Origin of the sequence: Amycolatopsis sp. SID8362 (assembly GCF_010550475.1) — a bacterium.
GTDB lineage: Bacteria > Actinomycetota > Actinomycetes > Mycobacteriales > Pseudonocardiaceae > Amycolatopsis > Amycolatopsis eburnea.
The window spans coordinates 1-54,521 of the sequence record NZ_JAAGNB010000294.1 but is presented as its reverse complement, the minus strand read 5'-3'; the positions used below and the strand labels follow the sequence as shown (position 1 = coordinate 54,521).

Genomic DNA, 54,521 nt, shown 5'->3' with positions numbered 1-54,521 from the left:
CCGGTGTCGTGTGGTTCTCGCCCAACCACTACACGGACTTCTACAAGATCTGAGCCTGCTCAGGTCAAGGCCGTGCTCCGGCGTCCGCGCCGCGCGCGCCGAGCACGGCCGCGGCCGCGGCGACCAGAACCACGGCCAGGCCGAGGAAACCGGTGCCCAAGGTGGTCGCGACGGCGATCGTGCCGACCAGTAACGGGCCGCCGGCGTCACCGAGTTCGCGTCCGACCTCGGCCGCGCCCATGGTCTGTCCGAGTCGCTCGGGTGGCGTGATCGCGGCCAGGTGCGCGAACCCGAGCGGTGTCGCCAGGCCGACACCGGCCCCGATGGCGACCGCCGCGGTGAGCACGCCGGCGGCCCCGGGAATACCGGCGGCCAGCACCATCCCGGCCGCGGCCAATGCGAGTCCGCAGGCCATGCCGAGCCCGTCCCGGAGTCGGCCGGCGTCCCGGGCGCGGCCGGACCACGGCTGCACCAGTGCCGAGCACAACGCCAGCAACGACACCGCCGCGCCGGTCACCAACGGCGTCAGACCGGCGGCGGCCCCCGTCACCGGCAGGAAGCCCACCCCGACCGCCAGGGCCGCGGTCGTGGCGGCGAGCGTCGCGGTCGGGCGCAGGAAAGAGGCCGCGGTCAGGCGGCGGACCAGGTCGAAGACCGTCTGGCGGGCGCGCGGCAGCGGCGGAGCCGCCGGGACGACGACGGCCGCCCAGCCGGTGACGGCCAGCGCGAGCACCGCGAGCGTGGCGAACAGCAGCGAAAAGCCGCCGAGAGTGATCAGGACACCGCCGAGCAACGGGCCGGCGGTGTAGCCGATGCCCTTCCACGCCCCGTATCCGCCGAACGTCCGACCTTGGCGTTTCGACGGGGACAGTCTCGCGACGAGGGCCCCGGCGGCGGGGGAGAACGCCGCCGCGGCAGCGCCTTGGCCGAGCCGGGCCAGCCCGACGGCGGCGGGATTCCCGGCGAGGACGAACGCGGCTGACGCGGCGGTGAAGGCGAGCAGGCCGCCGAGCAGGACCGGACGCGGTCCGATCCGGTCGGCCAGCGAGCCGAAGACCGGCTTGAGGATCACCTCGGCGCCGTCGTAGACAGCCAGCAGCAACCCCAAGGTCAGCAGGGAAGCGTGCTCGCCACTGGTGTAGGCGCCGAGACTGGCGGCGATGCTGTGCGCGCCGAAGGCGGTCACGAAACCCGCTGCGTACAGCGGTCGCAGGGCGGCGGCCACGTCAGCTCGAGGTCAGCACGGGCCGTAGCGGAGTGCGCTCGGCGAGTTCGACCAGCCGGACCAGCAACCGGCGCAGCAGAAGGAAACCGGCCAAGGAGACGCCGGCTCCCAGCAAGAGCCCGGCGGCGACGTCCTGGGGGTAGTGCGCGGCGATGTACACGCGGGAGAACGCCATCACCGCGGCGCCGATCGCCGCGATCACGCCGAGCCGCCGGTGGACCAGGAACAGCCCGGCGGTGACCGCGCCGGCCATCACCGCGTGATCGCTGGGGAACGACGGGTCGAGGCTGCGCTGCGCCAGCACCAGGATGTCAGGCAGCGTCGTGTACGGGCGGGGCTCGCCCACGAGTGCCGCGAGCGGCTGGTTCGCGGCAAGCGCGAGCAGCATGCCCAGCGGGGCCCACAGCGCCGCGGCCACCCGGACGGGGTTCGCTTGCCGGCGTGCCAGCCACCAGCCGGTGAGCAGCAAAGCGGCGAACAGGACCAGGCCGTAGGCGGCGTAGGCCGAGACGATCGGGTGCAGCCATGCGGTGGCGCGGGCGAACTGGTTGACGGCGAGGAACAGTTGCGTGTCGGCGTTCATGTCGGGCCTCGGTTCACATCTGATGCAGGGCTTGGAAAACGAGATCGGTGTAGGCGGCGAGCCGATCGGCGCAGTGCTTGAGGCGGACCTCGGCTTCAGTGGCCGATGGCGCACCGAACACGTCGCGGACCTTCAGCTCCCGGTGCCACCGCCGCAGGCGCTCGAGGCTTTGCTCCTCTTCTTCCAGTTCGGCCATGGTGAACTTCTCGACGCGGATCTCCTTGTCGATTTCGGCGTCGAACTTGCCGCAGTCAGCCAGGAATTCCTGCCATTCGTCCTCGCGCTCGGCGGTGAACAGTGCTTCCAGCCGGGCGCTGTCCCGCTCGCTGCGCCCGGCGGCGTCGAGCAGCACTACTTCGCCCGCGCCGCGCTCGGCGAGCTCGACCACCCGCCGGACGCCCTCGGCGAAGCCCGGTACGTCCGGCACCGCCCACGTGCCCTGTCCCAGGGAGAGCGCCCCGATCCGGCGCAGCTCCCGCCACACGGCAACCCGATGCCGTGATGGCGCGGCGGGAACCTTCACCACCAGCACCTGCCACTTGCCCGACCTGTCAGTCACGAGTGTGAATGTATCAGGTGTTACATTTGGTTCTGTGCGACGCCTCCAGGGCGGCGACCGGCAACTTCGTCGTCGACGTCCTGCCGGCGTCGCTGGTCGCGGCACTCGGCCAGGCCCTGGCCTTCATCCCTTCGCTCGGTACGGCGAGTTCCAGCGCGAAGCTCGAGGAGGGCAGTCTCGCGGCAGGCATCGTCAACACCGCCTCCCAGGTCGGGTCCGCGCTCGGCCTGGCCGCGATGACCGCGGTCGGGCTGTCATTCGGCGCCGACCAGCACGGCGACCCGGTCGTGCTGACCGGCGGCTTCTCGGCGGCGTCCGTCGGGGCGGCGGGCATCGCGCTGGTCGGCGGCTTCTTGGTCATGGCGACGTTGAGGAGCAGCCGGCGTCCAGCGGAAGTGCCGGCCGAGGAGGTCGTCGCCAGTTGACGACCTGGTGCGGCCCGGCTCCTACACAGTTCGGGGCGGTAGCGCGAACTCGCGCTGCCGCCCCGAATGCATCGGGCGATCAGGCGTGCACGTGCGGCACCCTGTCCGGGCTGATCCGGGCGGTCACCATGGCCTGGAAGTGCGGGCATTCGGCGATGTCTTCGTGATCGCACTCCAACGCGCAGTCGATCAGCTCCAACGATGCCTGTGCGGCGGCGATCCGGGCAGCGAGCTCGGCACGGTGACGGCGCAGGACGGCTGTCCGTCCAGCCGGGTCCTGGGCAGCGAACATCTCCCGGATGTCGTCCAGGCCGAACCCGGCTTCCTTCGCCCGCAGGATCACCGCGACCCGGTACAGGTCGCCCGAGCCGTAGCGGCGACGCGACGCGGTGACCCGGGTCGGGCTCAGCAGGCCCATCGATTCCCAGTGCCGCAGCACGTGCGTGGCCAGGCCGAAGCGCTGCGCGATCTCGCCGATGCTCATCTCCGCGTCGCTTGACTTCATGTCGACATTAAGTCGCAGCATGGCCGACATGTCCAGCACTACAACCGCTCAACCAGACGACGCCACCGAGGCCCTGATCCGGCTGCTCGACGTCGCGGACACGCTGCCCGGTGCGGCCGAGCTGCGCGCCCACACCTACGACCTCTTGCGGCTTGACGAGGGCCGGCACGTCGTTGACGTCGGCTGTGGCGCCGGCCGCGCGGTCGCGGAACTCGCCACCCGTGGGTCGCGGCCGATCGGCGTCGACCCGGACTCCCGGATGCTCGCCGCCGCACGGCGGCGATGGCCGGAACACGACTTCCGGGAAGGCGTCGCTGCTGAGCTGCCACTCGATGATGGCAGCGTCGCCGGCTACCGCGCCGACAAGGTGTTCCACGAGCTCGCCGATCCCGCCGCCGCGCTGGCCGAGGCGCGGCGGGTGCTGGAGCCGGGCGGGTGGATCGTCCTGATCGGCCAGGACTGGGACACCTTCGTCATCGACTCCGACGATCCGGAGCTGACCCGCACGATCGTGCACGCCCGAGCCGGTACCGTGCCCAGTCCACGGGCCGCCCGCGGATACCGGACCCTGCTGCTCGACGCCGGATTCGAGGACGTCACCGTCGAGGTCCGGACGGCGATCTTGACCGACAGGTTGATGCTGCCGGTGCTGGCCGGGCTCGCCGCTGCGGCGTCGGCCGCCGGGTCCGTCGAGCGCGACCAGGCGGAGACCTGGCTGGCCGAGCAGACCCGGCGCGCGGAATCGGATCGGATGTTCCTGGCTCTGCCGTTGTTCATCGCCGCAGGTGTCAGCCCGAAACGGTGATCGCCAGGGCGACCCAGCCCACGCTCGTCGCGGCGAACACCGCCGCGACGAGCGCCTGGAACCCGCGTACCCGGCTGAGACCGGGACGCACGGCCAGCGGCAGGAACAGGAGAGGTTGCACGACGGCGCCGAGCGTGACGAGCGCGGCGATCCAGAGCGGCAGCGCAGGGAGCGCCGCGCCGACGGCGACCTGGATCGTGCCCATCATGACCAAGTCCAGATGGGCCTGCCGGATGCGCTTCGGCCGGCTGACTCCGACACGGTGCAGTGCCGACGGCGCTTGGATCACGAGGACCATGAGCCAGCCGGACAGGGCGGCGACGGTGAGTTCGGCGATCCCGGCCACGACGAGCACCTTCATCGGGCGAGGACCAGCTCGGCCAAGCGGTCCGGATCGTCGATCATGGGCACGTGGCCGCTCCCCGGAAGGGGAACGTGCCGGGCAGCGGGCAGGACTGCTTGCGCTCGCCGGAATTGGCGCGGCAGGAGCAAGCGATCCTTTGTGCCCCAGGCAATGGTGATCGTGCGCTGGTCGAGCTCGGTGCCGTCGCGGAAGCGGTAGTGGCGGCTGTGCGGGAGGGTCGCGCCGACACCGGCGGCTTCGGCGAACTCCCGTACCGTTCGTGTCGCCTCCGCCGCGCTGAACCGGCTCGGATGGCTGAAGTAGATGCCGAGCGCGGCAGCACGCAAAGCCTGACGGCGCATCAGGTGCGACGCGACCGGTGCGAGAAGCCGCGCGAGTACGCGGGAGGTCCGCAGAACCCCGACGACGTACTTCACGTCCCGGGAGGTCCAGAACCCGATCGGCGACAGCGCGACCACGGCCCGCGCCCGCCCTCGCCGTGCCAGTTCCAGTGCGATCGCCCCGCCCAGCGAGTTGCCCACGACGACCGGCCGGTCGAGGCCGAGGTTGGCCAGCAGTCGCTCGACCTGCCGAGTCAGCTGCGGCACGTCCAGGACGCTCCGCCCGGCAAGCGGGGAGGCGCCGTGGCCGGGCAGGTCGACGATAACGAGTTCGCGGAAGGGCGTGAGCAGCTCGGCGATCGGATCCCAGGCGTGCCGGTCGTGGCCGATGCCGTGCAGCAGCACGACCGGTGGACCGCTGCCACGCCGCTCGAACGCCAAGGCGTGGTCCATCGGCAGCCTCCTCCATAAAGTGAACACTGGTGTTCGACTTATCTGCGATCGGAGCGTACCTTAACTCGAACAGGAGTGTTCGAGTTAAGGAGCTGGAGATGACTCACCCCAGTACTCACGTGGCGCATGACGCGCCACCGACGCCGCGCCGCTGGTGGGTGCTCGTCCTGCTGTGCCTGGCCCAGTTCATGGTCATCCTCGACGTCACCGTGGTGAACGTGGCGCTGCCGGTGATCGCCGACCAGCTTCACCTCGACCGAGCCGGGCTGACCTGGGTCGTCACCGCCTACACGCTGTGCTTCGGCGGCTTGATGCTGCTCGGCGGCCGCCTGGCCGATGTACTCGGACGCCGACGCGTCTTCCTGGCCGGGCTGGCGGTGTTCACCCTCGCCTCGCTGGTGTCCGGGCTCGCGGCGAACGCGACGATGCTCGTCGCCGCGCGCGCCGCGCAGGGCGTCGGTGCCGCGCTGCTGTCGCCGTCCGCGCTGTCGATCGTGACGACGACCTTCCACGGTCCGGACCGCAACCGGGCCCTCGGCGTCTGGGCGGCGATCGGCGGCGCGGGCGCGGCCGTCGGCGTCCTGCTGGGCGGGGTGTTCACCGTGGGACCGGGCTGGGAGTGGGTGTTCTTCATCAACGTGCCGGTCGGCGCGGTGGTCGCGATCGCGCTGCCGCCCCTGATCAGGAATCTCCCGGCGCCGCGGTCCGCGCGGGTGGACGTGCCGGGCGCGTTGGTCGCCACCGCAGGTGTCGCGGCGGTGATCTACGGCCTCGTGCGGGCGGGGGACAGCGGCTGGGCCGACCTCCGGACGCTGATCGCGCTGGCCGCGGGACTGGTGCTGCTCGGTGTCTTCGTCACCATCGAGCGCGCGGTGCCGGAGCCGCTGGTGCGCCTGACGACGTCGGCACGGCGGCCCGTGGTGGCCGGGAACCTGGTGATGCTGGTGGCGTCCGGGCTGTTGCTGTCGGACTTCTTCCTCGCCTCGCAGTACCTGCAGCACGTGCTGCGGCTCGGCGCGTTGCGAACCGGTCTGCTCTTCCTGCCGGTCGCGCTGGTGATCGGCCTCGGGACGCATCTCGGCGTCCGGGTCGTCGGCCGGTTCGGCGGACGGCCCGCGGCCGCGGCGGGGTTCGCGCTGGCCGCGATCGGAGCAGTACTGCTGATTCGGCTGCCGGCCGAGGGCAACGCGCTGGTCATGCTGTTGCCGGGGTTCGCCGTGTCCGGGCTCGGGCTCGGCGCGGCGTTCGTCGCCGCGACGACCACGGCCATGGCCTACGTCGACCCGCACGACGCCGGCGTGACGTCCGGGCTGATCAACACCGGCCACGAGCTCGGCGCGAGCCTCGGGATCGCGTTCGTCTCGACGCTGGCCGCGAGCAGCCTGGGCGCCGGCGCGGGTGTCGGCGGCTTCGGGGCGGCGTTCACAGGTGCCGCGGTCGTGGCCGCGGTGATGGCCGTCGTGGTGCTCGGGCTGGTCCCGGCCGGACGTCCCCCGGCCACCGACGGGCCGGTGTTCGCGCACTGAGCACCGTAGGGTTGGGCCCGTGAGCAGCACGACAGGCCGGCGCCGCGCCGACGCCGAGCGCAGCATCGCCGCCATCCTGGACGCGGCCGCGACGAGCCTGGGCACGCAGCCGCAGATCAGCATGGCGGAGCTCGCCCGGACGGCCGGCGTCGGCCGCGTCACGCTCTACGCGCACTTCCCGTCGCGGGAAGCGGTCCTGGAGGCGGTCCTCGAGCGCACGATCGCCGAGGCCGGAGTCGTGCTCGAGGAAAGCAAGCCGGAGGACGGCCCCGCCGACGAGGCGCTGCGCCGGCTGCTGCGGTCGTCCTGGCAGGCCCTCGACCGGCACCGGCGGCTGTTCGAGGTCGCGCAGCGCGAACTTGGCCCGGCCCGGTTGCGGGAATTCCACGACCCGGCGATCGACCGGATCGACAAGCTCGTCGCCCGCGGCCGCCAGGACGGCGTCTTCCGGACCGACTTGCCGCTCAGCTGGCTGGTCACCACGGTTTACACCCTGCTGCACGCTGCTGCCGAAGACGTCAACGCAGGCCGGCTCCCGCACGAAGACGCCGGTAACGTCCTCGAAGCGACGCTGATGTCCGCTTTCGCGCCGCCACTTGCGTAGCGGGCTCGTGAATCGTCCACTTTGGTCACTTTGTCCGCTCCCATAAGCCGATCGTCGGATGACTTCCGCGGCAACGCGGAGGAGAATCCCCACCGCACTTGTTCGTGTCGTGGGCAATTTCCGTCGTCGCTGGGGGTGCGGGATGAGACGTTCTCGATCGGTGTTGCTGGGCAGCCTCTTCAGCCTGGTGATGCTGGGATCCTCGGTCCCGGCCAGTGCGGCGCCGGACGACATCCGGCCGCCCGCGGGAACCGTCCTCGACAACTTCCACCTGGTCGGTCATGCCGCGCTCGACGGCTTCGGTGACTACGGCGACATCTTCGCGCACGGGGACTTCGCCTACATCGGAAGCCGTTGCTCGGGCACCCATCAGGGCGGCGACGGCGTCCAGGTGGTCGACATCTCGCACCCGAACCGGCCGCGCCTGGTGAGCAAGCTGCCGAACCCGGCATACACCCGCGCCGAGGACGTCACAGTGCTGGACGTGCGCACGCCGTCCTTCACCGGCACGCTGGCCGTCGTCGGCATCCAGGCGTGCTTCAGCAGCGGCCACGAGACGGAGGTCGTGCCCGGCGTCAGGCTGTTCGACGTCACCGACGCGGTGCATCCGGCGCTGCTCGGGCAGTGGGACCTGCCGCAGGGGACAGTCGGCTGCCACGAGATCGACGCCGTGCAGCGCGCCGACGGCAAGGTACTCGTCGCCTGCGCGCGCAACCTCGTCGACCACCGAAGGAGCAACGGCGCGACCGCGCTGCACCTGATCGACGCCACCAACCCGCGCAGTCCGCAGAAGCTGACCGACTGGTCGCTCAACCTCACCACCGACCAAGGTGTCGGCTGCTCGGCCGTCCAGTTCGCGCACAGCGCGCGCTTCGAGGACGGCGGCAACTCGGTGTACGTCTCGTACTGGGACGCCGGCACCGTCCACCTCGACATCTCCCAGCCCGCCACGCCCGCGATAGTCAGCGACACCAAGATCACGCCACCGGACGAAGACGGCGACAACCACTCGATGACGCTGGCGAACAACGGCAAGTGGCTGATCATCAACACCGAGGACACGTCCCCGGAGGACTGCCCCGGCGAATCCGCGTACGGCGGCTGGGGCGAGGTCCACGTCTACGACAACACCAACCCGAAGCAGCCGACGTTCCTCGGCACGTTCTCCACCGGCGACAGCCGCTCGACCCGCACCGACGGCGAGTTCACCGACCACAACACCGAAGTCGCCTCGGGCGGCCAGTTCTTCTCGTCCTGGTACTCCGGCGGCATCGTGTGGTGGACGATGAACGACCACGGCGTCAGCGCCCAGCGCGGCCAGTTCGTGCCGCCGCCGAACAGCGACGGTTCCCCGGCCTCGGTCTGGGGTGTGTTCATCGACAAGAAGCACAACGTCATCCTCGGCAGCGACATGACCAGCGGCCTGTGGATCGTCAAACCCACCCGGCTCGACACCCTCTGACCAATCAGGAGGCATCGATGGGTCGCTCCCGTCTGCTCGTTTCACTGGTCGCCGCCTGCGCCCTGGCGACCGGAAACACCGCCTACGCCGAAGCATCGGCCGCGCCGACCGGCCCGGTGGACGCGCAGAACGTGACGTGGCTGGCGCACGCGGACACGCCGTCCGCCGTGGCCGGCCTGGCGTTCATCGGCTATCCCGGGCGCCGCGACTCCGACGTGATGTTCGCCGACGGGGTGTTCGGCCTGCGTGCCTGGTCGCTGTCGGACCCGAGGCACCCGAAGCTCATCGGTGAGCTGCCCGCGTCGGCGCTGGCGCTGCCCGGCGACGACGTCAGCAAGGGCTTCTGGGAGGGCGAGCACCTGCAGGTCGACCCGGTGCGGAAGCTGGTTTTCCTCACACGGGATCCGCGGGCCTTCGGCGGGAACAAGCAGACCGGAACCTCGGGGATCGACCTCGTCGACGCCCGCGATCCGGCCCATCTGCGGTTGATCGGCTTCCACGAGGAGCCGGGTGGCCATACCTCGCAGTGCATCAACGGCTGCCAGTACTTGTGGAGCGGCGGGCCGTCCCACACCGGCACCGGGAACCAGCCACCGGACTGGCAAGGGCAGCCCGCCTGGGTCACCGACGTAAGCCACCCCGAGCACCCCTACACCTTCCCGACGCCGGTGGATCTGCACCGCAACGACGGGGTCACCGACTACGTGCACAACACCGACGTCGACGCCGCCGGAGTCGCCTGGGCCTCGGGCGCCGGCGGTGTGCGCGGGTACTGGACCACGGGTGTCCACTTCGACCCGGTTCAGGGACGCGTCCGGTTCGCCACCGCGGCCGACCCGATCCCTTATGCCGGTGGGAAAATCATCAGTCCGAACGACGCCACCTACACCTTCGACCACAATTCCTGGCACCCGTTGCGCTCGATCGGCGGCTTCGCGCCGGGTGAGCTGCTCTTCGTCACGGACGAGGACTTCGGGGACACCTGCGCCGACGCCGGACGCCTGCTCATCGTGTCGCTCAAAGGCAGCTACGGTGGCGAAGCGTGGCGCTCCACGCCGGAGCATCCCTTCCGGCTCACGGTCGTCGGCGACTGGGGCCCGGTCGGGAGCGCGGGGGAGCAGCCGAACGCGGACTGCTCGGCGCACTACTTCGCGCCGCTCCCGGGAGTCGGCGACGGCAACATCCTCGTCCAAGCTTTCTACGGCCAGGGAACGAAGTTCATCGACTTCTCCGACCCCCGCCATCCGGTCCAGGTCGGCTACTTCTTCCCGAAGGACAGCGAGGCAGCGGTCCCGGCCTACCACGATGGACTGGTGTACGCCGCCCAATACTCCGGCGGCATCGACGTCCTGCGCTTCACGCCGCCCAGCCGCTCTCAGTGACGATTTGTCCGATTCGCGAATGACAACTAAGTTGCATAGTTGACGGAAAATTCCTGTCTGCTACCGCTAATAGTAGAGCGCGGTTTCCGGTAGGGCCGATCGGGTCTACCTCGATTTCGTAATGGGGAGTTAAACTCGCCCGTTGCCTCGATCGAGGTGTGTCGAACCGATTGGGTCACCACGGAAGTCGTGGCCCTGGGTGGCAGGGGAGGCTATGAGACATCGTTTGCTTGTCGCACTGGTCGTCGCCGGTTTTGGCGTCGGTATCGGTGCGCTGCCGGCGGTCGCGGTGCCGCGGAACGATCGCGGTGTCGCCGACGACGGTGCGGTCTACGGCGATCACGACCAGCAGCACGGCGGGGCGGGTGGGCACCTGCCCGCCACGAAGAAGAACGTTCAGCTGGTGGGCAAGGTCGGCGTGCACGACCGCGGCCAAGGCCGCGTCGCCGACGTCGGGGTTCTGGGGAACTTCGCCTACGAGGCCGCGTTCAGCTCGCCGACCTGCGTCAACGGCGGCGTCTACGTTTTCGACATCAAAAATCTCAGTCAGCCGAAGGAAATCGGGTTCATCCCGACCGCGGCGGGCAGTTTCGTCGGCGAGGGAATCCAAGCCGAGCACGTGAAGCTGGCCAGCGGGTTCCGAGGCGACCTGCTGCTGTTCAACAACGAGATCTGCGACGCGACCCAGCCGGCGCCGGTCGGCGGCGCGACGCTGGTGGACGTCTCCGACCCCTACCACCCCAGGGTGCTGGCGAGCGGCTTCGGCGACGTCGACGACCCGGCCGCCCCCGCGCACGCGGTGCACAGCGCCTTCATGTGGGACGCCGGGAACGGTAAGGAGTACGCCGTTCTGGTGGACGACGACGAGAGCGCCGACGTCGACATCTTCGACATCACCGATCCGGCCCACCCGGTGAAGGTCGCCGAGCACGACCTTGCCGCCCTCTTCCCGCAGATCCTGCAGCCGAACGCCGGGCTGGACACCGTGTTCTTCCACGATGTCGTAGTCCGCAAGGTCGGCAACCGGCAGATCATGCTCGCGTCCTACTGGGACGCCGGCTACGTCAAGCTCGACGTGACCGATCCGGCGCACCCTGTCTACGTTGCCGACAGCGACTTCACCAACCCCGATCCGGAACTGCTCGCGCAGACCGGAACCCGGCTGAGCCCGGAGGGCAACGGCCACGAGGCCGAGTTCACGAAGGACAACCGCTACATCATCGGCGCGGACGAGGACTTCGGGCCCACCCGCATCCTCGGCAGCACCGACGACGGCACGTCGTTCAGCGGGGCGCAGGGCGGGCAGGCGCAGCTCGGGGCCGACAAGTCCCTGGCCGGCACGACCGTTTACGTCGGCAGGGCCTGCACCGCAGACGGAGCCATCCCGCCGCCGCCGGCGACCGGTGGTCCGTACATCGCGGTCGTCCAGCGCGGGACCTGCACCTTCAACGAGAAGCAGGCCAACGTCGAAGCCGTGACAGCCAACGGGGGCTACGCGGGCACGATCGTGTTCAACCGCGAGGGTGACGGTGGCTGCGGGGCCTTCGGCATGACCGTCGACGCCACGAAGCCGATCATCTCGGTCGACCGGAAGACGGGATACTCGTTCTTCGATGCGGAGAGCCAGTACGACCCCGCGGCGTGCGCGGCCGGCCCGGCCGACGGATCGGCGCCGGTGCCGTTCGCGCTGGGCGCAGTGGGCGACAAGGTCACGGTGACGGCGAAGTTCGACGGGTGGGGTTACGTCCACCTGTACAAGAACGGTACCGGCAAGCTGCAGGAGCTGGACACCTACGCCATCCCCGAGGCGATGGACCCGGGGCACGCCGCAGGGTTCGGAGCCCTTTCGGTCCACGAGGTGGCGACGTCGCACTGCGACCCGTCGCTGGCGTACTTCTCCTACTACGCCGGTGGATTCCGGGTCACGAAGATCAAGGACAACAAGCTCGTAGAGGTCGGCAGGTTCATCGACGAGGGTGGCAACGACTTCTGGGGCGTCCAGGTCTTCCAGCGTGACGGCGTCGAGTACGTGGCCGCGAGCGATCGCGACTTCGGGCTCTACATCTTCCGCTACACCGGTCCCTGATCGGCTGTCCGTGCCCGCTGCCCAGGTGGCGGCGGGCACGGGCGTTCAGCGAGGTGCGCTACAGGCAAGCGAATTCACTGGTTTACATACCCTACCCCCGTAATGTTATGGTGGCGGAGCCGGCCGATCTTCTCGTGCCGGCGCCAAGACCTGACTCGGAGGGATGACGTGATGGAGACCAGCGTGTACACGGTCAAGGGAATGACCTGCTCCGGCTGCATGAACAAGGTGACGGGCGCGGTGGGTGGCGTGGCCGGTGTCTCCCAGGTCGATGCCGACATCGCGAGCGGCGAGCTGACCGTGGTCAGCGAGGGGCCGGTGGACGCCCAGCTGGTTCGTTCCGCCGTCAAGGAAGCCGGCTACGAGGTCGTGAGCTGAACGCCCGTGTCCGGGGAAAACGGCACTGTGCCGGATGCTGTCGTCAAGATCGTGGAAAACGGGCCGTACCAAGTGAAGGGGCCGGTGCGGTTGGTCGACCATGACAACAACGTGTACGACCTCGAAGGCAAGCGTTCGTATCTGCTCTGCCGTTGTGGACAGTCCGCGAACAAGCCGTTCTGCGACGGCGCGCACGTGCGTACGGGGTTCAGTGCCGGAGAACGTGCGGAGACAGCCGGGTAGTACCTGCAGGGTAGAGGAGTTCAGGTGGTCCGATCCGCATTGCGTCGTCAGTCACCCAGGATTCGCGCCGCGCTCCGGTCGGACACGAGCCGCGCTGTTCTGGCCTGTCTGCTCGGTTGCGCTGTTCGTGCGCTCACCCACAAGGGCCGTAGCGAACCTTCGGTCAGGACCGGACGAGCCGCGCGATCGCGTCCGACGCTTCCCTGACTTTCGTTTCGGCATCCTTGCCGCCGGCTGCCGCTGCCTGGACGACGCATGTCGAAAGGTGCTCGTCGAGCAGGCCCAGGGAGAACGACTGCAACGCCTTCGTGACGGCGGACACCTGCGTGAGGATGTCGATGCAGTACTGGTCCTGCTCGATCATCCGCTGCAGCCCGCGGACCTGGCCTTCGATCCGGCGGAGGCGCTTGAGGTACGCCTCTTTGCTGCCCTCGCTCTTGTTCGCCATCAGGCATCCGTTCTGTGCGGGGGTTTGCGACATCGTACCGGCCTGATCGGCCGGCCGGACCTGACTCCGAACCGCTCACCGCAGGCCGTAGGATTCTTCGCATGACGGCAGCGGTCCGCCGGTTCCGAGCCGCGCGAGGAGGGCTCGCGCGGCTCGTCGTCGTGGTCGCGCTCCTCGTCGGGTTCGCGCTGTCGGGGGGCCCGGTGTGCCCGCTCGGCGGGGACATGCCGATGGCGATGGGTGAGAGCGCGGCCGCGGCCATGGTGCACCGCGATGACCGCCACCCTGCCGCGCACGATGTTGCCGTCGCCGACGAAGTCGCCCCCGTTCCGCAACGGGACGGCGGCGTGATCGCGACCTGCCTGATGCTGCTCGTAGCTGTCGTGGCGACCGTGACGGCAGTTGCTGCCCGGCGCGGGTTTCGGCTGCCCATCCAGGCCTCTCGCTTGACCGAGGTGGTGCCGCGGCTCGCCGGGCCGCGCCCACCGAGCCTCGCCGAGCTCTGCTTGCTCCGCACGTAGGAGGGAACCTCCCGGCACCGGTTTCGCACTGGTGTGCCGGATCCCGCACACCTCCGGTTTGGCCGGAGGTGTTCATCCTTTCCTGCTTTCGTCGGAGGCTTTCGTGAATCTTGCTGCTGTTTTGGTCACCGGGCTGTTCGCCGGTGGCGTGTCCTGCGCTGCCGTGCAGGGCGGCCTGCTGACCGGTCTGATCACCCGCCAGCGCGCGACGGCCGGGCCCGCCGGAGCGAGCCGGCGTGTCCAGCTCGGCGACGACCTGGCCCCGGTCGCGGGATTCCTGGTCGGCAAACTCGTTTCGCACGCCGTACTCGGCGCGTTGCTCGGCGCGCTCGGCGGGGCCGTGCAGCTGTCGGTGGCGGCCCGCACCTGGCTGCAGATGGGCGCCGGCGTGCTCATCGTCGTCTTCGGTCTCGCACAGCTCGGCGTTCCGGGCTTCCGGCGGATCGTGGTCGAGCCGCCGGCGTCCTGGATGAAGGTCGTGCGGAGCCGGACCCGTTCCCAGGCCGCGCTGGCGCCCGCCTTGCTCGGGGTGGTCACGGTCCTCATCCCGTGCGGCGTGACGTTGTCGGTGGAGGCGCTCGCGCTGGCTTCGGGGTCGGCCGTGGCCGGGGCCGCGACGATGGCAGTGTTCGTGCTTGGCACGGCTCCGTTGTTCGCCTTGCTGGGTTACGCGGTACGGAAGGCGGCCACGGCGTGGCGTGGCAGGTTGGCCGTGGTCACCGGGCTGGTGGTGCTGGTGATGGGCCTCTACACGCTCAACGGTGGTCTCGAGCTGGCCGGCTCCCCGTTGGCGGCCGGCCGGGTCGCCGAGGCGCTGCGGGGCGAGGACCCGCCCGCGGACACGGCGTCCGCGTCCACTATGGATGGTCGGCAGACGGTCGTGATCACCGCCCGGACCGATTCCTACAGCCCGGAGAACGTGCAGGCGCGGGCCGGCGTGCCGACGACGTTGGTCGTGAAGTCCGACGGAGCGCGGGGCTGCATCCGGTCCTTTGTCATCGGGGACCAGGAAAAGGTCCTGCCGGTCATCGGAGAGACGCGCATCGAGCTCGGCGTGCTCCAGTCCGGACGCCTCGACTACGCCTGCGGCATGGGTATGTACACGGGCATCATCACCGTCGTCTGAACCGGAGGAACTGTTGTGGCCACGATGACCTACACCCTGCGGATCGACGGAATGCACTGCGGCAGCTGCGCTTTGCTGATCGACGACGCAGTGGAGGACCTGCCCGGCGTTCGTTCGACGCAGACCACGATGAAGAAGGGGCGGAACACCGTCGAGCTCGACCCGGCGCTGACCGGCGTCGAGGACGTGATCGGCGCGATCGAGGAACTCGGCTACCGCGCGACCCTGCTCGACGAAGGGTAGCCGGGGCGCCAGGTCGTTCGCGGCAGCAGGTCCGCCGACGGTGCGGCGGCCAGCCGGTTCCCAGGCCGGCGGCCGCCGCACCCACAGCGGCCCGAGTCCATTTGCGGAAAGACCCGCCCGTTGCCGCGACGGCGAGAAGCCGCCGCATCGCGCGGAGACCCCGTGCAAGGTGCTGCGCGCACGGCCACGGTACTAGATAGGTTAGTAGTGTGGGTGAGGGCCCGTTGGGTGCAACCCTTTGGCGGGTCGCCTGCGTCCTTGCGGTATGCGAGCAACGCTGCGAAAGCTGGTCGTGGTCGCCGCCGTGGTGGCAGGATCGCTGATGATCGCGGACGCGCCGGCATCGGCATCCTGTGTGACGCCGCCACCCGTGTCGCCCGTCGTGTTCACCGGCACCGTGCTCTCGACCGCGCACGACGGTCTCGTTGCGACGGTGCGCACCGACGATGGCCGGACCGTGGAGGTCCGCGGGAATCAGTCGGAGAGTGGTTTCACGACCGTCGACCGGACCTTCGCTGCGGGCGTCCACTACGAGTTTCATCCGGTGAACTCGGTGAATCCGTTCCGGGACAACATCTGCACGGCGACGCGCGTGCTGGTTCAGGTGTCCACGACGGCGACGGCGGCCGTGCCGGCGAGCGCCGCCGCGGAGGAGGCGTCCGACGGTGGCTTGCTCTGGCTGGTCGGGGGAGCCGGGGTGATCGCGTTGGTCGTGCTCGGCGCCGTGTTGTTCTGGAGCAGGAAGTCCGGGCGCCGCACCCGCGACTGAGTCTTCCGGCTCGAGCCGAGATCGGCGCGACTATCCGGCGGTGTTCGCGGGGTGGGTGGCGTCCGGCGGACGGAGGCCGGCCAGGGTGACCTCGACCAGCCGCTCGGCCGCTGGCTCGGAGGGGAGGCCCCCGGCCGCGGTGAGGGCGTGCAGGCAGTAGGTGGCCAGTTCCCCGGCGGCGATGTCGTCGCGCACGGCGCCGGCTGCGGCTGCCTGCTCCAGCAGTTCGCGGAACATCTCACGCAGGTGGTGCTGCGCGTGGGCGACGTGCTCGTCGGGGTGCAGGAGGGCGGCGAGTTCGGCGCCGTAGGGCTCGTTGTGGTGCCGCACCCGTTCCTGGTGGATCAGGGCGTAGGCCTTCAAGACCTGTTCGAGGCGGGCGGCGGGGTCCGCGACCCGGTCGCGGACCGTGGCGAGTTCGTGCAGGTGGGCGCTGATCCGGCGTTCGTGCCAGGCGGACAGGATCGACTCGACGTCCGGGAAGTACTTGTAGAGCGTCGCCCGTCCGATGCCGGTCTTCTCGGCGATCTTCGACATCGTCACCGACGTGAGCCCGTGCTCCGCGACTAGTGCGGCGGTCGTGTCCAGCGTCGCGTCGCGCACCGCCTGGCGGTGGGTCTCGATCGTCTCGTTCCACAGCTTGGGCACCGGCTGAGAATACACAACGGCACTGTGGAGACAGATAGGATTGACAGCGACACTATGTATCGATAAAACTTGCGGCATGGTTGAAGCGAGCGGGCATCCGCAGGTCGTGCGCAGTCCAGACGAGCTCTATGCCACCCGTCCACCGTGGGACATCGGCAAGCCCCAGTCGGCATTCCGGGTGCTCGCAGACTCCGGCGTGCTTCGCGGCAGGGTGCTCGACGTCGGTTGCGGGACCGGTGAACACGTCCTCATGGCCGCGGAGCTCAGCCTGGACGCCACCGGGGTGGACCTCGCTTCGGCGGCGTTGCGCACAGCCGAGGAGAAGGCGAGCGACCGCGGCCTCGCGGCCCGGTTCCTCCGGCACGATGCTCGCAAGCTGGGTTGTCTCGGCGAGTCGTTCGACACGGTCCTCGACTGCGGGTTGTTCCACATCTTCGGCGGCGCCGACCGAGCCGCCTACGCCGAAAGCCTCGGCTCGGTCCTCGGCCCGGGCGGTCGCTACTTCCTCCTGTGCTTCAGCGACCGGGAACGAGGGGATCGCTGGTCGCACGTCCACCGGGTCACCCAGCGAGACATCGCCGCCACGTTCTCCGGCGGCTGGAGGGTCGACTCGATCGAACCGGCCACCATCGAAATCACGACCGACCCGGACGGCGTCCGCGCGTGGTTCGCCGCCCTGACGAGGAGCTGAGCCATGCCGGTCGCCGAAGCAACCGTCCGCACGCCGCGGGCGAGCCGGTTCCTTGTCCAGCTCTGCCGGCACGCCGAGGCCATGGGTGGGCGGGCACGGCAGATGCACGGAGGTGACCACGAACGCCCCGAGGTGGTCCGCGTCGAATGGACCGACGAAGCGGGGCTCATCGAGTTCTCGTGGGGCCGGTGCGCGCTGCGGGCGACGGTGGAGGAGCTGGTGCTGGAACTCGACGTGGACGGTGACGACCGGCTCCGGGTGATCCGGGATCTGCTCACCGCCGACCTCGAGCGGTTCGGGCAGCGGGAAGGCCTGAAGGTCGTCTGGCAGGGACTGGATGCGCCGGCATCCGAGAGCGAGAGCAGGCCCAGGAGGCGTGGGACGAAGGTCGCCTTGGTCGCGGCCGTGGTGCTGGCCGTCGTCGCGCACGTGGTGGTCGGCAGCGCTGCGCTCTCGTCCTGGCGCTGGACCAGCGTGGCCGCGGACATCCTGCTCGCGATTGTCGTCTTGAAGATCGTCGTCGTGGCCGTGCTCGCCCGGCGGCGGGTGCGGGTGCACCACGTCCCGGGCTTCGCCGCGCATGCTGCCGGCCACCTGCACCGGGGTGCACGGCTGAACGGGAAATCAGCCGCCCGACAGCGAGCAGGTCACGACGGCGATCGCGACCAGCACGGCGGATCCGGTGATCGCTGGTAGCGCGGTGACGGCGGCAGCCGCGAAGCCGCAGGACAGCGTGCGGCGCAGCCGGCCCGACGGGGCCTTGCCCGATTCGAGGCGCGCGAGCCGGAGGCCGAGGTTTCCCTGGGCCATGCCGAGGGTGCCGTCCGGCGCCGAGTGCCCGGAGACGCCGACCAGAGCCGTCCGCACCGCCTGGGTGCCGCACGCTCGCACGGCGGCGACGTCCGCGGCCAGTTCGACCAGTTCCCTTACGGCACCGGGCGCTCGGCGGAACAACGGGACGAAGGGGAGGGCTTGCTCGAGTGCGTCCACCCAAGTGATCAGGAAGTGGTGGCGGCCACGGAGGTGCGCCTGCTCGTGGGCCAGGACGGCGGCGACCTCGGTCGCCGACAGGTGGCGGCTCAAGCCTTCGGTGGCGACGATCACCCCGGCGCCGTCGGCGAGGCTGAAGGCCATCGGCTCGTCGTGGTCGAGCCACCAGGTCTCGGGCGACCTCCCGTCGCACCGTGCGGCGATCCGCAGCAGCGACAGGTGTTCCCGGCGGGTCCGCGCCCGCCGCCGGGCCATCCGGGTTCCGGTGACCGCGAACCGGCCGATCAGTCCCGAGACGAGAAGAAGACCCAGCAGGCCGGCGAACTCCTCGCTTCGAGGGGACGTTCCGTGAGAGATCGCCTCCACGCAACCGTGAATTGCGGTCGCCACGCTCGTGCCGTTCCCGTGTCCGGGGAACAACAGCAGGGCGATCCCGGAGACCGTCGCCGCCAGCACTCCAGCCGCGGACAACACCCACGCGGTCAGCAGCGCAGCGGGCTCGGTGCGGGTCAGGTCGGCCCTGGCAAGCAGGGCCGGCGCCAGCCAGCCGGCGGCGAAGGCACCCAGCAGGAGAGCCAGGGCCGCCGTCATCCGCCGGCGACCGTCCGCCGGAGACCCTTGCGGAGCGCGGCCGATTCGTGAGCCGTGGCCGACTGCGCGAAATGCAGCAGTACCGCTTCTGGATCGCCGGACTCGTCGAGGACCTGGCGCAAGGCCCGCGCTGAAGCATCGGCGCGGGTGACCGTGGGCTCGTAGGCGTAAGCCTTGCCGGTCCGTTCGCGGCGCACCCACTCTTTCCGGTGGAGGTTGTCCAGGACCGTCATCACGGTCGTGTAGGCGAGGGCCTTGCCGGTGTCGAGCCGGTCGAGCACGTCCCGCACCTTCATCGGGCCGCCGCCGTCCCACAGGACGTCCATCACCGCCCGTTCCAGCTCGCCGAGTCCGCGCACGGGCCCTCCTGGGTGCCTGCCTGCTACTACCGAGGCTAGTTTAACGGTCAGTGCGCGTCCTCGAACAGATCCAGGAGAAGCCTGGCCTTCTGCACCAGCTCGTCGAACGTGACGACATCGACATCCGGCATGCTGTTCCTGAACAGCTCGAAGCTCCGGATCCGGTCCACATCGTCCTCTCGTGCCAGGTTGCCGATGATCAGCAGGAGCTTCGGTTTGAACACCCGGAAGTCCGGTGGCCGGTCGCCCATGAGCGACGCGTAGCTCTGGCGCAACGTGTAGAGATCCTGCAGAACCTGCTGAACCGCGCCGGCGAGCTCCTTGCTCGGCGGGTAGGCGTTGTTGCGGTAGGGCTGGGCGGTGGTCAAGGGGGTGGCCGGAGTCTTCATCTCGACGATCAGCGCGTTGCCGGTCATCTGGTTGCGCAGCACGAAGTCGGCGTTGTTACCGCCGGTGTTCCGAATGGACTTACCGCCGAGGAACGCCTCCCGCTTCACCACGACCAGGGGGTGGGAGAACACCTGACCGATCGCCCACGCGTTCCGCTCGATGATCTCCTGCCAGAGCTTCTCGTCGGAGCTGTCCAGTTCCGCCTCGGCCTCCGCGAGGAAGCCACGCAGTCTCGCCAGCCCGGTGGCGATGACGATGCGCGTGGAGATCTCCGGTTCGGCGTCCTGCAGCGCGTCGGTCAGTTGTTCGGAATCCTGTCGCGACATCCAGCCGAGAACGCGTTTGACCTGGTCGTCCCGTCCGATCGTGGAGATCGAGTCGAGGATCTCGGCCAGATCCGTGCCGGCGTCGACCGGTAGCAGCCGTTTCGTCCCGTATTCGAATCCCGCGTCCGCCATGTGCTCGTACAGCGCGGCGACGCAGTTGAACAACTTCAGCAGCTCGCCGCTGCTCAAGTCGAGGCGCACGCTCTCGCCCGCCGCCAGCGTCCGGAGGTCGAAGGGCTTGTCCCGCACCCACTCGTCTGCCGCGTTCTTCGAGTAGTACGCCAGCTCTCCCCGGACGGTCGCTCCTGGCTCGCCTTCGTTCTCGACGAGTACGGGCGCGAAGACCAAGCGCTTGCGCCGGCCGTCGCGCAGGACCACCGAGGTGACGTCAGCCGTAGTTCGGCTGGTGCTCGTGACCTCGACGTAGTTCGGTTTCGTCACCCTTGCCCTCCGTTTTCCGGGTGACGGTAAGTCGCGACCGCGCTGCCGGATGTTTCAGCTCGTGACGAACCCGCAACCGCCCGTTGCAACTATCTGCCATAGTAGGTATGGCTACTATGGCAGATAGTTGCAAGCGGTCCTGGTTCGCGGAGGGGAGCCCGGTGGATGGCCGAAAATGCCAGAGGGCAGGCTGCCGGTCGGCTCGCGGCCGACAGGCGCGAAGGGCTCGTGCGGGCACAGTTCGCGGACCCGGCAGGTGCGGCGTCCTACGCCGCGTCATACCGGACCTGGGGTCCGTCCGAACGGTACTTCTCGTCTCGGATGTGCGCTGTCCTGGCGGCGCTCGACCGGTGGCCGGGTGGTGACCTGGTTGACATCGGGTGCGGTCCGGGAATGTTCGCGCGGCGGCTCCTCGAAGTCAGGCCGGACGACTTCCGGATCACCTGCGTCGACCAGTCCCCCGCGATGGTTGCCGAAGCGGAGACCCGGGTCCGCGGCTTCGGTGTCCGCCTGGCGGTGGGAGAAGCCGAGGACGTGCCATTTTCCGATGCGAGCTTCGACGTTGCCGTGGCGATGGGGGTCTTCGAGTACTGCGACATCCCCGCTGCCTTGGACGAGTGTGCGCGGGTCGTGCGCGAAGGCGGCCTCCTGCTGGTCACGATGCTGAATCCGCTCAGCCCGTACCGCCTGTTCGAGTGGGCGGTGTACTGGCCGGCCCTGCGGCTGCTGGGCAGGATCGAGCAGCTGTTCGGGGCGCCCTTCCGGAGGCGGCACTGTCCGCCTCGCACCGGGATCCGGGCGGTGTCCTCCCGGCGCCTGTGCCGGTTCCTTCGGCGCGCGGGCTGGCAGCCGATCGACGTCGTGCGCTACGACGTCGCACCGGTCGTCCCGCCGTTCGACCGGTTGCTGTGGCGTTGGTCGACGAGGTGGCGCGAGCATCCGGAGGTCACGCTCGGCCGCGGCGTCCGGAGCTGGCTCTGCAGTGCCTACTTGGTGGTCGCGACCAGGGGTGGCAGCGTCAGCTCGCGGGCTCCAGCCCGGCCACCAGGTTGAACGCGCCGGTCAGGTGGTTGAGTGACACGAGTCCTACGACGTCGGCGAGCGTCCGGTCGCTCCAGCCGTGCTGCCGCAGCTCGGCGATGTCCTCTCCGGTGATCGACGACGGCTCGGCCAGGACCCGGACGGCGTAGGTCAGCAATGCCGCTTCGCGCGCGTCGGTCGAAGTGCCCTGGCGCGCCAGCGAGATGTCCACCTCGCTCAATCCGGCGTCGCGGGCAGCGTCCGAGTGAGCGGCCAGGCACAGTGCGCACCCCAGCCATTCCTGCACTGCCAAGGAAATCTTCTCGCTGAGCGCGCGCGGGAGCTTCACGCGCTTGATCGCGCGGGACAGTTCGAGGTAGCCCTGCAGCAGTGCGGGGGAATGAGCCATCGTCGCGGTCATCACGCCGGCTTCGCCGTGCCGGTCGATGATCTCCTGCAGTAGTTGCCGGGACCGCTCGGGCGCGTCGGCCGGGGTGAGCGGAGTGAGGCGTGTCATGGGAACTCCTGTCGTCGAGCCGGGTGTTGCCTACCGTACCCCCCTAGGGTATAAATGAGCCATGAGCGAGACGACCTCCGGCCAGCACGGGTACAGCGCCGGCAAAGAGGACTACCTGAAGCGCCTGCGGCGCATCGAGGGGCAGATCCGCGGCCTGCAGCGGATGGTCGAGGACGACAAGTACTGCATCGACATCCTGACCCAAGTGTCCGCCGCCACGAAGGCGCTGCAGTCGGTGTCGCTCGGCTTGATGGACGAACACCTGCAGCACTGCGTCAGCCAGGCGATCGCCGAGGGTGGCACGACCGCCGAAGACAAGATCCGCGAGGCGAGCGACGCGATCGCCCGGCTCGTCCGTTCCTGAAGAACCGAAGGGGAAGAACATGAGCGAGCAGACCTACACCGTGACCGGCATGACCTGCGAGCACTGCGTCCGTTCGGTCACCGAGGAGGTCAGCGAGATCGACGGCGTCACCGGCGTCGTGGTCGACCTGCCGACCGGGAAGGTGACCGTGACCAGCAGCAAGGACCTCGACGTCGCGGACGTGCGCGGCGCCGTCAAGGAAGCCGGCTACGAGCTGACCGCCTGAGGCGCGGCAGCTCCTCGACCTGCGGGCACTCGCCCGCGGTGAGGACACGGAAATGAACACAGCAGCGAAGCTCTCCGCCTACGGTGCGGCGCTCGCCCTGGTCGCCGGTGGCGCCTGGGCGACCGGCACCGCTGTCGGTCCCTTCTCCAGCGCGGCTGGAGTGCACGGCGACGAGGAAGCCGGGCACGGGGACACTCACAGCGGCACCGTCGCGGAGGCCGCGAACACCCACGAGCCCGGCGGGCTCGCGTCGTCCAGGGGCGGCTACACCCTCACGCCCACCAGCACGACGCTCACTCCCGGGACGACGACCCCCTTCACCTTCCGCATCACCGGCCCGGACGGGCACCCGGTGACCGCCTTCGATGTCGAGCACGAGAAGCGGCTGCACCTCATCGTCGTCCGGCGGGACACCGCCGGTTTTCAGCACGTGCACCCCGAGCTCGCGGCAGACGGCACCTGGAGCGTGCCGCTGTCCACCACGGACGCGGGCAGCTACCGCGCCTTCGCCGACTTCAAGCCGACCGGCGCCGAAGCGACGACCCTGGGCGTCGACCTCGTCGCGCCGGGTGACTTCCGGCCGGTCGAGCACGCGCCGTCGAAGACGTCCGCTGTGGACGGTTATCAGGTACGGCTCGATGGCGACCTGGTGCCCGGCAACACGTCGAAGATCACCGTCACGGTCACCAAGGACGGCAAGCCCGTCACGGACCTGCAGCCCTACCTCGGCGCGTATGGCCACCTCGTGGCGCTGCGCGGCGGCGACCTCGCCTACCTGCACGTCCACCCGGACGGCGAACCCGGCGACGGCAAGACCCCCGCGGGCCCCACGGTGACCTTCTACGCCGAGGTCCCTTCGGCCGGCACCTACCGGCTGTTCCTGGACTTCCAGCACGCCGGGAAGGTCCGCACGGCCGAGTTCACCGTCGACACGCGAGAGAAGGCGGGCGCATGAGTACCGAAGTCGAGCGTCCCCAGGTCGCGACCGGCGAGGTCGAGCTGGCCATCACCGGGATGACCTGCGCGTCGTGCGCGATGCGGATCGAGCGGAAACTCAACAAGCTGGACGGCGTAACCGCCACGGTCAACTACGCCACCGAGAAGGCGAAGGTGGTCTACTCCGGCGACGTCGAGCCGCAGCGCCTGGTCGAGCAGGTGGAGGCCGCGGGCTACGGAGCCACGCTGCCCGCCCCGAAGACCGAGGCACCGGAGGCTGCCGAGGAAGAGGATCCGACCCGCGCGTTGCGGCAGCGGCTGATCGTCTCGGCGTTGCTGTCGCTGCCGGTGGTGCTGCTGGCCATGGTGCCGGCGCTGCAGTTCACGTACTGGCAGTGGATTTCGCTGACGCTCGCCGCGCCGGTCCTGGTGTGGGGCGCGTGGCCGTTCCACCGTGCGGCCTGGGCGAACCTGCGCCACGGCGCCGCGACGATGGACACGCTGATCTCGCTCGGCACGCTGGCGGCGTTCCTGTGGTCGCTCTACGCGCTGCTGTTCGGCACCGCCGGCGTGGCGGGGATGACGCACCCGTTCGAACTGACCATCGAGCGGATGGCCGGCGACGGCAACATCTACCTCGAGGTCGCGGCCGGCGTGACGACGTTCATCCTGGCCGGTCGCTACTTCGAGGCGCGCTCCAAGCGCCGCGCCGGCGCCGCCCTGCGGGCGTTGCTCGAGCTGGGTGCGAAGGACGTCGCCGTCCTGCGGAACGGCCGCGAGGAGCGTATCCCGGTCGACCAGCTGCAGGTCGGGGACCGGTTCGTCGTGCGGCCCGGCGAGAAGATCGCCACCGACGGCGTGATCGACGACGGCAGCTCGGCGGTCGACGCCAGCATGCTCACCGGCGAAAGCGTGCCCGTCGAGGTCGGCCCCGGCGACTCCGTGGTCGGCGCGACCGTCAACGCAGGCGGCCGGCTGGTCGTGCGGGCGACCCGGATCGGCTCCGACACGCAGCTCGCGCAGATGGCGAAGCTGGTCGAGGACGCTCAGACCGGCAAAGCGCAGGTCCAGCGGCTCGCCGACCGCGTGTCGGCGGTGTTCGTCCCGATCGTCATCGCGCTCGCCGTGGGCACCCTGGCCTTCTGGCTCGGCGCGGGCGGCACGGCGTCGGCGGCGTTCACCGCCGCGGTGGCCGTGCTGATCATCGCCTGCCCCTGCGCGCTTGGGCTGGCCACGCCGACCGCGCTGCTCGTCGGCACCGGGCGTGGCGCGCAGCTGGGCATCCTGATCAAGGGCCCGGAGGTGCTGGAGTCGACCCGCCGGGTGGACACCGTGGTGCTGGACAAGACCGGCACCGTCACCACCGGCCAGATGGCGCTGGTCGAGGTCCACACCGCGGACGGCGTCGAGGTGGACGAGGTGCTCCGGCTGGCCGGGGCTCTGGAGAACGCCTCCGAGCACCCGATCGCCCAGGCGATCGCCCGCGGCGCCCGGGACAAGGTCGGCGACCTGCCCGAGGTCGAAGGCTTCACGAACATCGAAGGACTCGGTGTCCAGGGCGTCGTGGACGGCGCGGCGGTGCTCGTCGGCCGGACGGCGCTGCTGGCGGAGTGGAGCCTGCACCTTCCTGGCGAGCTGGTCGAGGCCAAGGCCGCGGCGGAGCAGCTCGGCCGGACGGCGGTCGCGGTCGGCTGGGACGGGCAGGCCCGCGCGGTCCTGGTCGTCGCCGACACGGTGAAGCCGACCTCGGCCGAGGCGATCGCGAAGCTGCGGGCACTCGGGCTGACCCCGGTGCTGCTGACCGGCGACAACGAGGCCGTCGCGAAGGCGGTGGCCGCCGAGGTCGGGATCGAGCAGGTGGTCGCCGAGGTGCTGCCGAAGGACAAGGTCGACGTCGTCCGGCGGCTGCAGGACGAGGGCAAGGTCGTGGCCATGGTCGGCGACGGCGTCAACGACGCGGCCGCTCTGGCCCAGGCTGACCTGGGCCTGGCGATGGGCACCGGCACCGACGTGGCGATCGAGGCCGCGGACCTGACGCTGGTGCGCGGCGACCTGCGGGCGGCGGTGGACGCGATCCGGCTGTCGCGGCGGACGCTGCGGACGATCAAGGGCAACCTGTTCTGGGCGTTCGCCTACAACGTCGCCGCGCTGCCGCTGGCCGCGGCCGGCCTGCTGAACCCGATGATCGCCGGCGCGGCGATGGCGTTCAGCTCGGTGTTCGTCGTCAGCAACAGCCTCCGCCTGCGCGGTTTCCGCGCGGCGAGCTGAGTGGTTCCGTGAGGGCCGCCCACCAGTCGGTGGGCGGCCCTCACGGGCAGGAAATCAGGCTGGTCCCGATCACGAGAGCGGCGGCGACCGCTGCGGGGGCAACCAGCGCGGCGAACCCGCCGGCCACCGACACCGCCCGGGCGACGAGCCGCGAGCCGGTCCGGACGGTCAGCCGCTGCAGCCGGATCGCGGTGTCGCCGCCAGCCATGGCCAGCGAGCGCCGGGGACCCTCTACCGCCCGGATGGACAGGAGGGCGGAACGAAGGGGCTCGGAGCCGCACTGCGTCGCCGCCGTCCGGTCGGCCGCCAGCTCGACCAGCAGCTGGACCGCGCCGGGCAGCTCGCGCATCAGCGGGATGAATCCGAGCGTGCGGCCCATTACATCCGCCATCGCCGTGAGCAGGTGGTGACGGCTGCGGACGTGGGCCCGCTCGTGCGCCAGAACCGCGTGCAGCTCCCGCTCCGACAGCCGGTCCTTCAACCCCGTGCTGGCGACGATCAGCGCCTGGCGCCCGCCGAGGCTGTAGGCGACCGGTTCGTCCTCCGGCAGCCAGAGGGTCGGCAGGCGGCGGCCGTCGGCCGAGCCGGACAGCCGCAGCGCGACCAGGTGGCGGCGGTGCAGAACGTTGCGGCGCCGGCGACGTCCGGCCGAAGCCAGCGTGAGCCGGGTGGCCGCGGCCAGCACGACGATGGCAGCCACGCTCCCGGCTATCGGGTCGAGGGCGGGCAGGCCACCGTGGCCGACCGCGGCCCAGCAGTCGTGCAGCACGGCCAGGACGGCCGCAGCCGGGCCGTGGCCGGGCAACACCAGGAGCAGAACGCCGGCGATGGTTCCGGCGATGAGCCCGGCCGCGGTCAGCAACCACCAGGCGAGCGCCGTGCCGGGGCCCACCTGGGCGGAGAGCCAGCTCAGCGGCCGTGGTGACCACCAGCCGACCACCAGGACCCCGAGCAGGAGCGCCGCCGCGGTGATCACCGTTTGCGCGGCTTCCGGCGCAGGGCCTTGCGGAGGAAGTCTGACTCCTCCTCGGACGCCGAACGCACGAAGTGCAGCAGCACCGACTCCCGGTCGCCACCGGAGTCGAGCAGCTCCCGCAGCGTCTGCGCGGTGGCCTCCTCGCGGGAGGAGACCGCGGTGTAGTGGTAGGCGCGGTTCTCCATCTCCCGGACGACCAAGCCCTTGCGGTGCAGGTTGTCCAGCACCGTCATGACGGTGGTGTAGGCCAGGTCGCGGTGCTGGTTGAGCTCGTCGAGCACCTCGCGGACCCGCATCGGTTCCGTTGCGTTCCAGAGCACGTCCATGATCGACGCCTCGAGCTCGCCCAACTTCAGCATGGCACCTCCGCGCAGAAGGATACCGGTCCGGCCGCGATCACCCGACGATGCGCCGGGCGCCCATCAAGTGGCCGTCGCCGCGCTGGGGACGCACATCGACCAGCTGTCCTTCGGTGGGGGCGTCGACCATCTTGCCGTCGCCGACGTACATCGCGACGTGGTGGATCGCGCCCGCGTTGCCCGTGCCGTCGTCGTAGAACAAGAGGTCGCCCGGGACGAGCTGGTTGAGCGGCACCGCCTTGCCGGCGGTGAACTGCTGGCGGCTGGAGCGCGGGATCGTGATGCCGGCCTGCTTGTACGCCCAGGACGTCAAGCCGGAGCAGTCGAACTGGTTCGGCCCGGTGGCGCCCCACTCGTACTCCGAGCCACGTTTGGACAGCGCGGCTTGCAGCGCGTCGTTCGCGGCCCCGGGCGGACCGAGGTAGGAACCGCTGTCCTGGACCGTACCGAGCTTGCGGCGATCGGACGAGGGAAGCTCGCCGAGCGCCTTGCGGACTTCGGCGATCTGTCCCTTCAGGTCCGCCTGGCGCTTGCGGACCTCGTCCAGTGCCGTGGCCGCGTCGTCGGCGGCCAGCTGGGCTGTCTTCTGCGCGTTCGCCGCGGCGGTTTTCGCGTTCTCGGCCTGGTTCACGGCCTCCCGCAAGCCACCGAGCACGACGGTCTTCTGATCGGCCAGCACCGACAACGCCGAAGCGCGGTCGAGGAACTCCTGCCGGTTACCGCTGTCGAGGAGCATCGCGGTGTTGTTGAGCTGCCCGCCGCCGAGCGCGGACAGCGCGATGGTGTCGACCTGCGGACGGAACTGCGCGATGGCCGCCTGTGCCTTGCCGAGCTCGTCGTTGGTCTTGGTCACGTCCGCGTTCGCCTTGTCGCGGTCGGCCTGCCGCGCGGTCAGCTGATCCTGGGCGGTCAGCAGGTCTTCGTCGGCCTTGGCGGCCTGCGCGCCCAGTTCCTGGTAGCGCTGCATCGGGTCCTGGCTGCTGGTGGGCGGCGGTGCCGGCTGCGCGCTGGCGGGGAGCGTCCCCAAGCCGATGAGCAGCAGTGCGGTGGTGGCGGCGAGCGGATGTCGCAGGGAGCGCCGGTGCGGTGTCACGGTGCTGAATCTCCTGTCGTGGGGACCTTCGGTGAAGTGGACCGCCCCGCCGGCCTGCGGGTCACAGTAAGGTAACGCGGGCGGTTTGTCCACTATCTGGCTTAGTACTAGACAGGTAGTTGTCAGCCCTCGGTGAAGGTTTTCGCTTCCGGGTCCACGAAGGGCGGATGTCACACGTCGGCACGTGCGCGAAGGCCACCCCGGGTGATCCCGGGGTGGCCTTCGCTGATCGGAATCAGCTCTGCGAAAGCAGGCCCTGCATCTCCGTGATCTCCGCCTGCTGGGCGTCGATGATCTTCTGGGCGAGTGCCTTGGCGTCGGCGTTGCTGCCCTTGGACAGCTCGGTCTTGGCCATCTCGACCGCGCCCTGGTGGTGCTTGATCATCATGTCGAGCCACATCTTGTCGAACTCGGCACCCTTGGCCTGTTCGAGCTTCTGCATGTCGGCGTCGGACATCATGCCGGGCATCGAGCCCATCGACCCGTGGTCCATGCCCGGCATGCTCGGCATCGACGAGGTCGAGGGAGCGCCCCAGGTGGTCAGCCAGCCCTGCATCTGCTGGATCTCCGGATCCTGGGCCTTCTCGATCCGGCTCGCCAGGTCGATGACCTTCGGGTTGGTGCTGCGGGACGGCACCAGCTTCGCCATGTCGAGGGCCTGGCTGTGGTGCGGAACCATCTGCTGGGCGAACGCGATGTCGTCGGCGTTGTGGTCCCCGGCCTGCTGGCTCGGGGACGCTGCCGGCGCGGACGGGCTGGAGCTCATGCCCGGCATGGACGCGTGGTCGCTGCTACTGCACGCACTCAGCACGAGCGCCGACACAAGGGCGACGCCGCTGACGAGCAGAGTTTTGCGCATGACAAATCCTTCTCTGTGAATTGCTGCTGTAAGACCGGTGAGGACCGCGGAGAACGCGGCCGGTCAGGTCCGCAGAACGCAGAGAGAGGTGAGGATCAGCCGGCCACGTCTGTCGGGCGGACGTCCGGGGACGGGAGAGCCGCGAGGGCTCACCGGCGCGAGAACCTTCGCCGGACGCGACCGGCTGAGCGCCAGGAGGGCGAGGAAAAGCGCCACCGCCGCACCGACCACGGCCATGCAGAGGTGGAGCAGATCGTGGGCGCCGTCCGGCATGCCGGGGTGGTGCTCGCCGGAGTCCCAACCGGCGACCATAGGTGATTCGAGCTGGACATTCGGCATGGCGTGCATCACGGAAGCGCTCTCCGGGGTCTTCGCCATGCTGACGTGGTGCATGGCGACGACGCACAGCGCGAGCGCGCACAGCAGCATGACCTGCTGTACCTTGCCGAGCCGGGCCGTCGCCATGCCTCTACGGTACCCAGTCCTGTGCGGTGGGCGCGGTGTGCCCCGCCCTCCCGCTAGGCGTTGTAGTACGAGAACCCATAGTTGTCGCGCGCGTTCCCTCAGCGCTTCGAGAGCATGTCTTGCGCCGAGGAGCAGGGCGGAGGCCAGGGTGATGGCGCTGATGATCGAAGTCTTGCGCACGTCAGTTCCTTCTCTGCTGGTTCAAGGGATTCGAACGAGGTCTCACGGAGCACCCGATCGATCACACCCGCAACACGCAGAGAGAGGTGAGGGTCGCTCGCCCGTGTAGGTCGGGTGACCGGCTGGGCCGTGGGGTGCCGCGAAGGCCCGCTGCTGTCGTCGCGCCGAGTCCGGGGAACCCGGCAAGGGCGAACAGCACGAGCAGGATTGATGGCATCCCGTCCAAGATGGCCAGGCACACGTGCGTCATCACGTGTGCGCCGCACGGCGGGCAGGCGTGGTGCGGCGACGCGGACCCGGTGTCCAGGGCCATGGCGGCCGGCGCCGGTTCCGCGTGTTCGACCACGGTTTCCGCGGTACCGGACATCGCGCCGGGCGGATTGAGGTGGTGCATAAGGATGACGCCGAGGGCGAGCGCGCACAGCAGGAACAGCCGCTTTGCCCCGCTTAGCGCGCCCGCCGGCATGGCATCTCCGAACAACGACCCCCCGGGCCGTTCCCGGGACACGCCTCCTACACGGGCACAGGGGTGAGCCGGTTCATCGGTCGTAGGGCGCGCAGGCGCCAAGCGGGTTCCGGGTGGCTACTACTTTAAGTAGTTCTATCCGGGGTCAAGCTGCGCCGACGATCGGCCGGAGCCGGATGGAGGAATGTTGCCGGTAAGCACAACTAGTCTACTTAGTAAAGTAGTAGCACATGAATGATTCGCGACTTTCGTAGCTGTGGCAACGGATATTGCCGGGCTAGCTTTCGTCTGCCGTCCGCACTCCCGGATGGGTCCCCAACGGAATCAAGGAGTTTGCCATGCGCAAATGGCGACTGCTTCTCCTCGTGCCGCTCGCGGTGGCGGCACTCGGTATCAGCACGACCGAGGCATCGGCGAGCAACAGCTGGGGCGGGTACCACTGGGCCCGCTCGTCGACATCCACCGTCCTCCGCCTGACCGTCCTCGACAGCGTCACCTCGACCTGGGACGCGAACCTCAGCAAGGCCAACTCCGACTGGAATCGTTCTTCGGTGTTCGAGAACGTACTTTCGGCGAGCGACACCAGTACGACGACGCGGCGCAGCTGTCCGGCCTCGTCCGGGCGGATCCGCGTGTGCAACTACACCTACGGCAGCACCGGCTGGCTGGGCGTCGCCGAGATCAACCTCTCCAGCGGGACGCACATCGCCTGGGGGACCACGAAGGTCAACGACTCGTACTCGATGGGTACCTACGCCAAGCAGCACGTGATGTGCCAGGAGGTCGGGCACGACTTCGGGCTGGACCACCAGTTCACGAACGCCGGGTCCTGCATGGACTACGCGGGGCAGAACGACCCCGCGTACGTCTCGCCGAACTCGCACGACTACAGCGAGCTGCTGACGATCTACAACCACGGTGACGGTTCGGCCGCAGCGGCGGCCCCGTCGCAGTCGAAGATCACCGCGGGCGGCGTCCAGACGTCCATCTACTGGAACGACTGACCTGGTGGCTCGGCCGGCCCGGGTGTCCCGGACCGGCCGAGTGCCGGTGGGTAGGAGCTTTCTCATGCGTTCGCGCGGTCCCGTGCTTCTCCTGATGAGCTTGACCGTCCTCACGGCCTGCCGCGCCGACCCGGCGCCGGCCGGAGGCCTGTCGATTCCGCCGCACCAGCCCTCCGTGGTGGCCGGGCCGTCCGGCACGCTCGACGTGGTCGTGCGTGAACCGGCCGACCGGTCGCAGACCGCGGTCCGTTACCTGCGTGTCGAGGACGACCAGGGCAAGCCGGTTCTCGAGCGCGAGTACCGGACTGCGCCGGCGGTGCTTTCGGCACCGTTGTCCGCCGCTCGCTACCGGGTGATCACCTGGAGCCGGGACTGCAGCGGTTCGTGCCAGGCCGCAACCGATGCGACGCTCGGCAAAGCCACCCGGATCTGCGGAACCCGCGTCTCGATCGCGGAGGGCGTGGTGGCCAAGGTCGCCGTCGAGGCACCGTCCGATGCGGACTGTTCGATGATCGTCGCCTGACCAGGTCTGGGTTCTTCAGTATTCATAGGGGTCTTGCGGGGCCTGGACGGCCTTCAAGGAGTCGACGACGAAGGTCGGCGTGTAGCTGTTCGCGGGGGTGGCGGTGTCGGGCCGGACCGTCCCCGTCGTCTCGACCCACTGGTCGTCTCGCAGCGCCGCCACGCCGGCGCCGGTGACCCTGACCTTGACGGGGAACGCGTCGGCGGCGCAACAGCCGATGACCAGGCGCGCCAAGTAGACCACGTTCCGGTTGTGCGCCACGAAACCGGTGAGGCGGACCGTCCGCCCGTTCAAGGAGTTCGTGGCGTCCCAGCCGGCCCGCGTCACGACCTCGGTCAGGGTCAGCGGGAGTGGGTTGCCGGACGCCAGCGGCGCGAACGCGCTCGTCTTCACCTGCCTGGCCTGCGAGATGACCCGTCCGTCCGAGCGGTTGACGCTGTCGGCCCCGAGGGCCGGTGGTGCGATCAAGAAGATCGCGAGCACCGGCAGGATGAGCATCCAAGTGCTGCGGGTTCGGTGGGCGTGGCCGTCGTGCTCAGTCGCGGGGTGTGGTTCGACGCGGCGTGCGGTGCGGATGTCCCTGGTGATCGCGGCGACGGCCAAGGCGGCCATGGCGGCGCCGGACAGGATCAGCCACGGTTGCTGGGCCGGCTTGACGTAGCGCAGGTAACTGCCGTCCACCGCGATCTTGATCAGTGCGCCGCCGAGCAGGAGCAGCAGGATGTTCTGGGATTCCCGCCTCACCGGGCACCTCCGAGGAACAGCAGCCCGGCACCGACGCCCGCGGCGATGGCCACGAGGAACGCCGCCGGCGCGAACCTGACGACGAACCGGCGGCCGAACGTGCCGCCGTAGAGGGCGATCAGCTTGACGTCCACTGCGGGGCCGACCACCAGGAAAACCAGCCTGGGCAAGAGCGGGAGCGCGGACATCGACGCCGCGACGAACGCGTCGGCCTGGCTGCACAGCGCCAGCACCACGGCCAGCAGGGCGAGCACGACGACCGCCAGCCAGAGGTGGCTGCCGAGCGAGACCAGCCAGGACTGGGGGACGAGGACGTTGAACACCGCCGCTGTCAGCCCGCCGACCACCAGAAAGCCGCCCGCTCCGACGAGGTCGTGCCGCGCGGTCTCGGTGAACACCGACCAGCGCGAGGCGGCGGGATCGGTGTTCGTCTTGCGCTGCACCCGCTCGGCCATCCACTCGGCACGTCCGAACTTCGCTCACAGCCAGCCCATCGTGATCGCCGTCGCCAGAGACCCGGCGAACCGGGCGGCGATCATCTCGGGCTGCCCCGGGAACGCCACGGCTGTCGCGACCAGGACGACCGGGTTGACCGCGGGGGCGGCCAGCAGAAAGGCGAGCGCCGCGCCTTGGGGCACGCCCTGTTGCATGAGCCGACGGGCGATGGGGACCGACGCGCACTCGCACCCGGGCAACGCCACCCCGGCGACGCCTGCGACGGGGACCGACATCGCCGCGTTTCGAGGAAGGAGCCGTTTCAGCAAGGCGGGCGGCACAAAGGCGGCGATCGCTCCGCTGAGCAGCACGCCCAGGACGAGGAACGGCAGGGCCTGGACGCAGACGGCGACGAACACGGTGGCGCCAGTGCCCAGCCCGGCAACGTCCAGGAGCTGGATCAGCTGCTTTTGCCCGACGAGCGCGAGCACGAGGATCACGCAGAGCACCTCGAGCGAGCCGACCCGGCGGCGCCGGGTCGCCGGAGAGGGGTGCTCGGGTGCCGCTTGATCACCCTTTGCGGAGGCTGTCACGCCGGACATGCTGCCAGGTGTAGTACGAACTAGGGTAGTAGACCCCGGTGGAACGGGCGCGGGCCCATGAGAGATGGGACCCGCGCCCGCTTCACGCGCCGGTACGGGGGGAGGGACCGGCGCGGCCGCGCGACTGCCTTGTTCAGGCGTCGGTCGACATAAGCGGCATACTACGTTAACTAGTAGTACCCGGGCAACGGGCGTGGTCGATGTCGGCCTTGATCCCTTTGAGTAACCGCACCACGGGTTCGAGCTCATCCACTTCGCGGCGGCAACATATGCAGAACCGGACGTGTTGCCGGTACGCGGCGGCTTCTGCGGGGTGGAGGATGCCGTGCAGGAAGGGGCTGGCGGTTGCGACTCGTGGGCATCTCCGTTCCATGGCCCGCCTCCCTTCGGGATCCTGGCCAACCAGCTACTAATTAGCATAGTATAGCCGGATTGTCGGGTTCGTCGCGGAATCCGGCTTGTTCGGCTCGGAGAAGGCCCTTCATCGCCTCGGCGGCGGCTCGCTCGTACCCGGCCCGCAGGCGCGCGGCAGTCTTCGGTGGGATCTCGCCGGCATCGACCTGGGCATCGAGGGCGACGATGTCGCGAAACGCCTGGTCCCGCTCTTCGGCGAGCTGCTGTCGGCTCACGGTCGCCCTTATGAGCCGGATGCCGGTGTGATTCCCGCGTCTGACGAGGTTTTCGCAGTGACGTCCACGGCGCAGTCCTCGGGACCGCATCCGCGCCGGCGCCAGCGCACGACCACCGCGGCGGCGAGAGCGGCGAGAGACAATGCTGCGAGCGCCGGCTGCACCGGAGCCCAGATGCCCAGGGCGCCGGAAATGCCGAGCAACCCGACCACGACCTTGTTGCACACCGGGCAACCGACGGCGAGCACCGCGGCGGTCACCGAGCCGACGATGCCGCCGCGCCCCCGGAGGTCGCCGGCCGGGCGGGGGATCGCCACCCACAGGCCGGTCAGTGCGACGGTCAAGGCCAGTACGGGGATTTCCCACCACCGCACCGGTGTCATCCGGGTGAAGAACGGCGTGTCGAGCACATCGGTGGGCACGCCGACAGCGAGCGCGCTCAGTGCGGCCGCGCCCACCGCGGCAGCCCACCGGCGGCGATCATTCCACATAGGACACCACCGTCATCATGGTCGACTCCCCGTGGTAGGCGTTGTGGCAGTGCGTCAGCCATTGCCCGGGATTGTCCGCGTCGAAGTCCACTTCGACCGTCCGGCGTGGGAGGACGAGCACGGTGTCCTTCCGCGGGCCGGGTGCGTTCTGGCCGCGCACCTGGAACGTGTGGCCGTGCAGGTGCATCGGGTGGTACATGTCGGAGTCGTTCACGAACCGCAGTCGGACCCGCTGTCGCTGCCGGACAGGGAGGCCGTCGGCGGGATCGTACGGTTTTCCGTTGATGGTCCAGTCGTACTTCGCGCCCGGGCTGGCGAGTTTCAGGTCGTGGGTGACGTCGGGTGCGCGGTTCTTCAAGTCCACCTGTGGAGCCGCGGAGAAGTCCTGGACGGTCTGCACCTTCGCCTTCTTCAGCAGCTCGGCGGCGCTGTCGTTCGCCGTGCCGGCCCGGCTGTTCCCGGCATGCACGAGGACCTGCGCGTACCCGCTCTTGCCCTCGGCGATGGCGAGGACTGGGACGCCGGTGGCCGGCACGGTGAAAACGGCGTCGATCCGCTCGCCCATGCCGAGCAGCACGGCCTCGGCGTCGCCGGATGCCGTGGTGGGGAAGCCGTCCGTGTGGGTGACGCGCAGCGGAACGCCGGGCACGCCGACCCGGAACGCGGTGTCGGCGCCCGCGTTGATCAGGCGCAGCCGGATGCGCTGCCCGGGCTTGCCCGGGAACGACGTCGGTGCGGTGGCGGTCCTGCCGTTGGCGAGGAAGTGCGGATAGGTGACGTCACCGGCATCGCCGCCGAGAAGGTCGGACTTCGGCATCCCGCCCATGTGGTCCATGCCCGGCATGGCGCCCATGTTCATGCCGTTCTGCTTGAGGTTCGCCAGCACGGCGTCGGGATCGGTGCCGGTGCCGTCGAGCCAGTCGTCGAAGACGATCACCAGCTCGGTGTCGTAGTCGCCGCCGTCGGCCGGGTCCTCCACGATGAGCGGGGCGTAGAGGCCGCGGTCGAGCTGCACGCCGACGTGCGGGTGGAACCAGAAGGTGCCCGCTTCGGGGACCGTGAATTCGTAGGTGAAGTCGCTGCCCGCGGCGACCGCGGGTTGAGTGAGGTCGGGTACGCCGTCCATGTCGTTGCGCAGGGCCAGACCGTGCCAGTGGATCGTGGTCGGCTGGGGCAGCCGGTTGCTCAGCTTGGCCTGCAGCACTTCGCCGCGCTTCAGCCGGATCTCCTTGCCGGGGAGCTGGCCGAAGCTCCACGTCCGCACCTGAACGCCGCCGAGGTCCAGCTCGCCGACCTGGGCGGTCAGGTCGACCGGGCGGACGACGGCGCCGGCCGGCCGCCGCGCGGCTTCGGCGCGGGCGATCAACGGCGACGTCGGGCCGACCTTGGCCTGCGGCGGCGGTGAGGCGCTGGACGAGCACGCCGCGAGCCCGAGTGCGGCGGTCGCGCCCGCGCCCAGTGCGAGAAAGCCGCGCCGGTTCAGCAGGGTGGACGGGCGTTCGGCAGGCGTCATGGTGTCCTCTGCGGGCCGAGGGTGTCTACTAAGGCTAATAGTAGAGACCCCGGGGATCACATCGCCGTGAGGTCACGCCGAAACGCGGCGAGCACCAGCCCGGATATCGGCCCTAGCGCCAGCGATACCACCGTGGCCGCGTACGCGGTGGTGGCTGCCCAGCGGTCGACGACAGTGGTTTCCTGCACCTCGGCGGAGCGTACGGCCGGCGCGATCCAGCGGAGGTAGTAGAAGAGGCTGGCGACGGTGTTGACGGCGGCCACGACGACGAGCCAGCCGTACCCGCCGTCGAGGGCCGCGGTGAAGACGGCCAGTTTTCCGGCGAAGACGGCGGTCGGCGGCGTGCCGACGAGCCCGAGCAGGCACACCACGAGGCTCACGGCCAGCCACGGGCGTTGGCGGAGCAGCCCGCGGTACTCGTCGATCAGCTTCCGCTGCGGGAGGGCGCAGACCACCGCGAAGGCGCCGAGGTTCGTCACGGCGTAGGCCGCGAGGTACAGGAGCATGCTCGGCAGAGCCAGAGAGCTGCGGCCGGCCACGACGACGGCCATGAGCAGGTAGCCGACCTGGCTGATCGTCGAATAGCCGAGCAGCCGGCGCACGTCGCGCTGGAAGAACGCGGCCAGGTTGCCGAGCGTCATGGTCACCGCGGCGATCAGGGCCACCAGTAGCGGCCAGTCGACGGACGAGCCGGACATCGCGGTCGCGACCAGCCGGTACGCGGCGACGACGCCGCCGATCTTCGGGACGGTCGTGAGGAACGCCGCGGCGGGCGGCCGGGTGCCTTCGGTGACGTCCGGGATCCAGAAGTGCGCCGGCACCGCGCCCATCTTGAACAGCAGCCCCGCCAGCACCCCGACGAATCCGACCGCGACCGCCGCGGTAGGGGCGGTGCCCAGCGACTTTTGCAGGTCGGCGTAGGTCGTCGCGCCGCCGACGCCGAAGAGGACGGTCGCCCCGGCCAGCATCGTGATCCCGAGCAGCGCGCCGAGCAGGTAGAACTTCAGGGCGCCTTCGGTGCCGAGGTCGTCCTTGGCGAACCCGGCGATCGCGTACAGCGGGATGCTGGCGAGCAGATACGCGGCGACGAGCAGGAGCAGGTCGTTCGCGCCGGTGAGCACGATCGTGCCCAGCGCGGCGAGCAGGACCAGGACGTACAGTTCGCTCTCGCGCGCCGACGATCGGAACTCCCCGGCGCTGACCCCGAGGGTGAGCAGGACGGCGACCAGGACGATGACTCGTCCGGCGTTGGTCGCGACGTCGATGGCGTAGCTGTCCCCGAACACCGTGCGGGCCGGGTCGTTCCAGACCGCCACGGTCGCGACCACGGCGGCCGCGCAGGCGAGGGCGGTGAGGAGCCGGACCGGCCACTGCCGTTGCCTGGGCAGGTAGGACCCGAGCAGCAGCCCGGTGACCGCGGCCACCGCGAGGATGATCTCGGGCAGCAGCGCGAGGGGGTCCTCGTTCATCATCTCCACGGCGCGGTCACCGGGCCAGCAGGTTCAGGACCGACCGCGACGCCGGTTCGATCAGGTCGAGCAGGAACCGCGGGAAGACACCGACGACGATGGCGAGCACTAGCAGTGGCGCGATCGAGGCGCCTTCGGCGACCGTGAGGTCGGCCGTGGGCTTGTTCACCTTGCCCAGGAACACCTTCTGGAACGCGCGGAGGAACAGCGCGGCGGTCACCAGGATGCCGAGGAAGGCCAGCACGGTCGCGACCGGCGCCGGACCCAGCGAGCCGGTGAAGATCTGGAACTCCGCGATGAATCCGGAGAACCCGGGCAGGCCGAGCGACGCGAACGCGGCGGCCGCGGTCAGCCCGGCGAACCGGGGCGCGCTCGCGGCCAGGCCGCCGTAGCGGTCCATGTCATAGGTGCCGCCGCGTTCGTAGAGCACGCCGGCGAGCAGGAACAGCGCGCCGGTGATGAGGCCGTGGCTGACCATCTGCGTGACTGCGCCGGTGACGGCGAGCTGACGCGCTTCGACGTCCGAGTTCGCGACGAGACCGGCCGCGCCGACCGCGAGCACGATGTACCCCATGTGGTTGACCGACGTGTAGGCGATCATCCGCTTGAAGTCCCGCTGCCCCAGCGCGACCAACGCTCCATAGAGGACACTCACGACGCCGACGATCACGAACACGAGTGCGTAGCGGCGCCAGGTGTCCGGCAGGATCGGCATCGCGATCCGCACGAACCCGTAGGTGCCCATCTTCAGCAGCACGCCGGCCAGGATCGCGGACCCGGCGGCGGGCGCTTCGGTGTGCGCGGGCGGCAGCCACGTGTGGAACGGCACGGTCGGTGTCTTGATCGCGAAGCCGACGCCGAGCGCGAGCAGGACCAGCCCCGCGGCCCACCCGCCGCCTGCCAGCGGTGTCCGGCGGGTCAGCTCCACGATGTCGAAGGTGTGCGGCGACGCCGTCACGTACAGCGCGATGAATCCGACCAGCAGTGCCAGCGAACCGACGAAGGTGTAGAGGAAGAACTTCAGGGCTGCGCGCGCCGCGTCACGGTGTCCCCAGCCGGCGATCACGAAGTACATGCCCACAATGGACAGATCGAAGAAGACGAAGAACAGGATCAGGTCGAGCGAAACGAACAGCCCGAGGCTGACGGACTCGAGGAACAGGAACAGAACCGCGAAGGACCGGACGCGATGTTCTTGCCGCAGCGAATAGACCGCGCAGGCCAGGAACAGCACGGCCGTGAGAGCCAGCAGCGGCAGGCTGAGGCCGTCGACGCCGAGGTGGTAACCCGAGCTGATGCTCGGGATCCACCGCAGGTTGACCTCGTAGGCGTAGCCGTCGCCGCCGGGGTAGCCGATCCAGAGCGCGATGACCAGGGCCAGCTCCACCGTCGCGGCGGCGATCCACCACCAGCGGATGAAGGGGTCACCGGCGCGCGGCAGCACCAGCGGCACCACCGCGGCCACCAGGGGCAGGAACACCACGACGCTGAGCACGCGCTACCTCACGTTCGTCACAGGATGATCAACAACACGGCAAGGACGCCCAGCGCGACCGCGGCCTGGGCGTAGTAGTGGTGCAGCTGCCCGGTCTGCGGGCGGGGCGCGAGCCGCCCGAGCGCACGGGTCCCGCCCGAAATCGCCCGGACGACGGCCTCGATCGAGACCTCCACGCGGACGTCGGCCAGCTTCCCGAGTGCCGCGCCGGTCGCGGCGGCCACCCGGACTCCGCCGTCCACGACCTGGTCGTCGAACCGGGCCAGGCTTCGTGCGAGCCGCATCGCCGGTGTCGCCACGGCGACGTGGGCGACGCGCTCCAGCCGCAGCCAGTCGGCAAGGACCCCCGCCTCCGGCAGAGCCCGTCGGCGGACCCAGAGCCCGGCCCCGACGACGCCGACGATCGCGAGCAGGCCCGACGCAACCAGTTCGACCCAGCTGGGTGTCGCCTCGGGAGCGCCGACGAGCCTGGCGAAGCGCTGCGCGAAGTCCGGCAGGCCGCCGATCCCGAGCAGCGCGGCCGCCGCCGCAAGAACCGGCAGCGGCCCGAGCAGCAGCGGACTCAGCCGCCGTTCGGCGACCTCGGCCGGTTGCCACAGGATCGCCAGCACCCTGCCGACGTAGGCGCCGCTGACCAGTGCGGCGGCCAGCCCGGCGACGTACAGCGCGGGGGAGTCGGCCAGGGCCGCTGCGAGCACGGCGTCCTTGGTCACCCAGATCGACAGCGGCGGCACTCCGGCCAGGGTGAGCGCTCCGATGGTGAACGCGACGCCGAGCAGCGGATACCGGCGCGCGGCGCCCCGAAGGCGGTCGAGGTCCTTGGTGCCGAGGGCGACCAGCCAGGCCCCGGCGCCGAGGAACAGCAGGCTCTTGGTCGCCGCGTGGGCCACGAGCTGGCCGGTTCCGGCGGTGCCACCGCCGGAACCGGCGGCGAGCACCATGAACCCGATCTGCGAACAGGTGGACGCGGCCAGCACCTGCTTGAGGTCCCGCTGGACCACGGCGACCGCGCCGAGCACCAGCGCGGTCAGCACACCGATCCAGGCCACCGTGTCCGCGGCCCAGCCGGTCGCGGCCAGCAGCGGCTCGACCCGGATCAGCAGGTACGCCCCGGCGGCGACCATGGTCGCCGAGTGCAGCAGCGCCGAGACCGGGCTCGGGCCGTCCATCGCGCGGGAAAGCCAGAAGCTGAACGGCAGCTGCGCGGACTTCCCGAGGGCGGCCAGCGCGATCCCGGCGGCCACGGCGTCCCGCCAGCCACCCGCGGCCGCGGGCAGCCCGGCCAGGCTCAGGCCCGCGACCCCGCCCGCGAGCGCTGCTCCGGCCGCGAGGTACAGGCCGAGGTCGGCGGAGCGCGTGGTCAGGAACGCGATCGCGCCGGAGCCGACGCGGTGGTCCTCCCGCCACCAGAATCCGATCAGCGCGTACGAGCACGCGCCCATGACCTCCCAGGCCATCAGCAGCACCACGAGGTCCCGGGCGGTGACCGTGATCAGCATGGCCCCCGCGAAGACCAGCATCAGGCCGTGGAAGCGAGCCCGTGACTCCTCCGCCCCGAACTCCCCGGCGGCGAAGACCAGCACCGCCACCAGCACCGCTGCGACCGTCACGACCATGACGGCGGACAGCCCGTCCACGGCGAGCCCGACTCGCAGCCGGGCCAGCAGCGGAGCCGACACCTCGGGCCGCGTGATCGCCGCAGCGACCGCCAGGACGAGCGTGACGACGGCCGTCCCGACGCCGGCCACCGGAGCGACGCGGTCCGCGGTACGGCCGGTGAGCAGCAGCCCGGCACCCACGAGCAAGGGAACGGCGATCAGCAGCCAGAGGGTCATCGGCTCAGCCCTTGAGGTCCGCGGCGGAGTCGGTCAGGTCGACGTCGCGGCGCCGGAAGATCGCCGTGACCACCGCGAACCCGATTGCCATGTCGACCGCCATCAGCGTCACCGCGACCAGCACGACGACCTGGCCGTCCGGTCGGGTGGGCGAGGCGAAGTACCAGAACGCGGCCCCGGCGACGATCACCGCGTTGGCCATCAGCTCCAGCCCCATCATGATCATGACGATGGACTGCTGGGACAGCGCGCCGTAGAGCCCGACGCTGAACAGCGCCGCGGCGAGGAGGAGAAACGCCTGCAGGGTCACCGGTCCAGCCCTCCCCGGATCGGGTCCGTGGGCCGCTTCTCGCGGAGCCGGTCGCCGTAGCGGTCGTAGCGGCCGCGGTGGTGGGCCAGCACGACGGTGGCGACGATGGTGGCGAACAAGCACAGCCCGAGCACCATCATCACCAGCATTTTCGAGCCCATCAGGGCTTCACCCAGCGCTCGCGTCGGATCCGCCGGCCGTGGTCGGTCCGAGGTCGGCCAGTCGACCAGGAAGATGCCGGCGGCGAGCGCGGCGAACACCCCGCCCGCGATCGCCAGGGAGCCCTTCTGGTTGTGCACCATGGTCATCGGCATCAGGCCGGCTGGGTTCATCATGTACATGATCATGAAGACGACCATGACGACCATCTCCATGATCATCATGAGGATCACGAGCACGCCCAGGTAGGCCAGGTTCAGCAGGAGGACGGTGCCCGCGGCGAAGACGAACGAGGCCAGCAGCGCGAAGGTGGCGCGCGCCATCGAGTCCACCCGGAACACCGCGATGCCGGTCACCACCGCACCCACCGCGCACAACCAGAACGCGACTTGTGTCCACATGCGACGGACTCCCTTCAGCGGACGAGGACGACGACGGCGACGACGAGGGCCTGCACCAGCGTCAGCGGGATGAGCACGACCCAGGCGATCTCCTGGTAGCGCTCCATCCGCAGCGTCGGGATCCGGCGCTTGACCCACACCAGCAGGGCGAGCACGGCGAGGGTCTTGGCCAGCGACCACAGCCACGAGGGCAGCAGCGGCCCAGACCCGCCGCCGAGGAACAGCGGCACCGCGAACGCCGCGCCCGAGGTCAGCAGCAGCCACCGGGCGGCGGCGAAGACGAGCCGGTCGACGCCGGACAGCTCGGCGGCCGCGCCACCGGCGGCGTCGGTGCCGACCGGGTGGCCGAAGGGTCCCCAGAACGCCATCGCGAGCACCGACAGCAGATAGACGACGAACGCGACCGGCATCCACACCACGAACCACAGCGAGTCCTGCGCGGCCACGACGTCGGCGACCCGCAGCGAACCGGCGCCGAGCGCGGCGGTGATGAGCGCGAACATGTGCGGCAGCTCGTAGGCCAGGCCCTGCGCGATGAACCGGTAGCCACCGACCAGGCCGTACGCCGAGTTCGCGCCCCAGCCGACAAGCCAGACGGCGGCCCAGGCCACGACCGCCATCGCGTTGAACCAGACGATCCCGATCGACAGGTCCGCTACGGCCCACTGGCCGAGCGGAGTCACGAGCGAGGCGAGCACCGCGGCCAGCAGCAGCGCGAGAGCACCGCCTCGCCCGAGCAGGACGTCGGCCGCGATCGTGCGGCGGCGTTGCTGGACGAGCAGACCGCAGGCCTGACGCAAGGGCAGCGTCACCGCCGTTCGTCCGGGACCACCGCTCGCCCGTTCCCGCAGGACCGCGTCCCATGAGGCGGTCGCCGTGGCCAGGATCGAGAGCACCACGGGCAGTAGCAGGCCGCCCCACCAGGGGAGTTCGTCAACCATGGGAGACCCGCAGGCGTTCGAGGTCGGGATCGAAGCTCGCCACGACCAGGCGGGCCGTCGCGAGCTCGGTGCCGGTCAGCAGCGTCGGCAGGGCATCGAGGATCTCGGTCGGGTCTGTCTCGCCCGGGTTCTCGGTGCCCTTGAGCGCGGCCGCGGCCTCGTCGATCCAACGGGTCAGCCGGTCCCATGCGTCGCCGGACGCGGCGTGAGCACCGATCCCGGTCAGGGACCACCGCAGGATTCGCGAGCGGCGGACCTGCCTCGCCCAGCGCGCGAAGCGCACGTCGACGTCCTCGCCGGCCAGCAGGTCGTCGCGCAGCCGTGCGGCGGTGACCGCGGCGTACTCCCAGTCCGCGACGGTCAGCAGGCGCACGCAGCTGTCCAGCCGGCGCGCCGCGATCCGGGCCTCGCCGTCCCAGAACGGGGGCGTCCCGTGCCCGTGGGGCAGCACGGTCGCGACGACGGCCTCCTGCACGACGTCGCCCTGCAGGACGACGCGCACCAGCAGGCCCGACGGCCAAGCCGGGAGCACCGGCCCCAGCGGCACGGTCAGACGGTCGAGTTTCAAGCCGTCGCGGTCGTCGGCCCGGTCGGCCATCGGGATGCCGCCGGGCATCTCCATGCCGCCCATGTCGTGCCCGTGGTGATGGCCGTGGTCCATGTGCTCGGAGTGGCCACCACCGCCGTGCTGATCGTGCTCGGCGCCGGAGGTGTGCTCGTGGTGCTCGCCGTGGTCCATGTGCTCGTCGGGGGCGTGCTGGTCGTGTTCGCCGTTCGGAGCAGGCTCGTGGTGGTGTTCATGCTGGCCGTGCGATGCGTCCGCGTGGTGTTCCACCTCGTCGGTGACGTGCACGTCGGTCATCTCTGCTGCGGTTGACGAGCGTTGCTCATCTCGCGATCGCAGACGCCGCTCGGCCTCGGAAAGCGCAGCCGGAACCTCCGACGGGTCCGCCAGGCCGATGCGCACGCGAGGCGCCGGAACCAGTTGCCACACCGCGTCGACGAACGGGGCCATCGCGGCGTCGTCCGGGCCCGCGACCACCAGGAGGTTCGCCTCCGCGGGATTCAGCGCGGGCCGCCAGCCGCGCAGGCGCATCTCCCGTTCGACGGCGAGGCGGACACCCGTCGCGCCGACCGCGCTGGCGATCAGCGGCCGGACAGGCGTCCGGCCGAGCAGCCAGGCCGTCAGGTCCATCGGAAGACGCCTTCGCGCCGGGCGTACCAGACGCCAGCGAACAGCACGGCCAGGAAGGCGAACATCTCGACCACGGCCGTCGTCCCGACCTCCGCGACGACGAGCGTCCACGGGTACATGAACACCATCTCCATGTCGAACGCCAGGAAGACCATGGTGATCGTGTACCACCGGACGTGGTAGCGAGAGACCGCATGTTCGGCGGGGGAGCCACCGGAGAGGTACGGCAGGACGTCCCGAGCGGCCGGCGCCAGCCGGATCAGCCTTGCGACGCCGTAGACCGCCGCAGTGAGCACGAGGACACCGACGAGCACTACGAGAGCACCCTGCACCGCACCTCCCCCTGGCCACGTCGATCTACTAAGCAGCCTAGAGGACCGAAATCGGCGAGGCAGCTCGAAATCGGATCATACATACGGGTAGGGGGTAACGCTATGCCCTCGGCAGGTCGGGCGCCGGCTGCGATCGCCGAGCCGGACCGGGTGGCGTCACCCGGTCCGGCCCGGAAGGTCAGGCCGTCGGGCGGGTCGCCCCGGCGTACTGGCTCTGCAGCGGGGAAATCTTGACGACGTCACCGCTGGTCGGCGCGTGCACCATCTTGCCGTCGCCGATGTACATCCCGATGTGGGACACCGGCGAGTAGTAGGCGACGAGGTCGCCGGGCTGCAGCTGGTCGCGCGGCACCGACGTGCCGTACTGGGCCTGTGCGGCGGAGTTGCGGGGCAGCGTGATGCCGGCCTTCGCATACGCCCACAGCATCAGGCCCGAGCAGTCGAACGAGTCGGGGCCGGTAGCACCCCAGACGTACGGCTTGCCGAGCCTGCTCAGTGCCGCGTTGACCGCGGTCTGCGCGGCCGCGGTCGGTGCTTTGACGTTGGGCGCCTCGCCGCCGGTGTCCCGCTGGGCGGCTTTGTCTGATGCGCTCAGGTTCTTGTCGGCGGCCTTGATCTGCTCGATCTGGTCGTTGAGCGTCTTCTGCTTGGCCTTGATGTCCTCGGTCAGCTTGGCCGCGGCGTCCCGCGCGTCCTGCGCGCGCTTCGCGGCGTCCGTGGCTTTCGAGGTGGCGTCGTTCGCCTCCCGGACGGCGCCGGTGAGGCTGTCCATCGCGCCGTTCTTCTCGCCCGCGATGACTTCCAACGCCGAGGAGCGATCCAGGAAGTCCTGTGTGGACGTCCCGGACAGCAGTGCGGACAGCTTGTTGAGCTGGACGCCGCTGGTGAAGGACGCGCCGGCGAACTTGTCGACCTCGGCCTGGTACTTCTTCTGGTTTTCGGTGGCCTTGGCGCCCTGGTCCTTCGCCGCGTTGACGTCGTTGGTGGCCTTGTCGAGCTCACCCTGCTTGGCCTTCAGGTCGTCCTGGGCCTTGAGCAGGTCTTCGTTGAGCTTTTCCGCCTGTTCGGCCAGTTCGCGGTACTTCGCGAGGGCGTCGGAGCCGGAGGGCGGGGCTTGCAGGACGGGGACGGGTGCGGCGGTGGCCGAGGGGAGGCCGACGGTGACGAGGGTGATCACCGAGGCCGCGGCGAGGACGCCGGACACCACGCGTCTGATCGGTTGCGACTGCACGGTCGCGCAGTTCTCCTTTGCCATCGGGCCGCCGGGCATGGAGGAGAAGAGAATCGGGGGATTCCTCTTCACCCAGGACCAGGCCGCGCTGCATCGCAACAGGTGAAGCGCGCGTTGGTGGTCCGGCAACCCGGCAGCGATCCCGCGTCGCCGTCGGGGGACAGCATCGGCCGCGAGATCTCGGACAGATTACGAACCGATCGGGCTGCCGTCCACCTTCTGGGGGAAGAAAATCGCCGGTTGCTGCGCGAGCTGGCCAAACGCACCACGAAAAACCGCGTCGATCACGATGCGTTGAGGCGGGTGCACGTGGAGCTACTAGTTACGATAGTAACCAGGATCTCGTCGTGAACTGAAGCATTTGTGAGGTGTACCCGTCGTCGAAGCTTGGCCGGTCTAAGGTGTAAGGTTTGCGAGCCCACTGCCGGTGCTGCTGCGCACGCCGATGCGGTGACGCACGTGAGTCTCCGTCGACGGAACGCGTATCGAAGCCGACGCCGTCCTCGTCGGCATAGGCGCGGTTGCGAACATGGCGCTGCCGAAACCGCCCGACTGATTGTGGACAACGGTATCCGCGTCGGCGTCCGCCTCTGTACCAGCGAGCCGTCGCCAACGCCGACCAGCCGTTCCACGGTCGTCCGATCCGCGTGGAGCACTGGGCGACGCACTCAACCAGCCGGCCGTCGCGGCGGCCGAGATGTTTGGCCAGGACACAACCTACGACGAGCTGCCGTACTTCTTCACCGACCAGTACGAGCTCGGGGTGGACTACCTCGGCCACAATGACGGCTACGACCGTGTTCGCTTCCGCGCTGACGCCGAAACATACCGAAAACTCGCCGCCGTGCGTCCGCAAAACCGGCTGTGGTCTGGACCGGTGACGGACCACGATCGCCAGGCGGAGGCACCGACGCGGCTGCGCTCAAGGACGGCCTGCCTGCTGGCCGGTGGCATACGTCACGTCGGGCTGCGCGGCCTCGCCGAGGCGGGCGGGTCAGTCCCCGACGGGGTAGGCGAGGCAGGTGCCTGCGACGGTGGCCTTCATGCGGGACCCCGGCTCCGGCAGGTCGTCGCCGGCCACCCGGGCGGTGACGCGGGGCCCGTCGGGTGCGACCCGCAGCCGGACCGACGCGTCGTGGCCGTAGTAGCTGATGTCCTCGACCTCGACCGCCACACCTTCGGCCGAGGACGCTTCGGCGAGCCGGATCTGTTCCGGCCGCACGAGAAGCTGAGCCCGCCCAGGGTGCGCGTCGGGCACGGCGACCTCACCGAACACGCAGCTGGCGAGTCCGTCGCGGACGTCGGCGGGCAGGAGGACCGCGTCCCCGACAAAGCTGGCAACGCGGGTATCGCGTGGTGTGCGGTAGATCGCGGCCGGGGTGTCCAGCTGGACGAGGCGTCCGGCGCGCATCACCGCGACCTGGTCGGCCAGCGAGAGAGCCTCTCCCTGGTCGTGGGTGACCAGGACCGCGGTCGCGCCGGTGGCGCGCAGGGCCGCGGCAACCGCGCGGCCGGTTCCCTCGCGCAGGCCGGGGTCGAGGGAGGAGAACGGTTCGTCGAGCAGGACGACGGCCGGGGACGGGGCCAGCGCGCGGGCGAGTGCGACGCGCTGCTGCTGGCCGCCGGACAGCTCGTGGGGGTAGCGCTGGGCCACCGCGGTGTCGAGGTCGACGAGGCCGAGCAGTTCTCGCAGCCGCGCCCCGTCGCCGCGGGCGGCGCGTGGCAGCCCGAAGGTGATGTTCGCGGCCACCGTCAGGTGCGGGAACAGCGCGCCCTCCTGGGGCACGAACCCGACGCGCCGGCGCTGCGGTGGCACCGGGCGTCCGGCGCCTGCCACGGTGTCGGCGCCGAAGGCGATGGTGCCGGCGTCCGGGTCGGTGAAGCCGGCGATGATCCGCAGCAGCGTGGTCTTGCCGCAGCCGGACGGCCCGAGGACGGCGGTGAGGCCGTGCGCGGGGACGTGCAGATCGATCCCGTCGAGGACGCGGGTGGTCCCGAAGGCCTTCGTGAGGCCGGACACGGTCAGCGAGGTCATCGCGTCGAACTCCTGCGTGGCGTGCGGGTGAGCAGGTAGGTGGCGGGGGCCGACAGCAGCACCATGACCGCGGCGTAGGGGGCCGCGGCGGCGTAGGCGGCGCTGTCGCTGTCGGTCCAGAACTGCGTGGCCAGGGTCCGGGTGCCGATCGGCGACAGCAGCAGGGTCGCGGTCAGCTCGGTCACCACGGCGATGAACACCAGCGCCGCCGCGGCACCGAGCCCGGGCGCGGCCAGCGGCAGCGTGACCCGCAGCAGGGTCGGCAGCCGGCCGAGGCCCTGGCTGTGGGCGACGTCCTCGAGGACGGGCGGCGCCTGGGCGAACGCGGCGCGCACGTTCACGACCGCCCGCGGCAGGTAGAGGATCACGTAGGCGGCGACCAGCAGCACGATCGTCTGGTACCACATCGGCACCACCCGGATCCCGAGCGTGACCAGCGCGAGGGCCACCACGATGCCGGGCAGTGCGTTCCCGAAGTACGTGCTGCGTTCCAGCAGCGTGGTCAGGTGGCCGCGATGGCGGTTGGCCAGCCAGGCGACCGGGATCGCCGCGATCACCGCGCACAGCGCTGCGAGAGCGCCGAGGCCGAGCGACGTGCCGGTGGTCTCCAGCAGGAGGTCCATCGAGAGGTCGGAGGAGGTGCCGGTCACCAGCCAGTACGTGAGGCTGCCCAGCGGAACGCCGAGCGCGAGCGCGGCGAGCGCGCCCAGCGCCAGCAAGGCGGGCCCGGTCCACGGCCCCAGCCGCACCCGCGCCGGCGGTCGCGCGACACCCGCACCCACCCGGGAGTAGCGGGCGTTGCCGCGCAACCGCAGCTCGCCGAGCAGCAGCACGAGGCAGCACAGGACGAGCACGGCGGCGAGCATGTTCGCGGCCGGGCCGCTGAACGACGACTGGTACTGGTCGTAGATCGCGGTGGTGAACGTCGGGAACCGCAGCAGTTGCAGGGCGCCGAACTCGGCCAGCAAGTGCAGGGCCACGAGCAGGCAGCCGCCGGCGAGCGCCGGCCGCAGCTGGGGCAGCACCGTGCGCCGGAACGTCCGGAACGGACCGTCCCCGAGACTGTGGGCGGTCTCCTCCAGCGCGGGATCGAGGCCGCGCAGTGCCGCGGCGACCGGCAGGTACACGAACGGGAAGTAGGACAGGGTCACGATGACGAGCGCGCCGAAGTAGCCGTTCGCCGCGGGCACGAGGGACACCCAGCCGTAGCTGTTGACGAACGCCGGGACCGCCAGCGGCGCCGCCATCAGCACGGTCCACAGCCGCCGCCCGGGCACGCTCGAGCGTTCGACCAGCCACGCGGCGCCGGTCCCGAGCACCGCGCTCAGGACGACGGCTCCGCCGGTGAGGCGGACGGTGTTCCAAAGCAGTTCGGCCGTCCGCGGTCGCAGGACCAGCCGGCGCACCTCACCCCACCCGGCGTCCACAGTGGACCAGACGACGAACCCGAGCGGTACCACCGCGAGGGCGGCGACCGCGACCGCCGCCACGACCACCCCGAGCGGCCGGCTGTCGCGGCGCGGGCCCCGGCGTACGTCGACGGATGGGGGCGCGGACACTCAGATCAGGCCTGCTTGCTGCATCAGCTCGACGACCTTGGGGCCGTTCAGCTTCGCCGGGTCGACCGCGGGCGGATCCAGCTCGGTCAGCGGCTTCAGCTTCGGGTTCGGCTTCGCATCCTTGCCGATCGGGTACTCGAGGGCCTTGCTGTCGGCGAGGATCTGCTGCCCGGCATGGCCGGTCAGATAGGCGACGAACCGCTGCGCCTCCGCGGCGTGCTTGGCGTCCTTGAGCACGCCCGCGCCGGAGATGCTCAGGAAACCGCCGGGATCCTTGCCGCCGAAGAACTTCAGCTCGGTGTTCGCGCTGTTGGCGCCGGACTCGGCACGATCCTTGTACCAGTAGTAGTGGTAGATCACGCCGGCTTCCAGCTCGCCGCTGTTGACGGCCTTCATCACCGCGATGTTCCCGGGGTAGACCTTGGCGTTCGTCTTCAGCCCGGCCAGCCACTGCCGCGTGGCGTCCTCGCCCTTGACCTCCAGGACGGCGCTGACGATCGCCTGGAAGTCCGCGCCCGCCGCGGCGATGCCGATCTTGTCCTTCCACCGCGGCTGGGCCAGGTCCATCAGGGACGCGGGCACCTGGTCGGCGGTGAGCTTCTTCGCGTTGTACGCCAGCACGGTCGAGCGGGCGGCGAAGCCGGTCCAGTTGCGGCTCGACGGGACGAACCCGGCCGGGACCTGACCCAGCGTCGCGTCGTCGACCTTGGCGAACCGGCCCTTGCCGTCCACCAGGCTCATCGCGGGCGAATTCTCCGTGACGAACACGTCCGCGGGGCTCGCGGCCCCCTCCTGCACCAGCTGGTTCGCCAGCTCGAAGTCCTTGCCGGAGCGGATGTCGACCTTGATCCCGGTCTCCTTGGCGAACCCGTCCACCAACGCCTTCACCAGGTCCTCGTGCTGGGCGTTGTACAGCGTCAAGGCGCCCCCGCCGGCCGCGCTGCCCGATCCGGCGCCACACGCGCTCGCGGCGAGCGCGACGACAACGCCGACGACGGCCAGCGCCGAACGCCTGGTGAACCGCATCACGACCACATCTCCGAAAGTTAGGCTTAGCTTGGTTAGGACACCTTAAGCACATCCGGTGGGGTTGGCAGCGTGATGCCCGTTACTCCGAAGTGGTGGTCTTCGGCGAAGCGAAGTTCGTTGCTTTCCAACGGAAAACGCACCTTAGGTGAGTCCAATTCGGATTTACCGTCCGCTAACCAAGCGGTGTGGCGCAGGCGACTTCGCAAAAGGGTTTGGTTAGCCTATGCTTCGCTCCGGTCGCGCGCCGCTGCGTGGCCGGAGCGAGCGAGGACTACCCGGACATGACCCACGATTCGCTGATGTTGGCGCCAGCACAGAGAATTCTTCCCTTCAATCCGTCTACTGTGTACTCGCCGGTGCGCTTCGCGGGAAACCTGGCCGGGCACGGTGATCGCGCGGCGGTCGTCACCGCGGACGGTGGCACCGTCAGCTATCGCGAACTCGACCAGCGGGTCTCGTCGGTCGCCGAGATTCTCGGTGCCACGCGCCGCCTGGTGCTGATCGAGGCACACAACGACCTCGCGTCCGTGGTCGCGTACCTCGCCGCGCTGCGGGCCGGGCATCCGGTGCTCCTCACTGCCGCCGACCACGTCGAATCTCTCGTCGAGCACTACGATCCGGACGTCGTGCTGCGCGGCGGTCCTGCGCACGAGCTGCCGCAGCCGCAGTTCCGGCGCTCCGGATCCCGGCATGCGCTGCACCCCGACCTCGCTCTCCTGCTGTCCACATCGGGCTCGACGGGATCGCCCAAACTGGTCCGGATCGCCGCGAGCAGCCTGCAGGCCAACGCGGACGCGATCGCCGGTTACCTCGGCACCCGCCCGGGCGACCGCGCGGCTCTGTCGCTGCCGATGCACTACTGCTACGGGCTTTCCGTCATCAACAGCAACCTCGCTGCCGGTGCGACACTCGTGCTGACCGCGGGATCGGTGACAGATCCGGGATTCTGGACGACGGTGCGCGAACAGCGCGTGACGAGCCTGCACGGCGTCCCGCACACGTTCGAGCTGCTGGACCGGATCGGCTTCGACGAGCACACCACACCGCACCTGCGCTACCTCACCCAAGCCGGCGGCCGGCTCGCGCCCGAGACGGTCCGCCGCTACGCGCGGATGGGCGAGCGCGGCGGCTGGCAGCTGTTCGTCATGTACGGCCAGACCGAAGCGACCGCGCGCATGGCCTACCTGCCGCCGGATCTGGCCGAAACGCGCCCAGGCTCGATCGGCAGGCCGATCGACGGAGGCAGCTTCACCATCGCCGACCCGGACGACACGGGTATCGGCGAACTGGTCTACCGCGGCCCGAACGTGATGATGGGTTACGCGCGGACCCCGGACGATCTCGCGCTCGGCCGCACGATCGACGCACTCGCCACCGGCGATCTCGGCCGCCGCACGCCCGACGGGCTCTACGAGATCATCGGACGGCGAAACCGGTTCGTGAAGCCGTTCGGCAAGCGAATCGACCTCGACGACGTCGAACTTCTCTTGTGTCGCAATGGATTCGAAGCAGCCTGCATCGGCGACGACGACGGACTCGACGTCTTCGTGACCGCGCGGGCGGACGGAGCGCACGAGGCGACGTGCGAGAAGACAGGCCTCCCCGCGACGAGCGTTCACGTGCGGCAGCTCGCCCGAATTCCTCGCCTCGCCAACGGAAAGACCGACTATCCTGCACTTCGCCGGCAGGACCTGTCGCGGTCTCCGGCCGTCGCATCCTCGGTCCGCGACGCCTTCGGCAAGATCCTCCACCGCGACCGGATCGCCGCCGACGACACCTTCACCGGCCTGGGCGGGGATTCGCTGAGCTACGTCAAGATGTCGATCACGCTCGGCGCGATCCTCGACCGGCTCCCGCCGTCGTGGCCCACCATGTCCGTTCGCGAGCTGGAAACCCTGCGCAGCCGCACGAGCCGGCTGGCGCGCGTCGACACCAGTGTCGTCCTGCGCGCCGCCGCCATCCTCCTGGTTCTGGGAACGCACATCGGGGTGTTCCACATCCCCGGTGGCGCGCACCTGATGCTGGCGCTGTCTGGCTGGGCGTTCGCCCGGTTCGCCCTCGCCCCGGCAGCGGGCACGAGCGGCCGGCTGCTGCGCAGCGCCGCTGCTATCGCCCTCCCCGCGATGCTCTGGATCGGCTGGCGGGCCACGGTGAACGATACCGTCGGCCCGGCCAACGTCCTGCTGGTCAACACCCTCGCCCGGTTCGCCCCGGCGAAAGGTTATTGGTATCTCGAAGTCCTGGTGCAGCTGCTGCTGATCCTCGCGGCCGTGTTCGCCGTCCCCGCCATCCGCCGGTTCGAACGCCGCCACGGACTCGCGACCGCAGCGGGCGCTCTCGCTGTCGCCCTCCTGGCCGATCTGGGCGCGGCCCACACGGGCTCGTTTCCCGACCTGAGGTTCGTGCTGCCCGGCGCCGCCTGGTTCTTCGCTCTCGGCTGGCTGCTGCAACGCGCGTCGGCTCCGGCAGCCAACATCCTCGCCGTCGCCGCGGTGCTCGCCCTGATCCCGGCGTCTTTCGGCGACCCAAGCCGCGAGGCGATCATCATCGCCGGGCTGCTCCTGCTCATCGCGCTGCCGCAGCTCGCGTTGCCCAGGGCCGTCGTCCGGCCGGTCGGGCTGATCGCCGACGCGTCGCTCTACAGCTACCTGACCCATTACGCCGTGTTCCCGGCCCTGTTGAACCATTTGCCGCCGCTCCTGACCCTCGTGGCGTGCGTAGCCCTGGGGATCGCGGCCCGGCAGGCGGTCATGATCGGCGGGCAGTTCGGGCGTCGGTGGCGACGGGCCGCCATGGCTTGCGCCCCAACGGGAGTGACATCGGTGGAACAGCGCGCCCGAAGGTAGCGTCCGGCGTCGGCTGCCTCAGCGGCCACCGCGGCCTGGTCCGCATTCCCGACGGCGTACGGCCCTTCGACGGCGCACCGCTGCTGTTCACCTGGCTTACCGTGAACCGAGCGTTGCTCACGGCCGACGCCCGGCCCGGCTCGCTCGTCGCCCTACAGGGCATCGGCGGTCTCGGCCACCCGGAATCCAGTACGCCAAGACACTCTGCTATGTCCGCAAGCTCGCCGACGTCGGGTTCCTGCACATGCAGAAGTGCGGCACGGCCACGGTTGTCACGTTCAACGAGGCCTGCCGTACGCGGCCGGCGCCGTCATGGGCCTGCTCGCGCCCCGCCCTTGCTGCCCTGACGACGTCCCGGATGACGTCGCGGTGCGGCCACTTCGCCGAGGGGACTGGGGCCGGCGTATCTACGCCGATGGATTCGGGCTTGGCGAGACCGGGCCGGGTGTGATCCCTCCGCACGAGGAACCTATGTAAGGGTCCGGACATCAGCACGGGCGGTGCGCACCTTTGGGACGGGACCTGCATTACTGTGCCTGCGGGCTGCCGGCCTCGCTGGTATCCGGCGGCTTCTTACGGCCCTAGACGGCCTTGCCTGACGCCAGAACCGCTTCGCGGAGCGGGTCAAGGCTTTGGACCGTCAACCGCCCGATCAGTTTCATCTGGTACAGCGCGCCAGGAAGTTCGTGGCGGCCGTAGAAGGCAGCAGCAGCATCCAACGCGTGCTGGTGCGCGCTCTTGGCCGGTCCGTGGTGAACTGCTCCGGCGATGTTGGCGAAGTAGTTGACCGCGTCTCGGACGGTGATCCAGTTGGCGTTGCTGTACATGATCCGTCTCTTGACGAATTGATCCAACGTGGCGTCGTAAGGCTTGAAGGCAAGGGGAGAGTCGGGAGGGTCTGCCCAGGGTCTGGTTGACACCTCACCTGTGAGGCTGCGGCCTCGCCTGGAAGGATGTCATCGTGCCCAAGCCCTACCCCCGCGAGTTCCGTGACGACGTCGTCGCCGTCGCTCGCCGCGGCGAGACCCCGTTGAAGCAGGTCGCCAAAGACTTCGGGATCTCCGAATCGTGCCTGGCCAACTGGCTGCGCGCGGCCGACGTCGAGGACGGCACCCGGCCCGGAGTGACCCGGGAGGAGTCCGCCGAGCTACGCGAGCTGCGTAAACGCAACCGGCTGCTGGAGCAGGAGAACGAGGTCCTGCGCAAGGCCGCGGCCTACCTGGCGCAGGGCAATCTGCCGGGAAAATAGCCTTCCCGCTCGTCCGTGAACTGGCCGCGGCCGGCGCCCCCGTGCGGGTGCCGGCCGCGGTGACGTGCAGGGTGCTGGGGATCTCCCGGCAGGCCTACTACCAGTGGTGCGCTGCCCCGGTCTGTCAGCGGGACTTCGACGACGCGCATCTGATCAACGCCGCGCTCGAGATCCATGCCGACGATCCGGCCGATGGGTACCGGTTCATCGCTGACGAACTCGCCCGCCGCGGGTTCACTGCCTCGGAGAACCGGGTGTGGCGGATCTGCTCGATGCAGAAGATCTTCTCGCTGCACGCCAGG

The 54,521-nt window shown here is 69.9% G+C and carries 59 protein-coding genes and 4 pseudogenes (1 of these 63 running past the window's edge); 27 read left to right on the top strand and 36 right to left on the bottom strand.

Annotation, left to right across the window (positions count from 1 at the left end; all coding sequences use genetic code 11):
* A protein-coding gene (locus tag G3I65_RS09505) for a ribonuclease domain-containing protein (protein WP_160695758.1) crosses the window boundary here: on the top strand, window positions 1-53 show its 3' end. 352 nt of this gene lie to the left of the window's left edge; 53 of the gene's 405 nt are visible here — the last part of the coding sequence; the start codon falls outside the window, past its left edge; it ends in the stop codon at window positions 51-53.
* A gap of 11 nt (window positions 54-64) precedes the next feature.
* On the opposite strand, the gene G3I65_RS09500 is transcribed toward G3I65_RS09505, so the two are convergent.
* The 3 genes from G3I65_RS09500 to G3I65_RS09490 are packed head-to-tail and all read right to left on the bottom strand — an operon-like array spanning window position 65 to window position 2,340.
* The gene (locus G3I65_RS09500; RefSeq protein WP_160695757.1) at window positions 65-1,225 is read right to left on the bottom strand and encodes an MFS transporter; all 1,161 of its coding nucleotides are present in this window, start codon (window positions 1,223-1,225) and stop codon (window positions 65-67) included.
* Window position 1,226: 1 nt separating this feature from the next.
* A complete protein-coding gene (locus tag G3I65_RS09495) occupies window positions 1,227-1,808 on the bottom strand; it encodes a phosphatase PAP2 family protein (protein WP_160695756.1) in 582 nt (193 codons plus the stop codon).
* Between the two features lie 13 nt (window positions 1,809-1,821).
* Window positions 1,822-2,340, bottom strand: coding sequence for a Chromate resistance protein ChrB (locus G3I65_RS09490; RefSeq protein WP_309235352.1), 519 nt, complete (start codon window positions 2,338-2,340; stop codon window positions 1,822-1,824).
* A gap of 83 nt (window positions 2,341-2,423) precedes the next feature.
* Here G3I65_RS09490 and G3I65_RS09485 point away from each other — a divergent pair.
* Window positions 2,424-2,792: pseudogene (locus G3I65_RS09485) on the top strand (MFS transporter); the annotation flags it as partial.
* A gap of 79 nt (window positions 2,793-2,871) precedes the next feature.
* On the opposite strand, the gene G3I65_RS09480 reads toward G3I65_RS09485, so the two are convergent.
* On the bottom strand, window positions 2,872-3,327 hold the full coding sequence (locus G3I65_RS09480) for a MerR family transcriptional regulator (protein ID WP_375336668.1): 456 nt from the start codon (window positions 3,325-3,327) through the stop codon (window positions 2,872-2,874).
* On the opposite strand from G3I65_RS09480, the gene G3I65_RS09475 reads away from it, so the two are divergent.
* Entirely contained in the window at window positions 3,326-4,102 is a 777-nt protein-coding gene (locus G3I65_RS09475) for a methyltransferase domain-containing protein (RefSeq protein WP_160695754.1), read from the top strand. The genes G3I65_RS09480 and G3I65_RS09475 overlap by 2 nt on opposite strands.
* On the opposite strand, the gene G3I65_RS09470 is transcribed toward G3I65_RS09475, so the two are convergent.
* Both G3I65_RS09470 and G3I65_RS09465 read right to left on the bottom strand, forming a co-directional pair.
* Window positions 4,086-4,463 (bottom strand): hypothetical protein, encoded by a 378-nt coding sequence (locus G3I65_RS09470; RefSeq protein ID WP_160695753.1) that lies wholly within the window; start codon window positions 4,461-4,463, stop codon window positions 4,086-4,088. The two genes, G3I65_RS09475 and G3I65_RS09470, sit on opposite strands and share 17 nt — an antisense overlap.
* On the bottom strand, window positions 4,460-5,227 hold the full coding sequence (locus tag G3I65_RS09465; RefSeq protein ID WP_160695752.1) for an alpha/beta fold hydrolase: 768 nt from the start codon (window positions 5,225-5,227) through the stop codon (window positions 4,460-4,462). The genes G3I65_RS09470 and G3I65_RS09465 overlap by 4 nt, the downstream gene beginning before the upstream one ends.
* Window positions 5,228-5,337: 110 nt before the next feature.
* On the opposite strand from G3I65_RS09465, the gene G3I65_RS09460 reads away from it, so the two are divergent.
* The 7 genes from G3I65_RS09460 (at window position 5,338) to G3I65_RS09430 (ending at window position 12,920) form a co-directional block, all read left to right on the top strand.
* Window positions 5,338-6,765 (top strand): MFS transporter, encoded by a 1,428-nt coding sequence (locus tag G3I65_RS09460; protein WP_160695751.1) that lies wholly within the window; start codon window positions 5,338-5,340, stop codon window positions 6,763-6,765.
* 19 nt (window positions 6,766-6,784) lie between these two features.
* On the top strand, window positions 6,785-7,369 hold the full coding sequence (locus G3I65_RS09455) for a TetR family transcriptional regulator (RefSeq protein WP_160695750.1): 585 nt from the start codon (window positions 6,785-6,787) through the stop codon (window positions 7,367-7,369).
* Between the two features lie 142 nt (window positions 7,370-7,511).
* The gene (locus G3I65_RS09450) at window positions 7,512-8,831 is read left to right on the top strand and encodes an LVIVD repeat-containing protein (RefSeq protein ID WP_160695749.1); all 1,320 of its coding nucleotides are present in this window, start codon (window positions 7,512-7,514) and stop codon (window positions 8,829-8,831) included.
* A gap of 17 nt (window positions 8,832-8,848) precedes the next feature.
* Window positions 8,849-10,213, top strand: coding sequence for a hypothetical protein (locus G3I65_RS09445; protein WP_160695748.1), 1,365 nt, complete (start codon window positions 8,849-8,851; stop codon window positions 10,211-10,213).
* Window positions 10,214-10,502: 289 nt separating this feature from the next.
* Window positions 10,503-12,299 (top strand): PA domain-containing protein, encoded by a 1,797-nt coding sequence (locus G3I65_RS09440; RefSeq protein ID WP_160695747.1) that lies wholly within the window; start codon window positions 10,503-10,505, stop codon window positions 12,297-12,299.
* Between the two features lie 171 nt (window positions 12,300-12,470).
* Complete coding sequence (locus tag G3I65_RS09435) at window positions 12,471-12,677, top strand: heavy-metal-associated domain-containing protein (protein WP_160695746.1); 207 nt, start codon at window positions 12,471-12,473, stop codon at window positions 12,675-12,677.
* A 6-nt stretch (window positions 12,678-12,683) separates the two neighbouring features.
* Window positions 12,684-12,920 carry a CDGSH iron-sulfur domain-containing protein gene (locus tag G3I65_RS09430; RefSeq protein WP_309235351.1) on the top strand — a complete coding sequence of 79 codons (237 nt, stop codon included), beginning with the start codon at window positions 12,684-12,686 and terminating at the stop codon, window positions 12,918-12,920.
* 163 nt (window positions 12,921-13,083) lie between these two features.
* Here the strand turns inward: G3I65_RS09430 and G3I65_RS09425 are convergent, their stop codons facing one another.
* Complete coding sequence (locus G3I65_RS09425; protein WP_160695745.1) at window positions 13,084-13,368, bottom strand: metal-sensitive transcriptional regulator; 285 nt, start codon at window positions 13,366-13,368, stop codon at window positions 13,084-13,086.
* A gap of 101 nt (window positions 13,369-13,469) precedes the next feature.
* Here G3I65_RS09425 and G3I65_RS09420 point away from each other — a divergent pair, with 101 nt between their 5' ends.
* The 4 genes from G3I65_RS09420 (at window position 13,470) to G3I65_RS09405 (ending at window position 16,027) form a co-directional block, all read left to right on the top strand.
* Complete coding sequence (locus G3I65_RS09420; protein WP_160695744.1) at window positions 13,470-13,889, top strand: hypothetical protein; 420 nt, start codon at window positions 13,470-13,472, stop codon at window positions 13,887-13,889.
* A gap of 103 nt (window positions 13,890-13,992) precedes the next feature.
* A complete protein-coding gene (locus G3I65_RS09415; RefSeq protein ID WP_160695743.1) occupies window positions 13,993-15,015 on the top strand; it encodes a sulfite exporter TauE/SafE family protein in 1,023 nt (340 codons plus the stop codon).
* A 24-nt stretch (window positions 15,016-15,039) separates the two neighbouring features.
* On the top strand, window positions 15,040-15,258 hold the full coding sequence (locus G3I65_RS09410) for a heavy-metal-associated domain-containing protein (RefSeq protein WP_166639859.1): 219 nt from the start codon (window positions 15,040-15,042) through the stop codon (window positions 15,256-15,258).
* A 292-nt stretch (window positions 15,259-15,550) separates the two neighbouring features.
* Window positions 15,551-16,027, top strand: a complete 477-nt coding sequence (locus G3I65_RS09405; protein WP_160695741.1) for a hypothetical protein — start codon at window positions 15,551-15,553, stop codon at window positions 16,025-16,027.
* 30 nt (window positions 16,028-16,057) lie between these two features.
* Here G3I65_RS09405 and G3I65_RS09400 read toward each other — a convergent pair whose 3' ends face one another.
* Window positions 16,058-16,675: a TetR/AcrR family transcriptional regulator gene (locus G3I65_RS09400; RefSeq protein WP_160695740.1), complete on the bottom strand. Its 618-nt coding sequence runs from the start codon at window positions 16,673-16,675 to the stop codon at window positions 16,058-16,060.
* Window positions 16,676-16,751: 76 nt separating this feature from the next.
* Between G3I65_RS09400 and G3I65_RS09395 the strand changes: the two genes are divergently transcribed.
* Window positions 16,752-17,366 carry a class I SAM-dependent methyltransferase gene (locus G3I65_RS09395; RefSeq protein WP_160695739.1) on the top strand — a complete coding sequence of 205 codons (615 nt, stop codon included), beginning with the start codon at window positions 16,752-16,754 and terminating at the stop codon, window positions 17,364-17,366.
* Window positions 17,367-17,369: 3 nt separating this feature from the next.
* Complete coding sequence (locus G3I65_RS09390; RefSeq protein WP_160695738.1) at window positions 17,370-18,062, top strand: DUF2218 domain-containing protein; 693 nt, start codon at window positions 17,370-17,372, stop codon at window positions 18,060-18,062.
* Here the strand turns inward: G3I65_RS09390 and G3I65_RS09385 are convergent.
* The 3 genes from G3I65_RS09385 to G3I65_RS58740 are packed head-to-tail and all read right to left on the bottom strand — an operon-like array spanning window position 17,991 to window position 20,463.
* Window positions 17,991-18,947, bottom strand: coding sequence for a M56 family metallopeptidase (locus G3I65_RS09385; RefSeq protein WP_160695737.1), 957 nt, complete (start codon window positions 18,945-18,947; stop codon window positions 17,991-17,993). The two genes, G3I65_RS09390 and G3I65_RS09385, sit on opposite strands and share 72 nt — an antisense overlap.
* The gene (locus tag G3I65_RS09380; RefSeq protein WP_160695736.1) at window positions 18,944-19,306 is read right to left on the bottom strand and encodes a BlaI/MecI/CopY family transcriptional regulator; all 363 of its coding nucleotides are present in this window, start codon (window positions 19,304-19,306) and stop codon (window positions 18,944-18,946) included. The genes G3I65_RS09385 and G3I65_RS09380 overlap by 4 nt, the downstream gene beginning before the upstream one ends.
* 47 nt (window positions 19,307-19,353) lie before the next feature.
* Complete coding sequence (locus G3I65_RS58740; protein WP_160695735.1) at window positions 19,354-20,463, bottom strand: Shedu immune nuclease family protein; 1,110 nt, start codon at window positions 20,461-20,463, stop codon at window positions 19,354-19,356.
* Window positions 20,464-20,856: 393 nt separating this feature from the next.
* Here G3I65_RS58740 and G3I65_RS09370 point away from each other — a divergent pair, with 393 nt between their 5' ends.
* On the top strand, window positions 20,857-21,516 hold the full coding sequence (locus G3I65_RS09370; protein WP_345944077.1) for a class I SAM-dependent methyltransferase: 660 nt from the start codon (window positions 20,857-20,859) through the stop codon (window positions 21,514-21,516).
* On the opposite strand, the gene G3I65_RS09365 is transcribed toward G3I65_RS09370, so the two are convergent.
* Window positions 21,482-22,000: a carboxymuconolactone decarboxylase family protein gene (locus tag G3I65_RS09365; protein ID WP_160695734.1), complete on the bottom strand. Its 519-nt coding sequence runs from the start codon at window positions 21,998-22,000 to the stop codon at window positions 21,482-21,484. The two genes, G3I65_RS09370 and G3I65_RS09365, sit on opposite strands and share 35 nt — an antisense overlap.
* Window positions 22,001-22,061: 61 nt before the next feature.
* Between G3I65_RS09365 and G3I65_RS09360 the strand changes: the two genes are divergently transcribed.
* Genes G3I65_RS09360 through G3I65_RS09345 form a run of 4 tightly spaced genes read left to right on the top strand, consistent with a single transcriptional unit; the run spans window position 22,062 to window position 25,794 of the window.
* The gene (locus G3I65_RS09360) at window positions 22,062-22,364 is read left to right on the top strand and encodes a metal-sensitive transcriptional regulator (protein ID WP_160695733.1); all 303 of its coding nucleotides are present in this window, start codon (window positions 22,062-22,064) and stop codon (window positions 22,362-22,364) included.
* A 19-nt stretch (window positions 22,365-22,383) separates the two neighbouring features.
* On the top strand, window positions 22,384-22,590 hold the full coding sequence (locus G3I65_RS09355) for a heavy-metal-associated domain-containing protein (protein WP_160695732.1): 207 nt from the start codon (window positions 22,384-22,386) through the stop codon (window positions 22,588-22,590).
* A 52-nt stretch (window positions 22,591-22,642) separates the two neighbouring features.
* Entirely contained in the window at window positions 22,643-23,545 is a 903-nt protein-coding gene (locus G3I65_RS09350; protein ID WP_160695731.1) for a hypothetical protein, read from the top strand.
* Complete coding sequence (locus tag G3I65_RS09345; RefSeq protein WP_160695730.1) at window positions 23,542-25,794, top strand: cation-translocating P-type ATPase; 2,253 nt, start codon at window positions 23,542-23,544, stop codon at window positions 25,792-25,794. The genes G3I65_RS09350 and G3I65_RS09345 overlap by 4 nt, the downstream gene beginning before the upstream one ends.
* Window positions 25,795-25,834: 40 nt before the next feature.
* Here the strand turns inward: G3I65_RS09345 and G3I65_RS09340 are convergent, their stop codons facing one another.
* From G3I65_RS09340 to G3I65_RS09315, 6 genes are all read right to left on the bottom strand, one after another.
* The gene (locus G3I65_RS09340) at window positions 25,835-26,770 is read right to left on the bottom strand and encodes a M56 family metallopeptidase (RefSeq protein ID WP_160695729.1); all 936 of its coding nucleotides are present in this window, start codon (window positions 26,768-26,770) and stop codon (window positions 25,835-25,837) included.
* On the bottom strand, window positions 26,767-27,129 hold the full coding sequence (locus G3I65_RS09335; RefSeq protein WP_160695728.1) for a BlaI/MecI/CopY family transcriptional regulator: 363 nt from the start codon (window positions 27,127-27,129) through the stop codon (window positions 26,767-26,769). Before G3I65_RS09335 ends, G3I65_RS09340 begins: the two co-directional genes overlap by 4 nt.
* Before the next feature lie 37 nt (window positions 27,130-27,166).
* Window positions 27,167-28,222: a C40 family peptidase gene (locus tag G3I65_RS09330; protein WP_160695727.1), complete on the bottom strand. Its 1,056-nt coding sequence runs from the start codon at window positions 28,220-28,222 to the stop codon at window positions 27,167-27,169.
* Window positions 28,223-28,457: 235 nt separating this feature from the next.
* Window positions 28,458-29,081 carry a DUF305 domain-containing protein gene (locus G3I65_RS09325; protein WP_160695726.1) on the bottom strand — a complete coding sequence of 208 codons (624 nt, stop codon included), beginning with the start codon at window positions 29,079-29,081 and terminating at the stop codon, window positions 28,458-28,460.
* Window positions 29,082-29,144: 63 nt separating this feature from the next.
* On the bottom strand, window positions 29,145-29,546 hold the full coding sequence (locus G3I65_RS09320; protein ID WP_160695725.1) for a hypothetical protein: 402 nt from the start codon (window positions 29,544-29,546) through the stop codon (window positions 29,145-29,147).
* 241 nt (window positions 29,547-29,787) lie between these two features.
* Window positions 29,788-30,192, bottom strand: a complete 405-nt coding sequence (locus tag G3I65_RS09315; protein WP_160695724.1) for a hypothetical protein — start codon at window positions 30,190-30,192, stop codon at window positions 29,788-29,790.
* 338 nt (window positions 30,193-30,530) lie between these two features.
* Here G3I65_RS09315 and G3I65_RS09310 point away from each other — a divergent pair, with 338 nt between their 5' ends.
* Both G3I65_RS09310 and G3I65_RS09305 read left to right on the top strand, forming a co-directional pair.
* On the top strand, window positions 30,531-31,196 hold the full coding sequence (locus tag G3I65_RS09310; protein ID WP_160695723.1) for a hypothetical protein: 666 nt from the start codon (window positions 30,531-30,533) through the stop codon (window positions 31,194-31,196).
* A 94-nt stretch (window positions 31,197-31,290) separates the two neighbouring features.
* Window positions 31,291-31,719, top strand: coding sequence for a hypothetical protein (locus G3I65_RS09305; RefSeq protein ID WP_160695722.1), 429 nt, complete (start codon window positions 31,291-31,293; stop codon window positions 31,717-31,719).
* 15 nt (window positions 31,720-31,734) lie between these two features.
* On the opposite strand, the gene G3I65_RS09300 is transcribed toward G3I65_RS09305, so the two are convergent.
* The 14 genes and pseudogenes from G3I65_RS09300 to G3I65_RS09235 all read right to left on the bottom strand — a co-directional run bounded on the left by G3I65_RS09300 (window position 31,735) and on the right by G3I65_RS09235 (window position 45,501).
* Window positions 31,735-32,463: a TIGR03943 family putative permease subunit gene (locus G3I65_RS09300; RefSeq protein WP_160695721.1), complete on the bottom strand. Its 729-nt coding sequence runs from the start codon at window positions 32,461-32,463 to the stop codon at window positions 31,735-31,737.
* Window positions 32,460-33,500 (bottom strand): annotated as a pseudogene (locus G3I65_RS09295) (permease). Before G3I65_RS09295 ends, G3I65_RS09300 begins: the two are co-directional and overlap by 4 nt.
* Before the next feature lie 413 nt (window positions 33,501-33,913).
* Window positions 33,914-34,129 (bottom strand): hypothetical protein, encoded by a 216-nt coding sequence (locus G3I65_RS09290; RefSeq protein ID WP_160695720.1) that lies wholly within the window; start codon window positions 34,127-34,129, stop codon window positions 33,914-33,916.
* A gap of 8 nt (window positions 34,130-34,137) precedes the next feature.
* Complete coding sequence (locus tag G3I65_RS09285) at window positions 34,138-34,587, bottom strand: hypothetical protein (protein WP_309235347.1); 450 nt, start codon at window positions 34,585-34,587, stop codon at window positions 34,138-34,140.
* Window positions 34,588-34,609: 22 nt separating this feature from the next.
* Window positions 34,610-36,133 carry a multicopper oxidase family protein gene (locus G3I65_RS09280; RefSeq protein ID WP_160695718.1) on the bottom strand — a complete coding sequence of 508 codons (1,524 nt, stop codon included), beginning with the start codon at window positions 36,131-36,133 and terminating at the stop codon, window positions 34,610-34,612.
* A gap of 56 nt (window positions 36,134-36,189) precedes the next feature.
* Complete coding sequence (locus G3I65_RS09275; protein WP_160695717.1) at window positions 36,190-37,602, bottom strand: NADH-quinone oxidoreductase subunit N; 1,413 nt, start codon at window positions 37,600-37,602, stop codon at window positions 36,190-36,192.
* A gap of 16 nt (window positions 37,603-37,618) precedes the next feature.
* Window positions 37,619-39,097 carry a NuoM family protein gene (locus G3I65_RS09270; RefSeq protein WP_160695716.1) on the bottom strand — a complete coding sequence of 493 codons (1,479 nt, stop codon included), beginning with the start codon at window positions 39,095-39,097 and terminating at the stop codon, window positions 37,619-37,621.
* 17 nt (window positions 39,098-39,114) lie between these two features.
* A complete protein-coding gene (locus G3I65_RS09265; protein ID WP_160695715.1) occupies window positions 39,115-40,932 on the bottom strand; it encodes an NADH-quinone oxidoreductase subunit L in 1,818 nt (605 codons plus the stop codon).
* Window positions 40,933-40,936: 4 nt separating this feature from the next.
* Window positions 40,937-41,242: an NADH-quinone oxidoreductase subunit NuoK gene (gene nuoK, locus G3I65_RS09260; RefSeq protein ID WP_160695714.1), complete on the bottom strand. Its 306-nt coding sequence runs from the start codon at window positions 41,240-41,242 to the stop codon at window positions 40,937-40,939.
* Complete coding sequence (locus G3I65_RS09255) at window positions 41,239-41,802, bottom strand: NADH-quinone oxidoreductase subunit J (RefSeq protein ID WP_160695713.1); 564 nt, start codon at window positions 41,800-41,802, stop codon at window positions 41,239-41,241. The genes nuoK and G3I65_RS09255 overlap by 4 nt, the downstream gene beginning before the upstream one ends.
* 14 nt (window positions 41,803-41,816) lie before the next feature.
* Window positions 41,817-42,743 carry a complex I subunit 1 family protein gene (locus tag G3I65_RS09250; protein WP_160695712.1) on the bottom strand — a complete coding sequence of 309 codons (927 nt, stop codon included), beginning with the start codon at window positions 42,741-42,743 and terminating at the stop codon, window positions 41,817-41,819.
* On the bottom strand, window positions 42,736-43,938 hold the full coding sequence (locus G3I65_RS09245; RefSeq protein ID WP_160695711.1) for a hypothetical protein: 1,203 nt from the start codon (window positions 43,936-43,938) through the stop codon (window positions 42,736-42,738). The genes G3I65_RS09250 and G3I65_RS09245 overlap by 8 nt, the downstream gene beginning before the upstream one ends.
* The gene (locus G3I65_RS09240) at window positions 43,929-44,270 is read right to left on the bottom strand and encodes an NADH-quinone oxidoreductase subunit A (protein ID WP_160695710.1); all 342 of its coding nucleotides are present in this window, start codon (window positions 44,268-44,270) and stop codon (window positions 43,929-43,931) included. Before G3I65_RS09240 ends, G3I65_RS09245 begins: the two co-directional genes overlap by 10 nt.
* Before the next feature lie 178 nt (window positions 44,271-44,448).
* Entirely contained in the window at window positions 44,449-45,501 is a 1,053-nt protein-coding gene (locus tag G3I65_RS09235; protein ID WP_163046659.1) for a C40 family peptidase, read from the bottom strand.
* Here G3I65_RS09235 and G3I65_RS58735 point away from each other — a divergent pair.
* Entirely contained in the window at window positions 45,440-45,607 is a 168-nt protein-coding gene (locus tag G3I65_RS58735; RefSeq protein ID WP_160695708.1) for a hypothetical protein, read from the top strand. The genes G3I65_RS09235 and G3I65_RS58735 overlap by 62 nt on opposite strands.
* A gap of 888 nt (window positions 45,608-46,495) precedes the next feature.
* Here the strand turns inward: G3I65_RS58735 and G3I65_RS09225 are convergent.
* Genes G3I65_RS09225 through G3I65_RS09215 form a run of 3 tightly spaced genes read right to left on the bottom strand, consistent with a single transcriptional unit; the run spans window position 46,496 to window position 50,121 of the window.
* On the bottom strand, window positions 46,496-47,536 hold the full coding sequence (locus tag G3I65_RS09225) for an ABC transporter ATP-binding protein (protein WP_160695707.1): 1,041 nt from the start codon (window positions 47,534-47,536) through the stop codon (window positions 46,496-46,498).
* Window positions 47,533-49,095, bottom strand: coding sequence for an iron ABC transporter permease (locus tag G3I65_RS09220; RefSeq protein ID WP_160695706.1), 1,563 nt, complete (start codon window positions 49,093-49,095; stop codon window positions 47,533-47,535). Before G3I65_RS09220 ends, G3I65_RS09225 begins: the two co-directional genes overlap by 4 nt.
* Window positions 49,096-50,121, bottom strand: a complete 1,026-nt coding sequence (locus G3I65_RS09215; protein ID WP_160695705.1) for an iron ABC transporter substrate-binding protein — start codon at window positions 50,119-50,121, stop codon at window positions 49,096-49,098.
* A gap of 188 nt (window positions 50,122-50,309) precedes the next feature.
* On the opposite strand from G3I65_RS09215, the gene G3I65_RS09210 reads away from it, so the two are divergent.
* Together G3I65_RS09210 and G3I65_RS59035 are read left to right on the top strand one after the other, a co-directional pair.
* Window positions 50,310-52,970, top strand: coding sequence for an AMP-binding protein (locus G3I65_RS09210; protein ID WP_203612327.1), 2,661 nt, complete (start codon window positions 50,310-50,312; stop codon window positions 52,968-52,970).
* Window positions 52,943-53,402: pseudogene (locus G3I65_RS59035) on the top strand (hypothetical protein); the annotation flags it as partial. The gene G3I65_RS09210 and the pseudogene G3I65_RS59035, both read left to right, overlap by 28 nt.
* Window positions 53,403-53,551: 149 nt before the next feature.
* Here the strand turns inward: G3I65_RS59035 and G3I65_RS09205 are convergent.
* Window positions 53,552-53,797 (bottom strand): hypothetical protein, encoded by a 246-nt coding sequence (locus G3I65_RS09205; RefSeq protein ID WP_160695704.1) that lies wholly within the window; start codon window positions 53,795-53,797, stop codon window positions 53,552-53,554.
* A 134-nt stretch (window positions 53,798-53,931) separates the two neighbouring features.
* On the opposite strand from G3I65_RS09205, the pseudogene G3I65_RS57140 reads away from it, so the two are divergent.
* A pseudogene (locus G3I65_RS57140) lies at window positions 53,932-54,521 on the top strand (transposase); the annotation flags it as partial.

What these genes read in the sequence shown, in the direction of transcription:
- G3I65_RS09470 (WP_160695753.1), bottom strand. Translation starts at nt 4,463, where the DNA reads ATGAAGGTGCTCGTCGTGGCCGGGATCGCCGAACTCACCGTCGCCGCC.
- G3I65_RS09410 (WP_166639859.1), top strand. Translation starts at nt 15,040, where the DNA reads ATGACCTACACCCTGCGGATCGACGGAATGCACTGCGGCAGCTGCGCT.
- G3I65_RS09250 (WP_160695712.1), bottom strand. Translation starts at nt 42,743, where the DNA reads ATGGTTGACGAACTCCCCTGGTGGGGCGGCCTGCTACTGCCCGTGGTG.
- G3I65_RS09225 (WP_160695707.1), bottom strand. Translation starts at nt 47,536, where the DNA reads ATGACCTCGCTGACCGTGTCCGGCCTCACGAAGGCCTTCGGGACCACC.
- G3I65_RS09385 (WP_160695737.1), bottom strand. Translation starts at nt 18,947, where the DNA reads ATGACGGCGGCCCTGGCTCTCCTGCTGGGTGCCTTCGCCGCCGGCTGG.
- G3I65_RS09390 (WP_160695738.1), top strand. Translation starts at nt 17,370, where the DNA reads ATGCCGGTCGCCGAAGCAACCGTCCGCACGCCGCGGGCGAGCCGGTTC.
- G3I65_RS09480 (WP_375336668.1), bottom strand. Translation starts at nt 3,327, where the DNA reads ATGTCGGCCATGCTGCGACTTAATGTCGACATGAAGTCAAGCGACGCG.
- G3I65_RS09255 (WP_160695713.1), bottom strand. Translation starts at nt 41,802, where the DNA reads ATGTGGACACAAGTCGCGTTCTGGTTGTGCGCGGTGGGTGCGGTGGTG.
- G3I65_RS09420 (WP_160695744.1), top strand. Translation starts at nt 13,470, where the DNA reads ATGACGGCAGCGGTCCGCCGGTTCCGAGCCGCGCGAGGAGGGCTCGCG.
- G3I65_RS09310 (WP_160695723.1), top strand. Translation starts at nt 30,531, where the DNA reads ATGCGCAAATGGCGACTGCTTCTCCTCGTGCCGCTCGCGGTGGCGGCA.
- G3I65_RS09315 (WP_160695724.1), bottom strand. Translation starts at nt 30,192, where the DNA reads ATGCCGGCGGGCGCGCTAAGCGGGGCAAAGCGGCTGTTCCTGCTGTGC.
- G3I65_RS09425 (WP_160695745.1), bottom strand. Translation starts at nt 13,368, where the DNA reads ATGGCGAACAAGAGCGAGGGCAGCAAAGAGGCGTACCTCAAGCGCCTC.
- G3I65_RS09435 (WP_160695746.1), top strand. Translation starts at nt 12,471, where the DNA reads ATGGAGACCAGCGTGTACACGGTCAAGGGAATGACCTGCTCCGGCTGC.
- G3I65_RS09355 (WP_160695732.1), top strand. Translation starts at nt 22,384, where the DNA reads ATGAGCGAGCAGACCTACACCGTGACCGGCATGACCTGCGAGCACTGC.
- G3I65_RS09265 (WP_160695715.1), bottom strand. Translation starts at nt 40,932, where the DNA reads ATGACCCTCTGGCTGCTGATCGCCGTTCCCTTGCTCGTGGGTGCCGGG.
- G3I65_RS09475 (WP_160695754.1), top strand. Translation starts at nt 3,326, where the DNA reads ATGTCCAGCACTACAACCGCTCAACCAGACGACGCCACCGAGGCCCTG.
- G3I65_RS09325 (WP_160695726.1), bottom strand. Translation starts at nt 29,081, where the DNA reads ATGCGCAAAACTCTGCTCGTCAGCGGCGTCGCCCTTGTGTCGGCGCTC.
- G3I65_RS09345 (WP_160695730.1), top strand. Translation starts at nt 23,542, where the DNA reads ATGAGTACCGAAGTCGAGCGTCCCCAGGTCGCGACCGGCGAGGTCGAG.
- G3I65_RS09215 (WP_160695705.1), bottom strand. Translation starts at nt 50,121, where the DNA reads ATGCGGTTCACCAGGCGTTCGGCGCTGGCCGTCGTCGGCGTTGTCGTC.
- G3I65_RS09370 (WP_345944077.1), top strand. Translation starts at nt 20,857, where the DNA reads ATGTTCGCGCGGCGGCTCCTCGAAGTCAGGCCGGACGACTTCCGGATC.
- G3I65_RS09245 (WP_160695711.1), bottom strand. Translation starts at nt 43,938, where the DNA reads ATGGACCTGACGGCCTGGCTGCTCGGCCGGACGCCTGTCCGGCCGCTG.
- G3I65_RS09350 (WP_160695731.1), top strand. Translation starts at nt 22,643, where the DNA reads ATGAACACAGCAGCGAAGCTCTCCGCCTACGGTGCGGCGCTCGCCCTG.
- G3I65_RS09495 (WP_160695756.1), bottom strand. Translation starts at nt 1,808, where the DNA reads ATGAACGCCGACACGCAACTGTTCCTCGCCGTCAACCAGTTCGCCCGC.
- G3I65_RS09460 (WP_160695751.1), top strand. Translation starts at nt 5,338, where the DNA reads ATGACTCACCCCAGTACTCACGTGGCGCATGACGCGCCACCGACGCCG.
- G3I65_RS09445 (WP_160695748.1), top strand. Translation starts at nt 8,849, where the DNA reads ATGGGTCGCTCCCGTCTGCTCGTTTCACTGGTCGCCGCCTGCGCCCTG.
- G3I65_RS09205 (WP_160695704.1), bottom strand. Translation starts at nt 53,797, where the DNA reads ATGTACAGCAACGCCAACTGGATCACCGTCCGAGACGCGGTCAACTAC.
- G3I65_RS09395 (WP_160695739.1), top strand. Translation starts at nt 16,752, where the DNA reads ATGGTTGAAGCGAGCGGGCATCCGCAGGTCGTGCGCAGTCCAGACGAG.
- G3I65_RS09320 (WP_160695725.1), bottom strand. Translation starts at nt 29,546, where the DNA reads ATGGCGACGGCCCGGCTCGGCAAGGTACAGCAGGTCATGCTGCTGTGC.
- G3I65_RS09275 (WP_160695717.1), bottom strand. Translation starts at nt 37,602, where the DNA reads ATGAACGAGGACCCCCTCGCGCTGCTGCCCGAGATCATCCTCGCGGTG.
- G3I65_RS09305 (WP_160695722.1), top strand. Translation starts at nt 31,291, where the DNA reads ATGAGCTTGACCGTCCTCACGGCCTGCCGCGCCGACCCGGCGCCGGCC.
- G3I65_RS09280 (WP_160695718.1), bottom strand. Translation starts at nt 36,133, where the DNA reads ATGACGCCTGCCGAACGCCCGTCCACCCTGCTGAACCGGCGCGGCTTT.
- G3I65_RS09450 (WP_160695749.1), top strand. Translation starts at nt 7,512, where the DNA reads ATGAGACGTTCTCGATCGGTGTTGCTGGGCAGCCTCTTCAGCCTGGTG.
- G3I65_RS09335 (WP_160695728.1), bottom strand. Translation starts at nt 27,129, where the DNA reads ATGCTGAAGTTGGGCGAGCTCGAGGCGTCGATCATGGACGTGCTCTGG.
- G3I65_RS09365 (WP_160695734.1), bottom strand. Translation starts at nt 22,000, where the DNA reads ATGACACGCCTCACTCCGCTCACCCCGGCCGACGCGCCCGAGCGGTCC.
- G3I65_RS09360 (WP_160695733.1), top strand. Translation starts at nt 22,062, where the DNA reads ATGAGCGAGACGACCTCCGGCCAGCACGGGTACAGCGCCGGCAAAGAG.